This window comes from Pseudomonas sp. SWRI81, from assembly GCF_014268545.1.
Lineage (GTDB): Bacteria > Pseudomonadota > Gammaproteobacteria > Pseudomonadales > Pseudomonadaceae > Aquipseudomonas > Aquipseudomonas hamedanensis.
Genome location: NZ_JABWQS010000044.1, coordinates 1 through 50,042, shown reverse-complemented (window position 1 = coordinate 50,042; position 50,042 = coordinate 1). Strand labels below are relative to the sequence as shown.

48 protein-coding genes are annotated in these 50,042 nt (G+C 59.3%); 36 read left to right on the top strand and 12 right to left on the bottom strand.

Annotated elements, in window-relative coordinates:
• The coding region (locus tag HU765_RS22330) for an RHS repeat-associated core domain-containing protein (protein ID WP_276569401.1) at positions 1 to 603 on the top strand (603 nt) is incomplete at its 5' end.
• 2 nt (positions 604 to 605) lie between these two features.
• A complete protein-coding gene (locus HU765_RS22325; protein WP_186623019.1) occupies positions 606 to 1,004 on the top strand; it encodes a hypothetical protein in 399 nt (132 codons plus the stop codon).
• A gap of 123 nt (positions 1,005 to 1,127) precedes the next feature.
• Here the strand turns inward: HU765_RS22325 and HU765_RS22320 are convergent, their stop codons facing one another.
• Both HU765_RS22320 and HU765_RS22315 read right to left on the bottom strand, forming a co-directional pair.
• A complete protein-coding gene (locus tag HU765_RS22320; RefSeq protein ID WP_186623017.1) occupies positions 1,128 to 1,763 on the bottom strand; it encodes a lytic polysaccharide monooxygenase auxiliary activity family 9 protein in 636 nt (211 codons plus the stop codon).
• A gap of 221 nt (positions 1,764 to 1,984) precedes the next feature.
• Complete coding sequence (locus HU765_RS22315; RefSeq protein WP_186623015.1) at positions 1,985 to 2,422, bottom strand: hemerythrin domain-containing protein; 438 nt, start codon at positions 2,420 to 2,422, stop codon at positions 1,985 to 1,987.
• Positions 2,423 to 2,573: 151 nt separating this feature from the next.
• On the opposite strand from HU765_RS22315, the gene HU765_RS22310 reads away from it, so the two are divergent.
• The gene (locus HU765_RS22310) at positions 2,574 to 2,999 is read left to right on the top strand and encodes a GNAT family N-acetyltransferase (RefSeq protein ID WP_186623007.1); all 426 of its coding nucleotides are present in this window, start codon (positions 2,574 to 2,576) and stop codon (positions 2,997 to 2,999) included.
• Positions 3,000 to 3,105: 106 nt separating this feature from the next.
• On the opposite strand, the gene HU765_RS22305 is transcribed toward HU765_RS22310, so the two are convergent.
• Complete coding sequence (locus HU765_RS22305; RefSeq protein ID WP_186623005.1) at positions 3,106 to 3,456, bottom strand: hypothetical protein; 351 nt, start codon at positions 3,454 to 3,456, stop codon at positions 3,106 to 3,108.
• Positions 3,457 to 3,558: 102 nt separating this feature from the next.
• Here HU765_RS22305 and HU765_RS22300 point away from each other — a divergent pair, with 102 nt between their 5' ends.
• The 7 genes from HU765_RS22300 to HU765_RS22270 all read left to right on the top strand — a co-directional run bounded on the left by HU765_RS22300 (position 3,559) and on the right by HU765_RS22270 (position 7,451).
• Positions 3,559 to 3,888, top strand: coding sequence for a DUF6388 family protein (locus HU765_RS22300; protein ID WP_186623003.1), 330 nt, complete (start codon positions 3,559 to 3,561; stop codon positions 3,886 to 3,888).
• A 96-nt stretch (positions 3,889 to 3,984) separates the two neighbouring features.
• On the top strand, positions 3,985 to 4,377 hold the full coding sequence (gene tusD, locus HU765_RS22295; protein WP_186623001.1) for a sulfurtransferase complex subunit TusD: 393 nt from the start codon (positions 3,985 to 3,987) through the stop codon (positions 4,375 to 4,377).
• 1 nt (position 4,378) lies between these two features.
• Positions 4,379 to 4,735 (top strand): sulfurtransferase complex subunit TusC, encoded by a 357-nt coding sequence (tusC, locus tag HU765_RS22290; protein WP_186622999.1) that lies wholly within the window; start codon positions 4,379 to 4,381, stop codon positions 4,733 to 4,735.
• Positions 4,735 to 5,028: a sulfurtransferase complex subunit TusB gene (tusB, locus tag HU765_RS22285; RefSeq protein ID WP_186622997.1), complete on the top strand. Its 294-nt coding sequence runs from the start codon at positions 4,735 to 4,737 to the stop codon at positions 5,026 to 5,028. The genes tusC and tusB overlap by 1 nt, the downstream gene beginning before the upstream one ends.
• A complete protein-coding gene (locus HU765_RS22280) occupies positions 5,025 to 5,360 on the top strand; it encodes a TusE/DsrC/DsvC family sulfur relay protein (RefSeq protein WP_186622995.1) in 336 nt (111 codons plus the stop codon). Before tusB ends, HU765_RS22280 begins: the two co-directional genes overlap by 4 nt.
• On the top strand, positions 5,357 to 6,358 hold the full coding sequence (locus HU765_RS22275) for a glycosyl transferase family protein (RefSeq protein ID WP_186622993.1): 1,002 nt from the start codon (positions 5,357 to 5,359) through the stop codon (positions 6,356 to 6,358). Before HU765_RS22280 ends, HU765_RS22275 begins: the two co-directional genes overlap by 4 nt.
• 91 nt (positions 6,359 to 6,449) lie before the next feature.
• Positions 6,450 to 7,451 carry a glutathione S-transferase family protein gene (locus HU765_RS22270; protein WP_186622992.1) on the top strand — a complete coding sequence of 334 codons (1,002 nt, stop codon included), beginning with the start codon at positions 6,450 to 6,452 and terminating at the stop codon, positions 7,449 to 7,451.
• 112 nt (positions 7,452 to 7,563) lie between these two features.
• Here HU765_RS22270 and cysG read toward each other — a convergent pair whose 3' ends face one another.
• From cysG to HU765_RS22240, 6 genes are all read right to left on the bottom strand, one after another.
• The gene (cysG, locus tag HU765_RS22265) at positions 7,564 to 8,958 is read right to left on the bottom strand and encodes a siroheme synthase CysG (protein WP_186622991.1); all 1,395 of its coding nucleotides are present in this window, start codon (positions 8,956 to 8,958) and stop codon (positions 7,564 to 7,566) included.
• Positions 8,959 to 10,239: a serine--tRNA ligase gene (serS, locus tag HU765_RS22260; RefSeq protein WP_186622990.1), complete on the bottom strand. Its 1,281-nt coding sequence runs from the start codon at positions 10,237 to 10,239 to the stop codon at positions 8,959 to 8,961.
• Between the two features lie 15 nt (positions 10,240 to 10,254).
• Positions 10,255 to 10,629: a fluoride efflux transporter CrcB gene (crcB, locus tag HU765_RS22255; RefSeq protein WP_186551821.1), complete on the bottom strand. Its 375-nt coding sequence runs from the start codon at positions 10,627 to 10,629 to the stop codon at positions 10,255 to 10,257.
• Entirely contained in the window at positions 10,629 to 11,951 is a 1,323-nt protein-coding gene (locus HU765_RS22250) for a replication-associated recombination protein A (protein WP_186551820.1), read from the bottom strand. The genes crcB and HU765_RS22250 overlap by 1 nt, the downstream gene beginning before the upstream one ends.
• Before the next feature lie 195 nt (positions 11,952 to 12,146).
• Positions 12,147 to 12,767 carry an outer membrane lipoprotein chaperone LolA gene (lolA, locus tag HU765_RS22245; RefSeq protein ID WP_186551819.1) on the bottom strand — a complete coding sequence of 207 codons (621 nt, stop codon included), beginning with the start codon at positions 12,765 to 12,767 and terminating at the stop codon, positions 12,147 to 12,149.
• Positions 12,768 to 12,833: 66 nt separating this feature from the next.
• Positions 12,834 to 15,242 (bottom strand): DNA translocase FtsK, encoded by a 2,409-nt coding sequence (locus tag HU765_RS22240; RefSeq protein ID WP_186551818.1) that lies wholly within the window; start codon positions 15,240 to 15,242, stop codon positions 12,834 to 12,836.
• Between the two features lie 518 nt (positions 15,243 to 15,760).
• On the opposite strand from HU765_RS22240, the gene aat reads away from it, so the two are divergent.
• The 3 genes from aat to infA all read left to right on the top strand — a co-directional run bounded on the left by aat (position 15,761) and on the right by infA (position 17,537).
• Positions 15,761 to 16,441 carry a leucyl/phenylalanyl-tRNA--protein transferase gene (aat, locus tag HU765_RS22235; protein ID WP_186622989.1) on the top strand — a complete coding sequence of 227 codons (681 nt, stop codon included), beginning with the start codon at positions 15,761 to 15,763 and terminating at the stop codon, positions 16,439 to 16,441.
• Between the two features lie 57 nt (positions 16,442 to 16,498).
• A complete protein-coding gene (locus HU765_RS22230; protein WP_186622988.1) occupies positions 16,499 to 17,206 on the top strand; it encodes an arginyltransferase in 708 nt (235 codons plus the stop codon).
• A 112-nt stretch (positions 17,207 to 17,318) separates the two neighbouring features.
• Positions 17,319 to 17,537 (top strand): translation initiation factor IF-1, encoded by a 219-nt coding sequence (gene infA, locus HU765_RS22225; protein WP_002553999.1) that lies wholly within the window; start codon positions 17,319 to 17,321, stop codon positions 17,535 to 17,537.
• A gap of 911 nt (positions 17,538 to 18,448) precedes the next feature.
• On the opposite strand, the gene clpA is transcribed toward infA, so the two are convergent.
• Together clpA and clpS are read right to left on the bottom strand one after the other, a co-directional pair.
• Positions 18,449 to 20,719, bottom strand: a complete 2,271-nt coding sequence (clpA, locus tag HU765_RS22220) for an ATP-dependent Clp protease ATP-binding subunit ClpA (RefSeq protein WP_016775266.1) — start codon at positions 20,717 to 20,719, stop codon at positions 18,449 to 18,451.
• Positions 20,720 to 20,749: 30 nt separating this feature from the next.
• Complete coding sequence (clpS, locus tag HU765_RS22215) at positions 20,750 to 21,133, bottom strand: ATP-dependent Clp protease adapter ClpS (protein WP_011334948.1); 384 nt, start codon at positions 21,131 to 21,133, stop codon at positions 20,750 to 20,752.
• Between the two features lie 224 nt (positions 21,134 to 21,357).
• On the opposite strand from clpS, the gene HU765_RS22210 reads away from it, so the two are divergent.
• On the top strand, positions 21,358 to 21,639 hold the full coding sequence (locus tag HU765_RS22210) for a cold shock domain-containing protein (protein ID WP_186622987.1): 282 nt from the start codon (positions 21,358 to 21,360) through the stop codon (positions 21,637 to 21,639).
• Between the two features lie 84 nt (positions 21,640 to 21,723).
• On the opposite strand, the gene icd is transcribed toward HU765_RS22210, so the two are convergent.
• Positions 21,724 to 22,980, bottom strand: coding sequence for an NADP-dependent isocitrate dehydrogenase (gene icd / locus HU765_RS22205; RefSeq protein ID WP_186622986.1), 1,257 nt, complete (start codon positions 22,978 to 22,980; stop codon positions 21,724 to 21,726).
• 481 nt (positions 22,981 to 23,461) lie between these two features.
• Here icd and HU765_RS22200 point away from each other — a divergent pair, with 481 nt between their 5' ends.
• The 22 genes from HU765_RS22200 (at position 23,462) to nuoN (ending at position 49,861) form a co-directional block, all read left to right on the top strand.
• The gene (locus HU765_RS22200) at positions 23,462 to 25,687 is read left to right on the top strand and encodes an NADP-dependent isocitrate dehydrogenase (protein ID WP_186622985.1); all 2,226 of its coding nucleotides are present in this window, start codon (positions 23,462 to 23,464) and stop codon (positions 25,685 to 25,687) included.
• A 197-nt stretch (positions 25,688 to 25,884) separates the two neighbouring features.
• A complete protein-coding gene (locus tag HU765_RS22195) occupies positions 25,885 to 26,331 on the top strand; it encodes an NUDIX hydrolase (protein ID WP_186622983.1) in 447 nt (148 codons plus the stop codon).
• A gap of 59 nt (positions 26,332 to 26,390) precedes the next feature.
• Positions 26,391 to 27,515, top strand: a complete 1,125-nt coding sequence (gene mnmA, locus HU765_RS22190) for a tRNA 2-thiouridine(34) synthase MnmA (protein ID WP_186622982.1) — start codon at positions 26,391 to 26,393, stop codon at positions 27,513 to 27,515.
• The gene (gene hflD / locus HU765_RS22185; protein WP_186551810.1) at positions 27,512 to 28,135 is read left to right on the top strand and encodes a high frequency lysogenization protein HflD; all 624 of its coding nucleotides are present in this window, start codon (positions 27,512 to 27,514) and stop codon (positions 28,133 to 28,135) included. Before mnmA ends, hflD begins: the two co-directional genes overlap by 4 nt.
• A gap of 126 nt (positions 28,136 to 28,261) precedes the next feature.
• Positions 28,262 to 29,632 carry an adenylosuccinate lyase gene (gene purB, locus HU765_RS22180; RefSeq protein ID WP_186622980.1) on the top strand — a complete coding sequence of 457 codons (1,371 nt, stop codon included), beginning with the start codon at positions 28,262 to 28,264 and terminating at the stop codon, positions 29,630 to 29,632.
• 86 nt (positions 29,633 to 29,718) lie between these two features.
• Positions 29,719 to 30,888: a cupin domain-containing protein gene (locus tag HU765_RS22175; RefSeq protein WP_186551808.1), complete on the top strand. Its 1,170-nt coding sequence runs from the start codon at positions 29,719 to 29,721 to the stop codon at positions 30,886 to 30,888.
• The gene (locus HU765_RS22170) at positions 30,881 to 31,306 is read left to right on the top strand and encodes a GNAT family N-acetyltransferase (RefSeq protein ID WP_186622978.1); all 426 of its coding nucleotides are present in this window, start codon (positions 30,881 to 30,883) and stop codon (positions 31,304 to 31,306) included. Before HU765_RS22175 ends, HU765_RS22170 begins: the two co-directional genes overlap by 8 nt.
• A 416-nt stretch (positions 31,307 to 31,722) precedes the next feature.
• Positions 31,723 to 32,484: a secretin N-terminal domain-containing protein gene (locus tag HU765_RS22165; RefSeq protein ID WP_186551807.1), complete on the top strand. Its 762-nt coding sequence runs from the start codon at positions 31,723 to 31,725 to the stop codon at positions 32,482 to 32,484.
• A 473-nt stretch (positions 32,485 to 32,957) separates the two neighbouring features.
• Positions 32,958 to 34,283, top strand: a complete 1,326-nt coding sequence (aceA, locus tag HU765_RS22160) for an isocitrate lyase (RefSeq protein ID WP_186622975.1) — start codon at positions 32,958 to 32,960, stop codon at positions 34,281 to 34,283.
• Positions 34,284 to 34,926: 643 nt separating this feature from the next.
• Positions 34,927 to 35,340 (top strand): NADH-quinone oxidoreductase subunit A, encoded by a 414-nt coding sequence (locus tag HU765_RS22155; protein WP_003223812.1) that lies wholly within the window; start codon positions 34,927 to 34,929, stop codon positions 35,338 to 35,340.
• Between the two features lie 10 nt (positions 35,341 to 35,350).
• The gene (locus HU765_RS22150; protein WP_007951456.1) at positions 35,351 to 36,025 is read left to right on the top strand and encodes an NADH-quinone oxidoreductase subunit B; all 675 of its coding nucleotides are present in this window, start codon (positions 35,351 to 35,353) and stop codon (positions 36,023 to 36,025) included.
• 69 nt (positions 36,026 to 36,094) lie between these two features.
• The gene (gene nuoC / locus HU765_RS22145; protein WP_186622973.1) at positions 36,095 to 37,879 is read left to right on the top strand and encodes an NADH-quinone oxidoreductase subunit C/D; all 1,785 of its coding nucleotides are present in this window, start codon (positions 36,095 to 36,097) and stop codon (positions 37,877 to 37,879) included.
• Positions 37,880 to 37,881: 2 nt separating this feature from the next.
• A complete protein-coding gene (gene nuoE / locus HU765_RS22140; RefSeq protein ID WP_003223804.1) occupies positions 37,882 to 38,379 on the top strand; it encodes an NADH-quinone oxidoreductase subunit NuoE in 498 nt (165 codons plus the stop codon).
• Entirely contained in the window at positions 38,376 to 39,731 is a 1,356-nt protein-coding gene (gene nuoF / locus HU765_RS22135) for an NADH-quinone oxidoreductase subunit NuoF (protein ID WP_064363636.1), read from the top strand. The genes nuoE and nuoF overlap by 4 nt, the downstream gene beginning before the upstream one ends.
• 136 nt (positions 39,732 to 39,867) lie before the next feature.
• Positions 39,868 to 42,582, top strand: coding sequence for an NADH-quinone oxidoreductase subunit NuoG (gene nuoG / locus HU765_RS22130; protein WP_186622971.1), 2,715 nt, complete (start codon positions 39,868 to 39,870; stop codon positions 42,580 to 42,582).
• A complete protein-coding gene (nuoH, locus tag HU765_RS22125; RefSeq protein WP_039763316.1) occupies positions 42,579 to 43,586 on the top strand; it encodes an NADH-quinone oxidoreductase subunit NuoH in 1,008 nt (335 codons plus the stop codon). Before nuoG ends, nuoH begins: the two co-directional genes overlap by 4 nt.
• A gap of 11 nt (positions 43,587 to 43,597) precedes the next feature.
• The gene (nuoI, locus tag HU765_RS22120) at positions 43,598 to 44,146 is read left to right on the top strand and encodes an NADH-quinone oxidoreductase subunit NuoI (RefSeq protein WP_186534151.1); all 549 of its coding nucleotides are present in this window, start codon (positions 43,598 to 43,600) and stop codon (positions 44,144 to 44,146) included.
• A gap of 9 nt (positions 44,147 to 44,155) precedes the next feature.
• On the top strand, positions 44,156 to 44,656 hold the full coding sequence (nuoJ, locus tag HU765_RS22115) for an NADH-quinone oxidoreductase subunit J (protein WP_007951462.1): 501 nt from the start codon (positions 44,156 to 44,158) through the stop codon (positions 44,654 to 44,656).
• 3 nt (positions 44,657 to 44,659) lie between these two features.
• The gene (nuoK, locus tag HU765_RS22110; protein ID WP_003180046.1) at positions 44,660 to 44,968 is read left to right on the top strand and encodes an NADH-quinone oxidoreductase subunit NuoK; all 309 of its coding nucleotides are present in this window, start codon (positions 44,660 to 44,662) and stop codon (positions 44,966 to 44,968) included.
• Complete coding sequence (gene nuoL, locus HU765_RS22105; RefSeq protein ID WP_186551804.1) at positions 44,965 to 46,818, top strand: NADH-quinone oxidoreductase subunit L; 1,854 nt, start codon at positions 44,965 to 44,967, stop codon at positions 46,816 to 46,818. Before nuoK ends, nuoL begins: the two co-directional genes overlap by 4 nt.
• 39 nt (positions 46,819 to 46,857) lie before the next feature.
• Positions 46,858 to 48,390, top strand: a complete 1,533-nt coding sequence (nuoM, locus tag HU765_RS22100; RefSeq protein ID WP_016775285.1) for an NADH-quinone oxidoreductase subunit M — start codon at positions 46,858 to 46,860, stop codon at positions 48,388 to 48,390.
• Positions 48,391 to 48,397: 7 nt separating this feature from the next.
• A complete protein-coding gene (nuoN, locus tag HU765_RS22095) occupies positions 48,398 to 49,861 on the top strand; it encodes an NADH-quinone oxidoreductase subunit NuoN (RefSeq protein ID WP_186622969.1) in 1,464 nt (487 codons plus the stop codon).
• Positions 49,862 to 50,042: the final 181 nt, after the last annotated feature.

The following is a 50,042-nucleotide window of genomic DNA, read 5'->3' as shown; positions in this document are numbered from 1 at the left end:
CCGAGGTTGGGAAGGTATCTGACCCCGGATCCGGTGAAGCTGGCCGGTGGGTTGAATCAGTACCAGTACGTGCCGAACCCGACGGGGTGGGTGGATCCGTTGGGGTTGACGTCCAGTTGTCCGCCGCCGAATAAGCCTGGGTGCGCGGTGCCCGGTGATGTTACTGGCGCCAAGGTTGATGAGGGCGAAGCAAATGTTCCGTCTCTCAAGCAAGAAAAAGATTATCTTTATAGAGGAGATAAAAAGCACTTTAAAGAAATCTTTGAGAATGGCTTCAAACGAAAAGGTGAAAGCACCGACTTATTACTTCACGCCATGGACAGTAATAATCCGCCGAGCTACTTTATTAGTACTTCACCATCAAAACTGACCGCTATTGGATTTGGTACCAACGGCAAAACAAGAAAAGGCTACCTTTACACACTTCGAAAAATTTTAGGCATTGACGTAAATAAAGAGCTTGGAAATTTAGCTCCTTTCGCAGACGAAACCGAGATCGCAATACCGGGAAGTATACATACAGGAGACATAATAGGCGCGACCCCCTTAAATAAGGATGGGAGCTACGTTGGTTACTCCATACCTAACCCAAACAGAGATTAACAATGGATCAAACTCAAATCACCCTAATAGTCAATGGAGCCAAGGAGCAAGCCATCCTTAGATATGACGCTGCCCATGGACTCATAAAACTTCTCATGACTAATGGGTTTAAAAAGCGATATGAGGCCAACGACCTATATCTATGCTTGGCAAAAATCCGCGAGGACCATCCTGATATTGTATTTTTATGCAAGGGTGCCAAGCTTAATGTAACCCCATCAAGAATGTGCTCTCAAATGAGCGGCGGTGCTATTGCCTATGAATTAAAATGGGGCAAACCTGCAACTTTTGATGACATCGTGCAAATATTCGCCTATGAAGATGAAAATTTATCTAAAAACTTGAAAGAACAACAAGATTACTACAAAAAATGGCTTACCTCTCTGCAAAATCCGCTGTAACCCGGACACAATGTCAGTTTGAAGGTTTAAAAAAGCCCGGCAGCGCTACCGGGCTTGTATCTGCAACTAACCAGCGCTACATGCTCCAATGATTCGGAACAGTCAGGCTAGGAAGCAGCGTCACTATTTAAAATCCACATCAAACGCCTGATAAAACGCATTCCCGGTATTGGCGACGATCCACATCAGCACAATGACGTGATGCCCCTTCTTGTTCGCAGGCAGTTTCACTTCGTGGTCGACTTTGGCCTTCAGTTCGTCCGCATGGCTGTAATACGGCACTTGGGGATAGAAGTCCTCGAAGAAGGGTGCCGCTTCCAGTTGCGCGCGGGTAATGCGTTGCTGTGGATCCCAGCCATCCTTGGTGATCAGCCAACGATATCCGCGGGTGGTGTGCGGTGCGGTGTAGACCCAGCTGACCTTGAAGATCTGGCCCGGATCGACGTTAAGCAGCGGCCAGGTGAACGGGCGAGCGAGCTTGGTGCTCATCTCGGTATGGGTGTAGTTCACGCAATCGCGTGCATCGGTCTTGCCGCCGCTGAGAATGTAGCCGTCGGCTGGCGGCGCGACGCTGTCAGCGTCTGTGTCGAAGGGCTGCGGGAACGGTCCGGCCGCCAACGCCGGAAAGTTCTTGCCACCTTCCATTTCGTTGACTTGCCAACCGCCGAGCAAGCCGAGGTCAATGGCCACTGCGCCGCGACTCGCTGGCGAAATAACGCGACCGTGTTTCAGTTGGGTCTGTGCAATTGCCTGATTCATGTTTTTCACTCCGTTGATTTAAGAACTCTCCTTCCCGAGGAGAGGCCTTCAAGCTAACGGAGGCAGTTTTTTTGTCCATCGGCGCTTTTGTCGCAGGTTGATCGGCCGGAAAGGCAGATCGCCGAAAATACTGGATGGATAACCAGCTACTTCGGCGACTTCGCACTCGTTATGTAGCTAATCGCGTACACGTTGAATTGATGAAATCGCGCCTGATTGATTCAAGCCAGTTTTGCCTGATATTCCTTTTCGTACTGCCCGGCGAGTTGCACTTTCTGTTTTTCGTCGAGCAGCTTGCCGGCCATCTGGAAGAATTTATGCTCTTCCTCCTCAAGGTGATGATGGACCTTGTCCGACAGCTTTTTTGCCGTGGCCAACCATGCCGCGCTCGACATCTCGGTTTCGTCGAGTTCTTCCATCATCTCGTCCATTTCATGATGCTCGGCAATGGCGTGGCGGCTCAGATCAACGCCTTCGTCGATTTCCATCAACGGAATGTAGAAGTGCCGCTCTTCTGCGGTTTCGTGCGCTTGCAGTTCAGCTTTCAGCTGTTTGTAGGCTTCGACCCGTTCAGGGCTGTCGCCGCTGGTCGCGATCAGCGCCTTGGCGTAACTGCGCTGGCGCTCGTGGCTTTCGCGCAGGGATTCAAAAATATTCAAGGGGGTTTCCTCATCAATCGCGCTCAGGGAAAGACGCGGTAAAAGCTAGACCGCGGCGCTTGATTGACGGTTCCGCTTGTTTATCGAGGGGCTTGGAGCCACCTGCCCGAACACGGTAGGCTGGGCCTTCAATTACACAAGGAAGTCATGCATGAATTTGCGTATCGAGTTGACGCAGAGCCCTACCGAAGAACAGCGCCAAGCCATTCTCCAACCATTGATTGAATACAACGATGCGAAGACCGGAATATCGAAAACCGAGCCGTTCGCCTTGATGGTCAAAGATGAGTATGGCGCGATACTGGGCGGTTTGTACGGGCGAGTGACTTTGCGCTGGATGTTCATCGATTTGTTGTCAGTGCCGGAACAAGGTCGCGGACAGGGGATTGGCTCCCAGTTGATGGCACAGGCAGAAGCATTGGCCAAAGACAAGAATTGCTACGGAATCTGGCTCGATACCTTCGACTTTCAGGCTCCGGAATTCTACAAGAAGTTGGGCTTCAGCCAGTTCGGAGAGATCGTTGACTACCCACCGGGGCACAAGCGGCATTTTTTCCAGAAGCGGCTTATCGATTGATATGTTCCGCCGCCTTCGCGAGCAGGCTCGCTCCACAGGTTCTGTGGCATTCACCTATGTGGGAGCGAGCCTGCTCGCGAAAAGCGCCAGCCGCTTCAGCACCTGATCAGAGACAGGTTGCCAGAGCCGCCAAACGCCGCTTGGCGACGAAATCATCCTGCTGGGCGTAGTAGTTCAACGTTGTGCCGGATGCCTCGGTGATCACATCGACAAACGATTCTGCCGAACGCGTATACACCGTCGTGCCGCCCGGCTTGCGCGGTTCCAGATAGGCCGCCGCATCGACGCCAAATACCGCTTCGTCCTGCCAGCCGAACTGTACGCACTGGGCGACGACTTTCTCAGGCTTGTCCGAGGTCAACACCTTGTAGGGGCTCTTGGTGCGAGCATCGTCCATCACCGAACCTGCGCAACCGGCCAGCAGGACCGTCACCAGCGCTACCATCAGCATTCGCATTGCATTTGCTCATTCAGAAAAAAGCGGACTGTAGCACTGCAAAGCGAGAATTCGTTCTGCTTTACTGTTTTTATACGGCCACCGGTCCCACGAGGAAAATACATGGCGCCTAGCGACCAGCGACATGAACACGCGCTGAAACTGTTTCTCGACGCGCACCCCGAACTGCGCGAAACCCTCGATCATCTCAATCCGCTGCTGGCCCAGGCCAAGGGAGAAACCCAGGCGCAATACCGCGAAGAACGACTGCATGAAGCGTTTGAAGCCGAAGCGGAGAGTCAGGGATTGTTTGCCTGGGAGCTGACGCTGCAACTGACGGCTGATTCGCCTGAGGAATATCAGGCGCAGCGTCTTGAGGTACACCGGGAAGTGGCGGAGATGGCGGGGATGGACTGGCTCGAATATTGCGACTTGTACGGCATCACCCCGTAGGCCCCACCCCACGCTAATGGGTCATAGGCAACCTGGATTTCGCGGCGCGACTGATAAAGCTTTATCATGCCCGCAGTTTTGCTGATCGAGTCCGTCATGAAATTCGCCATTGCGCTGTTTTCCGCCGCCCATGCGCCCTCCTCGCGCCGTGCCCTGCTGTTTGCCCAGGCCGCGCTGGCCGGGGGGCATGAGATTGTCCGGCTGTTCTTTTATCAGGACGGCGTCTTCAACGCCTGCGATGCAGTGGTAACGCCGCAGGACGAGCTGGACTTGCCCAAGCAGTGGCGCAGTTTTATCAGCGAGCAGAAGCTGGACGGTGTGGTGTGCATCGCCGCCGCTTTGCGCCGTGGTGTATTGAATGAAGAAGAAGCCAAGCGTTACCAGCGCGAGGCGATTTCACTCAGCGCGCCGTGGGAATTGTCGGGCCTCGGCCAACTGCACGACGCCGTGCAAGACGCTGATCGCCTGATCTGCTTTGGAGGTGCATAAGATGGCCAAGTCCCTGCTGATCATCAGCCGACAGTCGCCGTGGTCCGGCCCTGGCGCTCGCGAAGCGCTGGATATCGTGCTGGCCGGCGGCGCCTTCGATCTGCCGATCGGCGTGCTGTTTCTCGATGATGGCGTGCTGCAACTGGCCGCCGGTCAGAACGCCAAGGCCCTGCAACAGAAGGACCTCAGCGCCAATCTGCAAGCGCTGCCGATGTTTGGTGTCGAGGAGCTGTTCTATTGCGCCGAAAGCGGCAATGCTCGTGGACTTGGAAAACGGTCGCTGGACGAAGCACAGCCGCTGACCACCGAGCAAATCACCGCCCTTATTGACCGTTACGACCAGGTGATCACCCTCTGATGTCGACTTTGCATGTGTTGTCCCATTCCCCGTTCGGCGATGATCGCTTGAACAGTTGCCTGCGTGTCATCGGCAGCGCGGATGCATTGCTGCTATGCGGTGACGCAGCCTATGCGTTGCAACCGGGCACGGCGCCATTCGCCGCGCTGCAAGCCTGTGCGCGCAAACGCTACGTCCTGGCCGAAGATGCCCAGGCTCGCGCCATCGAGATTCCCGACTGGGCGGAAGCCATCGACTACGCGACCTTCGTCGCACTGTCGATCCATCACGACAAGGTCAACAGTTGGCTATGAATCGCATGACCGTAGGCGGCCGTAGCATCGAACTCGACAAGGACGGCTTTCTTGTCGAACTGAGCGACTGGTCGGCCGAGGTCGCCAGCGCCCTCGCCGCTGCCGAAGACCTTGAGCTGACGCCCGAACACTGGGAAGTCCTCGAACTGCTGCGCAGCTTCTACGAAGAATTCCAGCTGTCGCCGGCCACGCGGCCGCTGATCAAGTACACCGCGCTGAAGCTCGGTCCGGACAAAGGCAACAGCCTGCACCTTAACCGACTGTTCAAAGGCACCCCTGCCAAACTCGCCGCGAAACTGGCGGGCCTGCCCAAACCGACGAATTGCCTATGACCGACTATCCAGCGCTGACCCTCGACACACCCGCCGAACACCCGTTCGCGCAGTTCGTGCGCATTCTTGGCAAGGGCAAGCGCGGTGCCCGCGACCTGACCCGAGCCGAAGCGCGGGAAGCCATGGGCATGGTGCTCGACGACAAGGTCGAGGACACCCAGCTCGGCGCCTTTCTGATGCTGCTGCGGCACAAGGAAGAAAGTGCCGAGGAAATGGCCGGTTTCACCGAAGCCCTGCGCGAACGCTTGCAGGCGCCGGCGCTGAACGTCGATCTCGACTGGCCGACCTACGCCGGCAAGAAACGCCATCTGCCGTGGTATCTACTGGCGGCCAAGTGCCTGGCGCAGAACGGCGTGCGTATCTTCATGCACGGTGGCGGCGCGCACACGGCCGGACGGCTTTACAGCGAGCAATTGCTCGGCGCGTTGAACATCCCGTTGTGCCGCAACTGGCAACAGGTCGGTACCGCGCTGGATAACGGCGGTCTGGCCTTTATGCCGCTGGTGGATTGGGCACCGCCGTTGCAGAAAATGATCGACCTGCGCAATACCCTGGGCCTGCGCTCGCCGATCCACTCGCTGGCGCGGATTCTTAATCCGCTGGGTGCACGCTGCGGGCTGCAAAGCATTTTCCACCCCGGCTACCAGGCGGTGCATCGTGATGCCAGCGGTCTGCTCGGCGATACGGCAATTGTGGTCAAGGGTGATGGCGGCGAAATCGAAATCAACCCGGACGCTACCAGCCATCTCTACGGCACCCGCGGCGGTCAGAGCTGGGATGAAGAATGGCCACAGTTGTCAGCGCAACGCCACGTCAAACCCGCATCGCTGGACATCGAACAGTTGAAAGCCGTGTGGCGCGGCGATGTCGTCGACAGCTACCCGCAAATGGCCTTGATTGCGACCATGGCCCTCGCCCTGCGCGGCCTCGGTCAGGATCGTGAACTGGCCTTTGCAACCGCCGAGCAGTATTGGGCGGCACGCAACACATCGATCTAACCGATCATTAACGCCCGATCTTTGCGCTTTTTGTTCGAACTCATCGGAATAGACTCGGCTCCAACGATTATCGGTTTACGGAGTCTTGATCATGGGTTTACTCGTCGATGGCCACTGGCAGGACAAGTGGTATGAAAGCAGCAAGGACGGCGCGTTCCAGCGCGAACAGGCGCAACGCCGCAACTGGGTGACTGCTGACGGTCAGGCCGGGCCGAGCGGCGAAGGCGGTTTCGCCGCCGAAGCGGGGCGCTACCACCTCTACGTGTCCCTCGCCTGCCCTTGGGCGCACCGCACGCTGATCCTGCGCAAACTCAAAGGTCTGGAAAGCCTGATCGACGTATCCGTGGTCAGTTGGTTGATGCTGGAAAACGGCTGGACCTTCGACAAGGCGCTGGGCTCGAGCGGCGACCGTCTCGACGGTTTCGACTTCATGCACGAGCGTTACACCGCTGACACGCCTGACTACACTGGCCGCGTCACGGTGCCGGTGCTGTGGGACAAAAAGCTCAAGCGCATCGTCAGCAATGAATCGGCGGAGATCATCCGCATGTTCAACAGCGCGTTCGATGGTCTCACGGGCAATGATCTGGATTTCTACCCGGCGCCGTTACGCAACGAGATAGACGCGCTGAACGAGAGGATCTATCCGGCGGTTAACAACGGTGTTTACCGTGCCGGCTTCGCCACCTCTCAGCAGGCCTATGAACAAGCCTTCGATGAAGTGTTCGCCGAGCTGGATCATCTGGAGCAACTGCTGGGCGCCAATCGTTACCTGAGCGGGGAATACCTGACTGAGGCCGATGTGCGCTTGTTCACCACCATGATTCGCTTTGACGCCGTGTATCACGGGCACTTCAAGTGCAACCTGCGGCGCATTGCCGACTATCCGAACTTGTCGAACTGGCTGCGCGAAATGTATCAGTGGCCAGGGATTGCCGAGACGGTAGATTTCCAGCACATCAAGCATCACTACTACGGTAGCCACAAGACCATCAACCCGACCGGGGTGGTGCCGAAGGGGCCGGAGCAGGATTTCACCGTGGCGCATGATCGGGCGCGGTTGATTGGGCAAGGGGTTTGGCACCGGGGTTGATCCGGGGCGTGGGTAAATTTCAAAGGCCCATCGCGAGCAAGCTCACTCCTACAAGGGGAACGCATTCCAATTGTAGGAGCGAGCCTGCTCGCGAAGGGCAGCGACTCGGTCCTCAGACCTGCGCCTGAGCCCCTTCAAACCACGCCAGTTTCTCGCGCAGCTGCACCACTTCCCCAACGATCACAAGCGTCGGCGCATGCACTTCATGCTCCGCCACCAGTCGCGGCAGGTCGGCCAGCGTGCCGGTGAATACTCGCTGATTGACCGTGGTGCCTTGCTGAATCAGGGCCGCCGGGGTATCCGCGGAACGGCCATGCTTGATCAACTGCTCGCAGATGATCGGCAAGCCCACCAGGCCCATGTAGAACACCAGCGTCTGCGCCGGAGCCACAAGGTCGGCCCATGGCAGATCGGTTGAGCCGTCCTTCAAATGGCCGGTGACAAACCGCACGGACTGCGCATGATCGCGATGGGTCAACGGAATCCCGGCATACGCCGCGCAACCGCTGGCCGCCGTGATTCCCGGCACCACCTGGAACGGAATGCCGTGGGCCGCCAGTTCTTCGATCTCTTCGCCGCCACGACCGAAGATGAACGGATCACCGCCCTTCAACCGCACCACGCGTTTGCCGGCCTTGGCCAGGTCGACCAATTGCTGGTTGATCTGATCTTGCGGCACGGCGTGTTCGGAACGACGTTTGCCGACGTACACGCGCTCGGCGTCACGACGGCACAACTCCAGAATCGCCGGCGCCACCAGGCGGTCGTACAGCACTACATCGGCTTGCTGCATCAAACGCAGCGCACGAAAGGTCAACAGATCCGGATCGCCCGGCCCGGCACCGACCAGATAAACCTCGCCGGTGGTGACCATGGGTTCGCCATCCACCTTGGCTTGCAACAGGCGTTCGGCCTCGGCGCCCTGCCCGGCCAGTTGCCGATCGGCGATCGGCCCCTGAAACACATCCTCCCAGAAGCCACGGCGCTGCTGCACATCCGGAAACAGGGTTTTCACCTGGTTGCGAAAACGCGCGGCAAGTCCGGCCAGTTGACCGTAGGTCGAGGGAATCCAGGTTTCGATCTTGGCGCGAATCAGACGCGCCAGCACCGGCGCATCGCCGCCGCTGGACACTGCAATGATCAACGGCGAGCGGTCGACAATTGCCGGGAAGATCACGCTGCACAACTGCGGCGCATCGACCACGTTCACCGGCACGCAACGTCGATGCGCATCACTGGAAACCTGTGCGTTAAGCGTTTCATCGTCGGTGGCGGCGATGATCAGCGCGCAACCGTCCAGATCCGCCTCCACGTAACCGCGCAACAGGCACTCGCCAGCGGAGGCGACGACCAGTTCGCGCAGTTGCGTTTCGATTTCAGGTGCGACCACCCGCAGCAGCGCACCGGCATCGGCCAGCAGGCGGGATTTGCGCAAGGCAATCTCCCCCCCGCCGACAACCAACACACGACTGCCGCGCAGGTTGTGAAACAGCGGCAGATATTTCATTTAACCGATGACCTCAAGGCCGCCCATGTACGGCTTGAGCACGTCCGGGACGCGGATCGAACCGTCGGCCTGCTGATAGTTTTCCAGCACGGCAACCAGGGTACGGCCGACCGCCAGGCCGGACCCGTTCAAGGTGTGCACCAGTTCCGGCTTGCCGGTTTCCGGGTTGCGGAAGCGCGCCTGCATGCGACGGGCCTGGAAGTCGCCGCAGTTGGAGCACGAGGAAATTTCGCGGTACTTGTCCTGGCTCGGAATCCACACTTCCAGGTCGTAGGTCTTGACCGCGCTGAAGCCCATGTCGCCCGTGCACAAGGCCAGGGTGCGGTAAGGCAGACCGAGCAGTTGCAGGACTTTTTCGGCGTTGGCGGTCAGGCCTTCCAGCGCTTCCATCGATTGCGACGGCTCGACGATCTGGACCATTTCAACCTTGTCGAACTGGTGCTGGCGGATCATGCCGCGAGTGTCGCGACCCGACGCACCGGCTTCGCTGCGGAAGCACGGGGTGTGGGCGACGAACTTGATCGGCAGCAGTTTCGAATCGACGATTTCGCCGGCGACAATGTTGGTCAGCGACACTTCGGCAGTCGGGATCAGGTACAGATCGGCTTCGCCTTCGCGAGCGATCTTGAACAGGTCTTCTTCGAACTTCGGCAACTGGCCAGTGCCTTGCAGTGCCGGGGCTTGCACCAGATAAGGCGTGTAGGCCTCTTCATAGCCATGTTCGTTGACGTGCAGGTTGATCATGAACTGCGCCAGTGCACGGTGCAGACGGGCGATCGGGCCACGCAGCAGAGCAAAGCGGGCGCCGGACAGCTTGGCGGCAGTCTCGAAGTCCAGCCAGCCGAACTTCTCGCCCAGGGCGACGTGGTCTTTCACTTCGAAATCGAATTGAGTCGGGGTGCCCCAGCGGCGCACTTCGACGTTGTCGTCTTCGTCTTTGCCGACCGGCACCGACTCGTGCGGCAAGTTCGGAATACCGAGCAGGATCGAATCCAGTTCGGTCTGGATCGCGTCCAGCTCGACTTTACCGGCGCTCAGCTCGCCCGCCATGCGCTCGACGTCCGCCATCAACGGCGCGATGTCTTCGCCGCGCTGCTTGGCCTGACCGATGGATTTGGAACGCGCGTTACGCTCAGCCTGCAGTGCTTCGGTGCGGGTCTGGACGGTCTTGCGCTGTTCTTCCAGCGCTTCGATGCGCGCGGTGTCCAGGGCATAGCCACGGGAAGCCAGGCGGTCCGCTACGTCCTGAAGGTTGCTACGTAACAGTTTGGAATCGAGCATGTCGGTTTCTCGTTATCAAAGTTTGGTCAGGGACAGGCCGGCCCACGTCGCGAGCAGCCCGCCGAATACGCTGAGTGCCGCGTAGCCCAGGGCCAGCAACACCTGCCCGCTTTCGAGCAGGCGCACCGTATCCAGTGAAAAGGATGAAAAAGTTGTCAGCCCCCCAAGGAAGCCGACCATCAACCCGGCACGCACCTCGATCGGCACCTCCGGGCGTATCAAAAACAGGCCGTACAACACGCCAATCAGCAGACAGCCCACGATATTAACGGCCAGCGTCGCGGTATAGAAGTGCCGCGGCCAATTGGCGCTGACCCAATTGCCAGTGGCGAAGCGCAACAAGGTGCCGGCCACGCCGCCGACCGACACCGCAACGATCAATGGAAGCACTATTTTCTCCGCTGTCGAGGGCTTAAACGGTCGAGTTGGGCAAGGTGGTTGAGCTTCTCGCCGATTTTCAGTTCCAGGCCACGCGGCACCGGTTGGTAGAACGGGATCGGCTCGAGTTCTTCCGGGAAATAATCTTCACCGGCGGCGTAGGCATCCGGTTCGTCGTGGGCATAACGGTATTCGTCACCGTAACCCAATTGCTTCATCAGTTTGGTCGGCGCGTTGCGCAAGTGCAGCGGCACCTCCAGCGAGCCGTGTTCGGCGGCGGCACGCAGGGCGGTTTTGAAGCCCATGTACACCGCGTTGCTTTTCGGCGCGCAGGCCAGATAGGTGATGGCCTGCGCCACGGCCAGTTCACCTTCCGGACTGCCGAGACGCTCCTGCACTTCCCACGCCGCCAGGCACAGACTCAGTGCGCGCGGGTCAGCGTTGCCGATGTCTTCGCTGGCCATGCGCACCACGCGCCGGGCCAGGTACAGCGGATCGCAACCGCCGTCGATCATCCGCGCAAACCAGTACAACGCACCGTCGGGATTGGAGCCACGTACCGATTTGTGCAGCGCCGAGATCTGGTCATAGAACGCTTCGCCGCCCTTGTCGAAACGCCGCCGGGTGTCGCCGAGCAGACTTTGCAGCAGCTCGGTGCCGATTTCGCTGTTGTCTTCGGCCAGGTCCGAGGCGTTTTCCAGCAGGTTGAGCAGGCGCCGGCCATCGCCATCGGCGGCTGACAGCAGCATCTGGAAGCCTTCGTCGTTGAGCGTCAGGTTGCGCTTGCCCAGGCCGCGCTCTTCAGTGAGCGCGCGGTGCACCAGTTTGCGCAACGCCGCTTCGTCGAGGCTTTTCAGCACGTAGACACGCGCGCGCGACAGCAGCGCGTTGTTCAATTCGAACGAAGGGTTTTCGGTGGTGGCGCCGATGAAGATCAGCGTGCCGTCTTCAACATAAGGCAGGAACGCGTCCTGCTGCGACTTGTTGAAGCGGTGCACCTCGTCGACGAACAGAATCGTGCGCTTGCCGTACTGGCCGGCCTGCTGTTTGGCGATTTCAACGGCCTGACGGATTTCCTTGACCCCGGCGAGCACCGCCGAGACCGTTTCGAAGTGTGCGTCGGAAACTTCCGCGAGCAACCGCGCAAGTGTAGTCTTGCCCACACCCGGCGGTCCCCAGAAGATCATCGAATGCAGGGCACCCTGCTCCAGCGCCTCGCGCAGAGGCTTGCCGCGAGCGAGTACATGCTCCTGACCGACGTACTCATCCAGATTGGCCGCACGCAAACGCGCGGCCAGCGGCTGGGCTATCGGTGCACTGCGAAACAGATCCATCACGTAGCGTTGAAACCTCGAATTTTTCGAATACTGTGCAAAACTCTGTGGCGAGGGGATTTATCCCCGTTGGGCTGCGAAGCGGCCCCAAAAGCGACGACTGCTGCGCAGCCGAACGGGGATAAATCCCCTCGCCACAATAGCCCCTCAATAGCAGGCCCACACCACAAAGGCCCTGACACAAGGGGCTGGGGTTTATTCCTGGATGACGTCGGCACCCTTGGGGATGTCGAACTTGAACTTCGATGCCGGTACAGCTTCGTTGGCTTTCACCCCGGTGAACAGGATATTGGTGCGTTGGCCAACGCTGTCAATCAGTTGCATGTCATTGAGCAGACCGTTGCGAAACGACAGGCGCAGGTTGTCGAACAAGGTGTCCTTGGTCTTCGGCTTGAGGGTGAAATCGATCACGCCGCCCGCCTCTTTCGCGCTGATGTCAAAGCTCTGGCTGATCTTCGACACGTCGCCGGAGAGCAGCAATGCCGGGGTCTGGGTCAGGCGCTCGTCGAGCTTCTTGATGGTCGCCTGTTCCAGGTCCGGGTCCCACAGGGTGACTTTCTTGCCATCGGAGACCATGGTCTGCTCGGCCGGGGCGTTGGTGTGCCAGTAAAACAGGCCCGGACGCTGCAGGGTCATGTTGCCAGTGGTTTCCTGCAATTGCGTGCCGCTGCCGTCGAGGGTCAGCTGCGAGAAGTTCGCGCTCAGGGTCTTGGATGTTTCCAGCAATTGGGTCAGACGGGCTACGTCTTTTTCATCGGCGTGAGCGGTGAGCGCGGTCAGCGCCAGTACTGGCAACAGCATGCGGATAAGACGCATGGGAGTCCTCTTGAATACTCGTGGGAGAGTGGCGGAACCTCATTGTCCCGCCGCTTGCTTGGCAAATCAGTCGCGCACCGGGCCTGGCGCCAGGACTTCGCGCGAACCATTGGTGTTCATCGAGGTGACGACCCCGGCCATTTCCATGGCTTCGATCATCCGTGCGGCGCGGTTGTAGCCGATCTTCAACTTGCGCTGGACAGCGGAAATCGAGGCGCGACGGCTTTCCAGCACGAACTGCACCGCCTCGTCATACAGCGCATCGGCTTCAGGATCATCGCCGTCGCCGCCACCGCTGCTGCCTTCAAAGCCGCTGCCTGCCTCTTCGACACCGTTGAGGATGTCGTCGTTGTATTCCGGCGCGCCGCGCAGTTTCCAGGCTTCAACCACACGATGCACTTCATCGTCGGAAACGAACGCACCGTGAACCCGGATCGGCAGGCTGGTGCCCGGCGGCATGTAGAGCATGTCACCGTGACCGAGCAACTGCTCGGCGCCGCCCTGGTCGATAATGGTCCGCGAGTCGATCTTGCTCGATACCTGGAACGCCATACGGGTCGGGATGTTGGCCTTGATCAGACCGGTGATCACGTCCACCGACGGCCGCTGGGTCGCTAGAATCAAGTGAATCCCGGCCGCACGGGCCTTCTGCGCAATACGGGCGATCAGCTCTTCAACCTTTTTACCGACGATCATCATCATGTCGGCAAATTCATCGACCACCACAACAATGGTCGGCAGTTTCTGCAGCAGTGGCGCTTCGTCGTGGATGCTTTCGCGCTTGTACAACGGATCGCTCAATGGCTCGCCGGCATCCTGCGCTTCCTTGACCTTGGCGTTGAAGCCGGACAGGTTACGCACGCCCATCTTCGCCATCAATTTATAACGCCGTTCCATCTCGGCGACGCTCCAGCGCAAGGCGTTGGCGGCATCCTTCATGTCGGTCACCACCGGACACAGCAGGTGCGGAATGCCTTCATAAATCGACAGTTCGAGCATCTTCGGGTCGATCATGATCAGCTTGGCGTCTTCCGGGCCGGACTTGAACAGGATCGACAGGATCATCGCGTTCACGCCCACCGACTTACCGGAACCGGTCGTACCCGCCACCAGCAGGTGCGGCATCTTCGCCAGGTCGGTAATCACCGGTTTGCCGCCAATGTCGTGGCCCAGCGCCAGGGTGACCGGCGACTTGAAGTTGTCGTACTCCGGCGTCGACAGCACTTCGGAGAAGCGCACGATCTGCCGGTCTTCGTTGGGAATTTCAATACCGACGGTGGTCTTGCCCGGGATCACTTCAACGACCCGCACACTGGTCACTGCCAGCGATCGCGCAAGGTCTTTTGCCAGGTTGGCGATACGGCTGACCTTGACGCCGGCGGCAGGCTGAATTTCGTAACGGGTAATCACCGGGCCCGGGTGGATCGAATCCACGGTGACCTCGACGCCAAACTCCTTGAGCTTGATTTCGAGCAAATGGCCGACCGCAGCCAGGGATTCCGGCGAATAGTTGAGCTGTTTCTTTTCCGCAGGATCAAGGATCGAGATCGGCGGCAAGGTGCCTTCGACGGCGCTGTCGACAAACAACGGCGCCTGCTTCTCTTTCTGCACGCGCTTGCTTGGCTCGGGGGCTTTGGCCGGGGCCGGCGCAATGACCGGCGGGACCTGCTTCTCGCGATCGGACATGTGCTTGCTCAGGGCTTGCTCACGCTCGATCAGGCGTTCCTTGACCTTGGCCTGCTCACGCTTGTCGGTAACGGTCGGCGCGACCACATCGTGCACGCGGTCATCGACCTCACGCAATTGCGCGACCAATTGTTTGCGCTCGGTGCGCGCCGTCCACCAGCGGTTGAGCGCGCTCTGGAACAATTCGAACAGGTCGAGCGTGATCTTGCCGGTGATGTCCATCACCTTGAACCATGACAGATCGGTGAACACCGTCAGGCCGAACAGGAACAGCGCAATGAACAGCAACGTGCTGCCCTGAATATTCAGCGCATTCTTCGCCAGGTCGCCTAGGCTTTCGCCCAGCGCCCCACCGGCGCCGGCGGGCAGACCGGTCGCGGCATGGAAATGGATGTGGGCCAGCGCAGCCCCGGACAGCACCAGAAATACCAGGCCGATCAGCCGCCAGGAGAACAGCCAGCCGCTCCACTGCCATGGCTCGTGGCGCTGACGGAAGATCTGATAGGCCTTGATCGCCAGCAAAAGCGGAAAGATGTAGGCGAAGTAACCGAGCACCATGAACAGGATATCGGCACTGTAGGAACCCGCCGGGCCGCCGAAATTCTGTACGTCGTCGATCTTGCTGTTATGACTCCAGCCTGGATCGTCCTTGCCGTAGGTCAGCAAGGCCATCATCAGGAACAGACACAACGCGCCGATGGCGATCAATGCACCTTCCTTGAGCCGGTAGTGCAGTTGCTGACGCCAGAGCGGAACGACTGTTTTTGGTGCTTCGGTGGATTTCTTCAAAACGCTTCTTTTCCTGCGCCCGAGGCGCGTCCATCTATTGAATGACAAAAAACTGCCCAATCCAGGCAGGTAAAAAGTAAACGGGCACAACCGAGACTACTTTTAACACTGTGCGGCGGCTTTTATAAACACAGCGATAGGCGCGGCGCGCAGCAAATATCTGTAACAGCCCGGCATTGTACGGGTTTGTACGAGCGTTACCATGCTTGCAGCCCAGTGTTGAGCATAGCCAAGCGTACACAAACTGCGGTCCAATTTGATCATGCATTGTCTTTTGTGACAAAGGCTTATGAGGTGTATTTGATGAACGTAGCGAAGCCTGCGACCGCGTCCTGCTTGCCACGCTGAATCGGCACACACCCGATGATCGCTTACGACCACAGCCGACACCCCGAGTTGCACCACGATGCAGGTGCAGGCAGGCTTGCATGCAGGACATCTCGGGCGATTCGCGGCACACTTGTTCGCGGGCCCAAAACGCCCCTGACCGCCCTCCCCTTCTGCAAAGCCTGGATGCCATGCTGACTTGGTTACAACGTAATTCACTGACTTTTCCGCCACTGGAAAAAGCCATGCGCGACCCCAACGGCCTGCTCGCCGCGGGTGGCGACCTGTCCGCCGATCGGCTGATACAAGCTTATCGCCATGGTTGCTTTCCGTGGTTCTCAGAAGGCCAGCCGATTTTGTGGTGGTCGCCGAATCCGCGTACGGTGCTGTTTCCCGACGAACTGCACGTTTCGCGCAGTCTCGGCAAATTGCTGCGCAAGCAGCGTTACCAGGTGACCTTCGATCAGGATTTCGAGGCCGTGATCCGCGCCTGCGCCGCGCCACGGGATTACGCCGACGGCACCTGGATCACCCAGGCCATGCAGGACGCTTACGTTGAATTGCACCGACGCGGCTTTGCCCATTCGGTCGAGGTCCGCGATCAGGGCGAACTGGTCGGCGGCCTGTACGGCCTGGCGATGGGCCAGTTGTTTTTCGGTGAATCCATGTTCAGTCGCGCCGACAACGCCTCGAAATATGGCTTTGCCACGCTGGTGCAGCACTTGAAGGACTCCGGATTCGTGCTAATCGATTGCCAGATGCCAACCGATCATCTGCACAGTCTCGGCGCCCGGGCGATTCCGCGCCAGGAATTCGCCGACTATCTGGCCCGACACCTGGATCAACCCAATCGCGCGACCTGGGTTTGCTGAGCGACTTTCGCGCGCGTGGCTTACACTTAATTCACCAGCTTATCCCGAGGGTTGATCATGACCGAGTTGGCGCGGTTGAAGTTCTATGCCACTCAGCCTCACTCTTGCAGTTATCTGCCCGAGGAGCAGGCCACGACCCTGTTTCTCGATCCCAGTCAGCCCATGGATGTGCATGTCTACGCAGACCTGTCGGAGATGGGCTTTCGTCGCAGTGGCGACCATTTGTACCGGCCGCATTGCCAGAATTGCAATGCCTGCGTGCCTGCGCGCATTCCGGTCGCGCAGTTCAGTCCCAATCGTCAGCAGAAGCGTATTTTCAAACGCAACGCCGATTTGCAGGTACGCCCGGCCAAGCCTCAGTTCAGCGAAGAGTATTTCGACCTGTACCAGCGCTATATCGAACAACGTCACGCCGACGGCGATATGTACCCACCGAGCCGCGATCAATTCTCGACTTTTCTGGTGCGCGACCTGCCCTTCTCGCGCTTCTATGAGTTCCGACTCGACGGACGGCTACTCGCGGTGGCGGTGACCGATTTGCTGCCGAACGGTTTGTCGGCGGTGTATACCTTTTACGAACCCGAGGAAGAACGTCGCAGCCTTGGCCGTTTCGCCATCCTCTGGCAGATCGGTGAGAGCCAGCGCCTTGGCCTCGAAGCGGTCTACCTCGGTTACTGGATCAAGAATTGCAAAAAGATGAATTACAAGACGCAATATCGGCCCATCGAACTGCTGATTAATCAGCGCTGGGTCGTCTTCAACTAATCCCACCGCCTAAACCCCTTGGCGTAAACCCCATTTTTCGGGCACAATGCACGCCGCTTTTGCCTGGCGCAGTTGCACCGGGCCATTCATTGGATACCGAGGGCTTTACTGCATGTCGAAAGAAGACAGCTTCGAAATGGAAGGCACTGTCGTCGACACCCTGCCCAACACCATGTTTCGTGTGGAGTTGGAAAATGGGCACGTCGTAACCGCGCATATTTCCGGCAAGATGCGCAAGAACTACATTCGTATTCTTACCGGTGACAAAGTGCGCGTCGAGCTGACGCCCTATGATTTGAGCAAAGGGCGGATCACTTACCGCGCTCGTTAATCAAGTCAATACAGAACGCCCGGGTTATGCCGGGCGTTTTTGTATGTGCGATTTGGGTTTTGGCTTGAGTGTTGGGTGTATATCCGTTGCTGCGGTAACGGCTGCTCAGGGTTCCGCCCTTACGGCGGGTCACCTTTTCCAAACGCCGAAAAGGTAACCCAAAAGGCTTTGCCCCGGCGTTCGGCCCGCTCGCTGGGGCTCGGGGTTCCTTCGTTACGGGATCGATCCGGGCGCAGCGTCTCCGGTTTGCTTCGCTGCACCTCCTCTCACTGTGTACGACTTCGTCGTACGGTCGCTGCGCTCCCACGCCCGGGTCGATCCCGTAACGAAGCCTGCCGAAGGGGCGAAAGGTCAAAAGCCAGAGCAAAAGCAGAAGCAGAAGCAGAAGGCAGAGCAAAAGATCGCAGCCTTCGGCAGCTCCTACAGTTGGATCGTTTGTATCTGGTAGAAATATGTTGGCCGGCTGGCCGCCATCGCGAGCAGGCTCACTCCTACAGAAAATCAAAAGCGAACCGCAGCCGCTTTTCACCACTCAACACAATGAGCGTTAGCTCGAGTAAGGCTTTTGATCTTGATCCACGGGCGACGTCGGAAGGCTGAGTGGAGGGATTGATCCGGGCGTGGGAGCGCAGCGACCGTCTGGCGCAGCCAGACACAGCGGAAGGAGGTGCAGCGAAGCAAACCGGAGCCGCTGCGCCCGGATCGATCCCGTAACGAAGGAACCCGAGCCTGCGAGGGCCGAACGCAGGAGCTAGCGTTTTTTGCTTACTTTTTTAGGCGCTTGTAAAAAAGTAAGTCGCCGTCAGGCGAAACCGTCAGTGGCCGCTACCGAAGCAACGGATATTCACCCAAAACCCCCAAACGACAAATAACAAAAAGGCGCCCGAAGGCGCCCTCGTGATCCAAGGCCGTCAGGCCATTTCCGCGGTAGTTTCGAAGTCGAACGTCAGTTCCCCGTCCTTGATGTCGATGTGCACCACACCGCCATGCTCGGCCAGCTCACCAAACAGAATCTCCTCTGCCAGCGGACGCTTGATCTTGTCCTGAATCAAACGCGCCATCGGCCGTGCGCCCATTGCCGAGTCGTAACCACCCGCCGCGAGCCAACTGCGCGCCGCATCGGTCACTTCCAGCAACACGCGCTTGTCTTCCAGCTGCGCCTGAAGCTCGGTAAGGAACTTGTCCACCACACTTTTGATGACCTCATGGCTGAGGCGACCAAACTGGATAATGGTGTCCAGACGGTTACGGAATTCCGGCGTGAAGCTCTTCTTGATCACCTCCATCGCATCGGACGAGTGGTCCTGATGGGTGAAACCGATCGAAGCCCGCGCGGCCGTTTCGGCACCGGCGTTGGTGGTCATGATCACGATCACGTTGCGGAAGTCCGCCTTGCGCCCGTTGTTATCGGTCAGCGTACCGTGGTCCATGACCTGCAGCAGCAGATTGAAGACTTCCGGATGCGCCTTCTCGATTTCGTCGAGCAGCAATACGCAATGTGGCTGCTTGGTGATCGCTTCGGTCAACAGACCGCCCTGATCAAAGCCGACATAACCCGGAGGCGCACCGATCAAACGCGATACGGTGTGACGCTCCATGTATTCGGACATGTCGAAACGCACCAGCTCGATGCCCAGCGCCTTGGCCAATTGGCGCGCGGCCTCGGTCTTGCCGACACCGGTAGGCCCTGCGAACAGGAACGAACCGACCGGTTTGTCGGGCGACTTGAGCCCGGCACGGGACAGTTTGATCGCGGTCGATAGCGAATCGATCGCCGCGTCCTGGCCAAACACCGTGAGCTTCAGATCGCGCTCCAGATTACGCAGCAGCTCCTTGTCGGAACTGGTGACGTGTTTCGGTGGAATCCGTGCGATCTTCGCCACAATGTCTTCGACCTGCGGCACTTCGATACGCTTGACGCGCATCTCGACCGGCTGCAGACGCTGGTAGGCGCCCGCCTCGTCGATCACATCGATGGCCTTGTCCGGCATGTGCCGGTCGTTGATATAGCGCGACGCCAGCTCGGCGGCGGCACGCAACGACTCATCGCTATATTCGATGTTGTGGTGCTGCTCGAAACGCCCTTTCAGGCCACGCAGGATACCGATGGTGTCTTCCACCGACGGCTCGACGACATCGACCTTCTGGAAACGACGCGCCAAGGCACGATCTTTCTCGAAGATACCGCGAAATTCCTGGAAAGTGGTCGAACCGATGCAACGAATGTCGCCAGACGACAGCAGCGGCTTGAGCAGGTTGGATGCATCCATCACGCCACCGGACGCAGCGCCCGCACCAATAATGGTGTGGATTTCGTCGATGAACAGGATCGCCTGCGGACGTTTTTTCAGTTCATTGAGCAGCGCCTTGAAGCGCTTCTCGAAATCGCCGCGATATTTGGTGCCTGCGAGCAGAGCGCCAAGATCGAGCGAGTAGACAACCGCATTGGCCAGCAGATCCGGCACCTGATTGTCGACAATGCGCTTGGCCAGGCCTTCGGCAATCGCGGTTTTACCTACGCCTGCCTCGCCGACCAGCAGCGGGTTGTTCTTGCGCCGACGCGCGAGGATTTGCGCGACACGCTCGACTTCCGACTCGCGCCCGACCAGCGGATCGATCCGCCCCTGACGAGCGAGTTCGTTGAGGTTGCTGGCATAAGCATCCAGAGGATTGCCTGAAGAAGAAGACTCACCGCCCTCGTCGTCCTGCATATCTTGTTCACCTTCAGAGTGATCGCCATGCCCAGGCACTTTGGAAATGCCGTGAGCGATGTAATTGACGACATCAATGCGCGCAACGCTCTGCTGTTTCAGCAGAAACACTGCCTGACTCTCTTGCTCACTGAAGATTGCAACCAGCACGTTGGCGCCGGTGACTTCGCGTTTGCCCGAGCTCTGTACGTGGAAAACAGCACGCTGCAGGACACGCTGGAAGCCCAGGGTTGGCTGGGTTTCACGGTCCTCGTCATGAACGGGGATCAATGGCGTTGTGGAGTCGATGAACTCCTGCAGGTCATGCTTGAGTTTGTCGAGGTTTGCGCCGCAGGCACGCAAAACGGTGGCGGCAGCCTCATTATCCAATAGGGCCAGCAGCAGGTGTTCGACGGTCATGAATTCATGACGTTTCGAACGAGCCTCCTTGAAGGCTAGATTGAGGGTGACTTCGAGCTCGCGGTTTAACATAGCTTCACCTCATACCCAAGTGGTCGGCGATTAACCGTCCTTCTCGATTTCACAGAGTAGCGGATGCTGGCTTTCCCTGGCGTACTGGTTGACCTGCATGGCCTTTGTCTCGGCGATGTCGCGGGTAAACACTCCACATACTGCCCGCCCTTCTGTATGGACGGCCAGCATGACCTTGGTCGCCAGCTCGCGATTCAGGTTAAAAAACACCTCGAGCACTTCGACGACGAAATCCATCGGTGTGTAGTCATCATTAAACAAAACCACCTTGTACATCGGCGGCGCCTGTAACGCAGGCTTTGCTTCCTGAACAGCAACGCCTGCCGAATCGTCGTCGTGCTCCTGTGGAAGATCCTTTTGGAGAAGCGGGCGATCCTGATTGAATGTTAGTCGAATCTGGCTGATTGCATGCATGGAAAGAAAGGTTCGTCAGTTGTGCAAATACAGTGGTGGGGGCGATTGCTCACGTTTTCAACTCCGACTGCCCGGTCACCTTGACTATCGGGAAAACGGTGTTACAACCAATAGAGCCCACAGTGGGTAAAAAAGATCCGCGGAGTCAATTCTTTTAACGAATTCGATTGCGGATGTCCTGGATGATACTCCAGCGATGGAGACTGTTGCAGAGGGATTTGAGCATGGCTGTCGGCAAGGTGAAATGGTTCAACAATGCCAAGGGGTTCGGCTTCATCAACACCAATGGCCGTGAAGGTCGCGACGAGGATGGCAAGGACATCGATTTCTTTGCCCACTTCTCGGCGATCGAAATGGACGGGTACAAAACCCTGAAAGCGGGCCAGGAAGTGAATTTCGACATCGTGCAGGGTCCGAAGGGACTGCATGCCGTAGGCATTAAGCCCCTGATCATCAAACCAACCACGGCTTCTGAAAGTGCCGCTGTTGGCGCAGCGATGAGCTGACTGATTCCTGCCTGAATACGCCGAGCAAAAAAAACCGCCTGACTCAATCCATCGAGTCAGGCGGTTTTTGTGTGCCTGCGACTTTTACATATGCGAAATCAAGGCATCCCCGAAGCCTGAAGACGAAACCAGCTTGGCTCCCTCCATCAAACGCTCGAAATCATAAGTAACAGTTTTGGCACTAATCGCACCGTTAGTACCCTTGATGATCAGGTCTGCCGCTTCAGTCCAGCCCATGTGACGCAGCATCATCTCGGCCGAGAGGATCAGCGAGCCCGGGTTGACCTGGTCCTTGCCAGCGTACTTCGGTGCCGTACCGTGAGTCGCCTCGAACATTGCCACGGTGTCGGAAAGATTGGCGCCCGGCGCGATACCGATACCACCCACTTCCGCCGCCAGCGCGTCGGACAGGTAGTCACCGTTCAGGTTAAGTGTAGCGATGACGTCATATTCGGCCGGGCGCAGCAGGATCTGCTGGAGCATGGCGTCGGCGATAGCGTCCTTGACCACAACGTTCTTGCCGGTTTTCGGGTTCTTGAACTGCATCCACGGACCGCCGTCGAGCAGCGTTGCGCCGAATTCTTCGGCCGCCACTTCGTAGGCCCATTCCTTGAAGGCACCTTCGGTGAACTTCATGATGTTGCCTTTGTGCACGATGGTCAGCGAATCGCGATCGTTATCGACCACGTATTGCAGGGCCTTGCGCGCCAGACGCTTGGTGCCTTCGCGGGAAACCGGTTTGACGCCAATGCCGCAGTTTTCGTCGAAACGGATCTTGGTGACACCCATTTCTTCTTTAAGGAATTTGATGACCTTGGTGGCTTCCGGCGAACCGGCCTTCCACTCGATACCGGCGTAAATGTCTTCGGAGTTTTCGCGGAAGATGGTCATGTCGACATCGCCAGGCTTTTTCACCGGGCTTGGCACGCCTTCGAACCAGCGCACCGGACGCAGGCAGACGTACAGGTCGAGTTGCTGACGCAGGGCAACGTTCAGCGAGCGGATGCCGCCACCGACTGGAGTGGTCAGCGGGCCTTTGATGGACACGACGTAATCCTTGACCGCATCGAGAGTTTCCTGCGGCAGCCAGGTGTCCTGATCGTAAACCTGGGTGGCCTTTTCCCCGGCGTAGACTTCCATCCAGGAAATCTTGCGCTTGCCGCCGTAGGCCTTTTCAACAGCAGCATCGACAACCTTGATCATCACCGGACTGATGTCGACACCAATACCGTCACCTTCGATGAAGGGGATGATCGGGTTATCAGGAACATTGAGAGAATGGTCTGCATTGACGGTGATTTTGTCGCCGACGGCTGGAACCTGAATCTTCTTGTAACCCATGCTGAACTCCATTGTTTGGATTGAACATCTGGCTTGCTTCGAGCGTAACCCAGTTAAATCAACACGCAAACCCTATGTTCCGCCACCGCGCACTTCTCGTTTCGTACAAGCCTGAAAGCAAAGGGAAAAGCGCCAAACTCCAGCATTCGTAACGAGTCTTTGCCCAACCCCGCCCTGCGACCTTTAGACCAATGGACGAGAATCGTTGCATATGAACCATCGGCAGATTGCCAGCTACCTATGTATAATGCCGCCCGCTGACCACAGGGTCACGACGGCTGGCCTCTCTAGCACGAGACTTTCCGCCTGATTGGTCGGGTTGTTACCGCAGCCTGACTGCTTGACGCTCTACTGATGCACCCAACATCACCGCGAAGAATCTCGACATTCGGTTCATGGATGACTTTGAACGAACGCGCTTACCCGGCGCCCCTCGAGTTTCTGCGCACGCTTTAGCAAAGAAGAGAGAGTTAATCCGAATATGCCCACCCGCTCGAAGATCATCTATACCTTCACCGACGAAGCCCCAGCCCTCGCCACCTATTCCCTGCTGCCGATCATCGAGGCTTATACGGCCTCGGCCGATATCGCCGTGGAAACCCGCGATATCTCTCTTGCAGCGCGCATCCTGGCCAGCTTCCCCGAGCAACTGGGCGACAAAGCCGTAGCCGACCACCTCGCCGAACTGGGCGACCTGGCCGTTACGCCTGAAGCCAACATCATCAAGCTGCCGAACATCAGCGCTTCGGTGCCACAGCTGCAAGCCGCGATCAAAGAGCTGCAGGCGCAGGGTTACAACCTGCCGGACTACCCGGAAACCGTGACCAGCGACGCCGACAAAGACGCCAAGGCGCGTTACGACAAGGTCAAGGGCAGCGCCGTGAACCCGGTTCTGCGCGAAGGCAACTCCGACCGCCGCGCTCCGCTGTCGGTGAAGAACTACGCGCGCAAGCACCCGCACAAAATGGGCGCCTGGGCCAAAGACTCCAAGTCCCACGTCGCTCACATGAGCACCGGCGATTTCTACGGCAGCGAAAAAGCTGCCCTGATCGACGCCGCTGACGCCGTGAAGATCGAACTGATCGCCAAAGACGGCACCGCTACCGTCCTGAAAGAAAAAACCACCGTTCAGGCTGGCGAGATCCTCGACTGCGCCGTGATGAGCAAAAACGCCCTGCGCGCGTTCATCGCTGCGGAAATCGAAAGCGCCAAGGCCCAGGGCGTGCTGCTCTCGGTCCACCTGAAAGCGACCATGATGAAGGTCTCCGACCCGATCATGTTCGGCCAGATCGTTGCCGAGTTCTACAAAGACGCCCTGACCAAGCACGCTGACGTGCTGGCTCAGATCGGCTTCAACCTGAACAATGGCATCGGCGATCTGTACGCCCGCATCAAGGCCCTGCCTGGCGATCAGCAAGCACAGATCGAAGCGGACATCGCTGCGGTCTACGCCGTGCGTCCGTCGCTGGCGATGGTCAACTCCGACAAAGGCATCACCAACCTGCACGTGCCGAGCGACGTCATCGTCGACGCCTCGATGCCGGCGATGATCCGTGACTCCGGCAAAATGTGGGGCACTGACGGCCAGTTGCACGACACCAAGGCCGTGATCCCGGATCGTTGCTACGCAACCATCTACCAGGCCGTGATCGAAGACTGCAAAGCCAATGGCGCCTTCGACCCGACCACCATGGGCAGCGTGCCAAACGTTGGCCTGATGGCGAAGAAAGCCGAAGAGTACGGCTCGCACGACAAGACCTTCCAGATCAAGGCTGACGGTGTGGTTCGCGTGACCGACAGCAAAGGCACCCTGCTGATGGAGCAGGCAGTTGAAGCCGGCGACATCTTCCGCATGTGCCAGACCAAAGACGCGCCGATCCAGGACTGGGTCAAACTGGCCGTCAACCGCGCTCGCGCAAGCAGCACGCCGGCCATCTTCTGGCTGGACCCGATGCGCGCTCACGACGGCGTAGTGATCGAGAAAGTTCAGGCCTACCTGAAGGATCACGACACTGCCGGTCTGGACATCCAGATCATGGCGCCGGTCGACGCGATGAAGTACACCCTGCAGCGCACCCGCGAAGGCAAGGACACCATTTCGGTGACCGGTAACGTGCTGCGCGACTACCTGACCGACCTGTTCCCGATCATGGAACTGGGCACCAGCGCCAAGATGCTGTCGATCGTGCCGCTGATGAACGGCGGTGGCCTGTTCGAAACCGGCGCCGGCGGTTCGGCGCCGAAGCACGTGCAACAACTGGTTGAAGAGAACTTCCTGCGCTGGGATTCGCTGGGTGAGTTCCTCGCCCTGGCCGCTTCTCTCGAGCATCTGGGTGTGAACTACAACAACCCGAAAGCGCTGGTGCTGTCGAAAACCCTGGACCAGGCCACCGGCCAGTTCCTCGACAACAACAAGTCGCCATCGCGCAAAGTCGGCAACATCGACAACCGCGGCAGCCACTTCTACCTGGCAATGTACTGGGCTCAGGCCCTGGCGGCCCAGACTGAAGACGCTGCACTGCAAGCGCAGTTCGCGACACTGGCCAAGACGCTGACCGAGAACGAGGCAACCATCGTTGCCGAGCTCAATGCCGTTCAGGGCAAGCCAGTCGACATCGGCGGTTACTACCACGCCGACGCCGAGCTGATCAGCAAGGCCATGCGCCCAAGCGCAACCTTCAACGCGGCGATTGCTGCGCTGGTTTAAGGTTGTAGCGCTGTAAACAGACCCCGGCCGAGTGCCGGGGTTTGTGTTTCTGCTGACAACACAAACCCCTTGTAGGAGTGAGCCTGCTCGCGATAGCGGTATACCATTCACCATTAATGGCGACTGATGCACCGCTATCGCGAGCAGGCTCACTCCTACAAGGGATTGGGTTTCAACCAATAGATTGAGGAGGTTTTATGGAATGGCTCCCCCACATCACCGTCGCCACCGTCGTCGAGGACAACGGCCGTTTCCTGATGGTCGAAGAGCACAAGGCCGGGCGTAACGTGCTCAATCAGCCGGCCGGGCATCTCGATCCGGATGAAACACTGATCGACGCCGCCATCCGCGAAACCCTTGAAGAAACCGGCTGGGACGTCGAACCCACCGCAGTCATCGGCATTTACCTGTACACCGCACCGAGCAACGGTGTGACTTATCAGCGTGTATGTTTCAGCGCCAAAGCCGTGCAACACTACCCGGATTACCAACTCGACGACGGCATCCTCGGCGCCAAGTGGCTGACCCGCGACGAATTAATTGCCCAGCGCGACAACTGGCGCAGCGAGCTGATCATCCGTTGCATCGACGATTACCTGGCCGGTCATCACTTCAGCCTCGAACTGATCCGCCCTTCTCTTTAGCCTTGCGGCCGCGAGCCTGATAGAATCGCGCCCTTTTCCAAGACACTCATTGAATCCCTATGCGTGATCCAGCCCCTTCTGACACATCCAAGCAGCGCGTCATTGTCGGCATGTCCGGCGGCGTGGACTCTTCCGTTTCCGCACTTCTGCTGATCGAGCAGGGCTATGAAGTGGAAGGCCTGTTCATGAAGAACTGGGAAGAAGACGACGGAACGGAATACTGCACCGCCATGGACGATCTGGCGGATGCGCAGGCCGTGTGCGACAAAATCGGCATCAAGCTGCACACCGCCAACTTTGCCGCCGAGTACTGGGACAACGTGTTCGAGCATTTCCTCGCCGAATACAAGGCCGGACGCACCCCAAACCCGGACATCCTCTGTAACCGCGAGATCAAGTTCAAAGCGTTCCTCGACTACGCCATGATGCTCGGCGCCGACCTGATTGCCACCGGCCACTATGTGCGCCGCCGCGACATCGACGGTCGCACCGAACTGCTCAAGGGCCTGGACCCGAACAAGGATCAGAGCTATTTCCTGCACGCCGTCGGCGGTGAACAGATCGCCAAGACGCTGTTCCCGGTCGGCGAACTGGAAAAGCCGCAAGTACGCGAAATTGCCGAGAAATACGAGCTGGCCACCGCGAAGAAGAAGGATTCCACCGGGATCTGCTTTATCGGCGAGCGGCGCTTCAGCGATTTCCTCAAGCAATACCTGCCAGCCCAGCCAGGCGAGATCAAGACCACCGAAGGCGAAGTCATCGGCCGTCACCACGGCTTGATGTACCACACCATCGGCCAGCGCCAGGGCCTCGGCATCGGCGGCCTGAAAGACGCCGGTGATGAGCCGTGGTACGTGCTGCGCAAAGATCTGGACACCAACGAGCTGATCGTCGGCCAGGGCAACAACCATCCGTGGCTGTTTTCCAGCGCCCTGCTCGCCTCGGAAATCTATTGGGTCAACCCGATCGACCTGAGCCAGCCGATGCGCCTGACCGCCAAAGTGCGTTATCGCCAGAGCGATCAGGCCTGCACCCTGGAAAAAACCGCCAACGGCTACCGCGCCGTGTTCGACGAACCGCAACGCGCGGTGACGCCGGGTCAATCGGTGGTGTTCTATGACGGGGAAATCTGCCTCGGCGGCGGCGTGATTGAAGTCGCCGAACCGTGGAGCGGCCAGGCATGAGCCCGACTCAGGAGCAACTGACGGCGCTGGGCGGTGTGTTTCTCGCCGCTGTGCTGGTCGACCGCATCGCCAAGACCGGACAGACCCACGAAGCCGGCCTGAGCTGCATGCTCGGCAGCCTGCTGGTGCGCGATCCGAAAGATACATTGGATGTGTACGGCGGCGATGACCTCAATCTGCGCGAAGGCTACCGCGCGCTGATCGGCGCCCTTGAACGTGATCCAAGCACCTTGCAGCGCGAGCCGCTGCGCTACGCCCTGTCGATGCTCGGTCTGGAGCGGCAGTTGGCCAAGCGCGGCGACATGCTGGAAGTGATCGGCAAGCGTCTGCCGCAGATCCAGTCGCAGGTCGAGCACTTTGGCCCGGCCCACGAAAACGTGATCGCCGCGTGTGGCGCGCTGTATCAGGACACCCTGAGTACGCTACGCCAACGCATTCAAGTGCACGGCGACATGCGCAACCTGCAGCAGCCAAGCAACGCCTCGAAAATCCGCGCCCTGCTTCTTGCCGGTATTCGCTCGGCGCGCCTCTGGCGCCAGCTCGGCGGCCATCGCTGGCAGTTGGTGATCAGCCGCCGCAAGCTGCTCAAAGAGCTGTATCCGTTGATGCGCAGCGAGTAAACGCTACGCCATAAAAGCTTTGTAGTCTGTAACGCGTAATACGCCGGTCAGTTGGCAGCGGATCGGCGGATTTTTTCATGTATGATACGCGCCCCATTTCGTTGCCCGACTGTCCGAGAACACCCCATGCAGCTCTCTTCGCTCACTGCGGTTTCCCCTGTAGACGGCCGCTACGCCGGCAAAACCCAGGCCCTGCGCCCGATTTTCAGCGAGTACGGTCTGATCCGTGCCCGCGTCCTGGTTGAAGTGCGCTGGCTCCAGCGCCTGGCCGCCCACGCCGGTATCCCTGAAGTACCGGCCTTCTCCACCGAAGCCAACGCCGTTCTCAATGAACTGGCGGAAAACTTCTCGCTGGAGCACGCCGAGCGCGTCAAAGAGATCGAGCGCACCACCAACCACGACGTCAAGGCGATCGAATACCTGCTCAAGGAGCAGGCGGCCAAGCTGCCGGAGCTGGCCAAGGTCAGCGAGTTCATCCACTTTGCCTGCACCAGCGAAGACATCAACAACCTGTCCCACGCCCTGATGCTGCGCGAAGGCCGTGACGAGGTGATGCTGCCGCTGATGCGCCAGACCGCCAACGCCATCCGCGAGCTGGCCATCCGTTTCGCCGACGTGCCAATGCTGTCGCGCACCCACGGTCAGCCGGCTTCGCCGACCACTTTGGGTAAAGAACTGGCGAACGTGGTTTACCGCCTCGAGCGTCAGATCGCTCAGGTCGCTGCCGTTCCGCTGCTGGGCAAGATCAACGGCGCTGTCGGCAACTACAACGCGCACCTGTCGGCCTACCCACAGATCGACTGGGAAGCCAACGCCCGCGCCTTCATCGAAGACGAGCTGGGCCTGGGCTTCAACCCGTACACCACGCAGATCGAACCGCACGACTACATTGCCGAACTGTTCGACGCCATTGCGCGCTTCAACACCATCCTGATCGACTTCGACCGTGACATCTGGGGCTACATCTCCCTGGGCTATTTCAAGCAGCGCACCATCGCCGGCGAAATCGGTTCGTCGACCATGCCGCACAAGGTCAACCCGATCGACTTCGAAAATTCCGAAGGCAACCTGGGCATCGCCAACGCGCTGTTCCAGCACCTGGCGAGCAAACTGCCGATCTCCCGCTGGCAGCGCGACCTGACCGACTCCACCGTATTGCGCAACCTCGGTGTCGGCTTCGCCCACAGCGTGATCGCCTACGAAGCCAGCCTCAAAGGCATCAGCAAACTCGAGCTGAACGAGCAGAAGATTGCCGCCGACCTTGATGCTTGCTGGGAAGTATTGGCCGAGCCGATCCAGACCGTGATGCGCCGCTACAACATCGAAAACCCGTACGAAAAACTGAAAGAACTGACCCGCGGCAAGGGCATCAGCCCTGAAGCGCTGCAGACTTTCATTGATGGCCTGGACATGCCAGCCGAGGCGAAAGCCGAGCTCAAGCAACTGACCCCGGCCAACTACATCGGCAACGCTGTGGCACAAGCCAAACGCATCTGATCGACCGTTTGCCCCGTTTAAGACGCCCGGCCGCGCCGGGCGTTTTTATTCCCGTCTGAAAAGTGCTTTTTTTCAATAGGTTACATATGAATTCCGATATTCCTCTTCAACTTCTGGGCGGCCTTACAGCACGCGAATTCTTGCGCGACTACTGGCAGAAAAAACCGCTGCTGATTCGTCAGGCGATTCCTGACTTCGAAAGCCCGATCGACGCTGACGAACTGGCCGGCCTGGCTTTGGAAGAAGAAGTCGAATCGCGTCTGGTCATCGAGCACGGCGAGCGTCCATGGGAACTGCGTCGCGGCCCGTTTGCCGAAGACGAGTTCAGCAAGCTGCCCGAGCGCGAGTGGACCCTGCTGGTACAAGCGGTCGACCAGTTCGTGCCGGAAGTCAGCGAACTGCTGGAAAACTTCCGCTTCCTGCCGAGCTGGCGCGTCGACGATGTGATGATCAGCTTCGCCGCCCCAGGTGGCAGCGTCGGTCCGCACTTCGACAACTACGACGTGTTCCTGCTTCAGGGCCACGGCAAGCGCAACTGGAAAATCGGCCAGATGTGCGATTCCGAGAGCCCGCTGTTGCAGCACGCCGATCTGCGCATCCTCGCCGAATTTGAACAGACCGAAGAATGGGTGCTGGAGCCAGGTGACATGCTCTACCTGCCACCGCGTCTGGCCCATTGCGGCGTCGCGGTCGACAACTGCATGACCTACTCAGTGGGCTTCCGCGCCCCGAGCGCCGCTGAAGTGCTGACCCATTTCACCGACTTCCTCAGCCAGTTCCTGACCGACGAAGAGCGCTACACCGATGCCGACGCACAGCCAGCGGCCGACCCGCATCAGATCCAACATGACGCGCTGGATCGCCTGAAAAGCCTGCTCGCCGAACACATGAGCGACGAGCGCCTGCTGCTGACCTGGTTCGGCCAGTACATGACCGAGCCGCGCTACCCGGAACTGGTGGTCGGCCCGGAAGACGTCGAAGAAGAAGATTTCCTCGCCGCCCTCCAGGACGGCGCCGTCCTGATTCGCAACCCGAGCGCGCGTCTGGCCTGGTCCGAAGTCGACGACGACCTGCTGCTGTTCGCCAGCGGCCAGAGCCGTTACCTGCCGGGCAAGCTGCGCGAACTGCTGAAGCTGATCTGCGCCGCCGACGCCCTGCACACCGACAACCTCGGCGAGTGGCTGAACGACGAAGACGGTCGCGGCCTGCTGTGCGAACTGGTCAAGCAAGGCAGCCTGGGGTTCGCCGATGAATAAAATTCGCGTTCGTGTCGCAGACTGGCAGAAGGATATCGCCGAGATCCGGCGCATTCGTGAAGCGGTGTTCATCGCCGAGCAATCGGTGCCGCCCGAGCTTGAGTGGGACGCGGACGACGCGACCGCTGTGCATTTTCTGGCCTTTGAAGGCGACTTTCCGATTGGCACCGCGCGCCTGCTGCCCGATGGGCACATCGGCCGGGTCTCGGTGCTGAAAGACTGGCGCGGGATGAAGGTCGGTGACGCGCTGATGCAAGCGGTGATCGCCGAAGCCGAAGCGCGCGGCCTGAAGCAACAGATGCTCAGCGCGCAGGTGCAGGCCACGGCGTTCTATGAGCGCCTGGGGTTCAGCCTGGTCAGCGAGGAGTTTCTCGAGGCCGGGATTCCGCATGTCGATATGGTTCGCCATTCGGCCTGATACGGAGGCGCGGCCTTCGCGAGCAGGCTCGCTCCCACAGGGAGTCTCCAGCGAACACAGATTTTGTGTGCAGCAGAGATCCAATGTGGGAGCGGGCTTGCTCGCGAAGAAGCCCTCCAGCACAGCGCAAAATTCACTACTGAACATGCAAAACCCTGTGGCGAGGGGATTTATCCCCGTTCGGCTGCGCAGCAGTCGCCAACCCAGCGCGCTCGATTCAACTGACTCGCCGCGTTTTCAGGATTTGGGGCTGCTTCGCAGCCCATCGGGGATAAATCCCCTCGCCACAAGAGCAGTTCTCGAAACGCCCCGTCATCCAACGCTGCCGGGGCGTTTTGCTGTCTACGATTCAACTTGCCCCACCCCGGGCCGACAAACTGGCACTATCAAGCCTTTCGAACGCGGAGATAACGGACATGTCCCTACGCACCCTGCTCACCACCCTGCTGCTCGGTTGCAGTTTTTCGGTGCTGGCAGCCACAGAAATCGTCCCCCTCAAGTACCACACCAGCGCCGACATGCTGCCGGTGGCGCAGGATTTTATCGGCCAGGACGGTCAGGTCAGCGCTTACGGCAATCAACTGATCGTCAAGGCCGAGCCGGGCAAGATTCAGGAATTGAAGGACCTGCTGGCGCAACTCGATACCGCGCCCAAGCGCTTGCTGATCACCGTCGACACCAATGAAAACAACGGCCGTGGCGACGAAGGTTACTCGGTCAACGGCGCCCAGCCGAATCAGACCCGCATCATCAGCCGCAGCACCACCAGCCGTAACGGCGGCGTGCAACAGATTCAGGCCAGCGAAGGCGCTCCGGCATTGATTCAGGTCGGTCAAAGCGTGCCGATCACCAACACCCAGAGCGATTCCTACGGCGGTTACAGCAGCGAAACCCAATACCGCAACGTCACCCAGGGTTTCTACGTCACCGCCAGCGTCACCGGCGACACCGTTCATCTGGCAATCAGTACCAACCGTGACCGCATGAGCCAGGAACGTCCCGATGTAGTGAACGTGCAAAGCACCGACACAACCGTCACCGGGCGCCTCGGTGAATGGATCACCCTGGCGGGCGTCAACAGCCAGACTCAGGCCGACAAACAGGGCCTGACCCGCAGCTACTCGACTCAAGGCCGGGATGACATGACCCTGCGGGTGAAAGTCGACACGCTGGACTAAAGCACCGAAAACTGACTGATTAGTCGTATTAGACGAAAGATGTAGTGCTTGAAAAAAAGCACTACAAAACGTTTGACGAGGCAAAAAAGCAGAGGCATGATGGCCTCGCTCCCGCTAATCAGAGGCCCTGGCAAGGGCCTTCGAAGCGCCGTTCGCACCTACCCCGCGAACCGTTTCGTGTCTGTACCGCCCACAAGGTGTGTTTGACGAGGTTGCCGACTGGAACGAAGTTGTCCCGAGGGACGGAAGCGTATTTAGGTAACCCGGCTTCACGCTGTTGATCGCATAAAGGCCCACGACGCCCAAATGTGCCTGCAGTACGCCACTACCTGCTCACTTCCCCTCGAGCCCATCGTTCATCCCGTCGCCTACCCCGCCGAATCCGCCATGACCCCGAAGCTTCTGGTCAGCGAGCGCAGGAATTTTCCACCGCAGAACAACTTTTCATAAAAGACGCGACGAGGTTTATCTCCATGGCACTGACACGCGAACAGCAAATTGCAGCCCTCGAAAAAGACTGGGCTGAGAACCCGCGCTGGAAAGGCGTGACTCGCACTTACTCCGCTGCTGACGTGGTCCGTCTGCGTGGCTCGGTTCAGCCTGAGCACACTTTTGCGAAGATGGGCGCCGAGAAGCTGTGGAACCTGGTCACCCAGGGTGCCAAGCCGTCCTTCCGTCCTGAGAAAGATTTCGTCAACTGCATGGGCGCCCTGACCGGCGGTCAGGCTGTGCAGCAAGTCAAGGCCGGTATCCAGGCGATCTACCTGTCGGGCTGGCAAGTGGCAGCGGACAACAACTCCGCAGAATCGATGTACCCGGACCAGTCGCTGTACCCGGTGGACTCGGTGCCAACCGTGGTCAAGCGCATCAACAACTCGTTCCGTCGCGCCGACCAGATCCAGTGGAAAGCCGGCAAGAACCCGGGCGATGAAGGCTACATCGACTACTTCGCGCCAATCGTGGCCGACGCAGAAGCCGGTTTCGGCGGCGTGCTGAACGCCTACGAGCTGATGAAAAGCATGATCGAAGCAGGCGCCGCCGGCGTTCACTTCGAAGACCAACTGGCGTCCGTGAAGAAATGCGGACACATGGGCGGCAAGGTACTGGTACCCACCCAGGAAGCCGTACAGAAGCTGACCGCTGCGCGTCTGGCAGCTGACGTTGCTGGCACACCGACCATCATTCTGGCCCGCACCGACGCCAACGCGGCTGACCTGCTGACCTCCGATTGCGACCCGTACGACCAGCCATTCGTCACTGGCGAACGTACTCAGGAAGGTTTCTACAAGGTGCGTGCCGGCCTGGATCAAGCCATCGCCCGTGGTCTGGCTTACGCGCCATACGCCGATTTGATCTGGTGCGAAACTGCCAAGCCGGACCTGGACGAAGCCCGTCGCTTCGCCGAAGCGATCAAAAAGGAATACCCGGACCAGCTGCTGTCGTACAACTGCTCGCCTTCCTTCAACTGGAAGAAAAACCTGGACGACGCGACCATCGCCAAGTTCCAGCGCGAACTGTCCGCCATGGGCTACAAGCACCAGTTCATCACCCTGGCCGGCATTCACAACATGTGGCACAGCATGTTCAATCTGGCGCACGACTACGCCCGCAACGACATGACTGCCTACGTGAAGCTGCAAGAGCAGGAATTCGCTGACGCCGCCAAGGGTTACACCTTCGTGGCTCACCAGCAGGAAGTGGGCACCGGCTACTTCGACGACATGACCACCGTGATCCAGGGCGGCTCGTCCTCGGTGACCGCGCTGACCGGTTCGACCGAAGAAGAACAGTTCCACTGATAACGCTTCGCTGAGCAAACGGCCTTTGCGGATCGAATAAAAAGCTAACTGCAGAGCCGCAAGAGACTGACGCCCCGACTGGTTCGGGGCGTTTTTTTGCCTGCGTGAATCTCAAAGACACCACAAATCCTTTGTAGGAGTGAGCCTGCTCGCGATAGCGGTGTGTCCGTCACCCGATGCGTTACAGGAACACTGCTATCGCGAGCAGGCTCACTCCTACAGGTTTTGTATTGCCTGTGCGAAAACATTGATCTGACGCGGTACAGACGTCAGAAATTTCCGCTAAAACGGTAGGCTTCGCTACTTGCAGTAACGCGCAAGTAAGACAACTTCCCAACCACTCACTCGTTAAACAGTTACAAAACCACTCCAAACGATATCAATTATCATTCAGCGGCAACTATGTTCGTTACATTCCCTACAAAACATAATTGATGGAAACCCGCCTAATGCCCGCAACGCATGGGCCGCAGGGCTGTGAGGAAGCGCTATGTCCTTAATCCGGTAAATAATTTCGCCTTTGGAATTTTACTTGCCGGGTGTTTAGCCATAAAATCAGCCCGATTGATTGCTGCGACATATCGTCACTGCCTATTTCTTTATCAAGCTCAGAGACCTTTGCTCTCTGTTAAGGATTACCAGCATGCCCGAAGCGACAGGACTCATGGCCCACAACTGGGGCTTTGCCATTTTCCTTCTGGGTGTCGTCGGCCTGTGTGCCTTCATGCTTGGCGTCTCCAGCCTCCTTGGGTCAAAAGCCTGGGGTCGCAGCAAAAACGAACCGTTCGAGTCGGGCATGCTACCTACCGGTGGCGCCCGCTTGCGGCTCTCAGCCAAATTCTATCTGGTCGCGATGCTGTTCGTGATCTTCGATATCGAAGCCCTCTTTCTCTTTGCATGGTCTGTGTCCGTCCGCGAAAGCGGCTGGACCGGATTCGTCGAAGCTCTCGTTTTCATAGCAATTCTGTTGGCAGGTCTTGTCTACCTGTTCCGAGTGGGCGCCCTTGACTGGGCTCCGGAAGCTCGTCGCAAGCGGCAGGCGAAGCTGAAACAATGAGGCTTTGGCAATGCAATACAATCTCACCAGGATCGACCCCGATGCTCCTAACGAGCAGTATCCGATTGGCCAGCGGGAAACCGTTTCCGATCCGTTAGAAGATCAAGTCCACAAAAACATTTTCATGGGCAAGCTGGAAGACGTGCTGAGTGGCGCGGTCAACTGGGGACGTAAGAACTCCCTGTGGCCGTACAACTTCGGCCTGTCGTGCTGCTACGTGGAAATGACCACCGCCTTCACGGCGCCCCACGACATCGCGCGCTTTGGCGCCGAAGTGATCCGGGCCTCGCCGCGTCAGGCCGACTTCATGGTTATCGCCGGTACCTGCTTCATCAAGATGGCGCCGATCATTCAGCGTCTCTACGAGCAGATGCTCGAACCGAAGTGGGTTATCTCCATGGGTTCGTGCGCCAACTCCGGCGGCATGTACGACATCTACTCCGTGGTTCAAGGCGTAGACAAGTTCCTGCCCGTGGACGTCTACGTACCTGGCTGCCCGCCCCGTCCGGAAGCATTTCTGCAAGGCTTGATGCTGTTGCAGGAATCGATTGGACAGGAGCGTCGTCCGCTTTCCTGGGTCGTTGGTGATCAAGGCGTGTATCGCGCCGACATGCCTTCGCAAAAGGAGCAGCGCCGCGAACAGCGAATCGCAGTCACCAACCTGCGCAGCCCTGACGAAGTCTGATCCAGTTCTGTTCCAAGTAACGAGAAGCTGGCTTCATTCTTTACGTTGACCGAAAGCGAAAAAATAACCATGACTACAGGCAGTGCTCTGTACATCCCGCCTTACAAGGCAGACGACCAGGATGTGGTCGTCGAACTGAACAACCGTTTTGGCGCTGAAGCGTTTACCGCGCAGGCAACCCGCACCGGCATGCCGGTGCTGTGGGTGGCTCGCGCCAAACTGGTTGAAGTCCTGACTTTCCTGCGCAACCTGCCCAAGCCGTACGTCATGCTCTATGACCTGCACGGCGTGGACGAGCGTTTGCGCACCAAGCGTCAAGGGCTGCCGACCGACGCCGATTTCACCGTGTTCTATCACCTCATGTCGCTGGAGCGTAATAGTGACGTGATGATCAAGGTCGCCTTGTCCGAAGGCGACCTCAGCATGCCTTCCGTCACCAGCATCTGGCCGAACGCCAACTGGTACGAGCGTGAAGTCTGGGACATGTTCGGCATCGACTTCAAAGGCCACCCGCACCTGTCGCGCATCATGATGCCGCCGACCTGGGAAGGTCACCCGCTGCGCAAGGACTTCCCGGCGCGCGCCACCGAGTTCGACCCGTACAGCCTCAACCTCGCCAAGCAGCAGCTTGAAGAGGAAGCGGCGCGTTTCCGTCCTGAAGACTGGGGCATGAAGCGTTCCGGGGCCAACGAGGACTACATGTTCCTCAACCTCGGTCCGAACCACCCTTCGGCGCACGGTGCATTCCGCATCATTTTGCAGCTGGACGGCGAAGAGATCGTCGACTGCGTTCCGGACATCGGTTACCACCACCGTGGCGCCGAGAAGATGGGCGAGCGTCAATCCTGGCACAGCTACATTCCGTACACCGACCGCATCGACTACCTCGGCGGGGTCATGAACAACCTGCCGTACGTGCTCTCGGTCGAGAAGCTCGCCGGGATCAAGGTGCCCGAAAAGGTCGACGTCATCCGCATCATGATGGCCGAGTTCTTCCGTATCACCAGCCACTTGCTGTTCCTGGGTACGTACATCCAGGACGTCGGCGCCATGACCCCGGTGTTCTTCACGTTCACCGACCGCCAGAAGGCGTACACGGTGATCGAAGCCATCACCGGTTTCCGCCTGCACCCGGCCTGGTACCGCATTGGTGGCGTCGCCCACGACCTGCCGCGCGGCTGGGAAAAACTGGTCAAGGACTTCGTCGAGTGGATGCCCAAGCGTCTGGACGAATACACCAAGGCCGCCCTGCAGAACAGCATTCTCAAGGGCCGTACCGTCGGCGTCGCCGCCTACAACACCAAAGAAGCCCTGGAATGGGGCGTCACCGGTGCCGGCCTGCGTTCGACCGGTTGCGATTTCGACCTGCGTAAAGCGCGTCCGTACTCGGGCTACGAGAACTTCGAATTCGAAGTTCCGCTGGCCGTCAACGGCGACGCCTACGACCGCTGCATGGTTCGCGTTGAAGAGATGCGCCAGAGCATCAAGATCATCGACCAGTGCATGCGCAACATGCCCGAAGGCCCGTACAAGGCGGATCACCCGCTGACCACGCCGCCGCCGAAAGAGCGCACGCTGCAGCACATCGAAACCCTGATCACGCACTTCCTGCAGGTTTCGTGGGGCCCGGTCATGCCGGCCAACGAATCCTTCCAGATGATCGAAGCGACCAAGGGCATCAACAGTTATTACCTGACGAGCGACGGCGGCACCATGAGCTACCGTACCCGGATCCGCACCCCAAGCTTCCCGCATCTGCAACAGATCCCTTCGGTGATCAAAGGCAGCATGGTCGCGGACTTGATTGCGTACCTGGGTAGTATCGACTTCGTTATGGCCGACGTGGACCGCTAAGCATGAACAGCACGCTTATCCAGACAGACCGTTTCACCTTGAGTGAAACCGAGCGCTCGGCCATCGAGCACGAGCTGCATCACTACGAAGACCCGCGCGCGGCGTCGATCGAAGCCCTGAAGATCGTTCAGAAGGAACGCGGCTGGGTGCCGGATGGCGCCCTCTACGCGATCGGCGAGATCCTCGGCATCCCGGCCAGCGACGTTGAAGGCGTGGCGACGTTCTACAGCCAGATCTTCCGTCAACCGGTCGGCCGCCACATCATTCGCGTCTGTGACAGCATGGTCTGCTACATCGGCGGCCACGAGTCGGTAGTCAGCGAAATCCAGAACAATCTGGGCATCGGCCTGGGCCAGACCACCGCCGACGGTCGTTTCACCCTGCTGCCGGTCTGCTGCCTCGGCAACTGCGACAAGGCACCGGCGCTGATGATCGACGACGACACCTTTGGCGACGTCCAGCCTGCTGGCGTGGCCAAACTGCTCGAGGGCTACGTATGACCCTGACATCTTTCGGTCCTGCCAACCGCATTCAGCGTTCGGCCGAGACTCACCCGCTGACCTGGCGTCTGCGCGATGACGGCGAAGCCGTGTGGCTCGACGAATACCAGGCCAAGAACGGTTACGCCGCTGCGCGCAAGGCCTTCGCCGACATGGATCAGGACGCCATCGTCCAGACCGTGAAGGACGCTGGCCTCAAGGGTCGCGGCGGCGCAGGCTTCCCGACCGGCGTGAAGTGGGGCCTGATGCCCAAGGACGAATCCATCAACATTCGCTATCTGCTGTGCAACGCGGATGAAATGGAGCCGAACACCTGGAAAGACCGCATGCTGATGGAGCAACTGCCCCATCTGCTGATCGAAGGCATGCTGATCAGTGCTCGCGCGCTGAAAACCTACCGTGGCTATATCTTCCTGCGTGGCGAATACACCACCGCCGCCAAGCACCTCAACCGTGCCGTAGAAGAAGCCAAGGCTGCTGGCCTGCTGGGCAAGAACATCCTCGGTTCCGGTTTTGATTTCGAGCTGTTCGTGCACACCGGCGCCGGGCGTTACATCTGCGGTGAAGAAACTGCACTGATCAACTCCCTCGAAGGCCGCCGCGCCAACCCGCGCTCCAAGCCGCCCTTCCCTGCCGCCGTCGGCGTGTGGGGCAAGCCGACCTGCGTGAACAACGTCGAAACCCTGTGCAACGTGCCGGCGATCATTGCCGACGGCGTTGACTGGTACAAATCGTTGGCCCGCGAAGGCTCCGAAGACATGGGCACCAAGCTCATGGGCTTCTCCGGCAAGGTCAAGAACCCGGGCCTGTGGGAGCTGCCATTCGGCGTCACCGGTCGCGAACTGTTCGAAGATTACGCCGGCGGCATGCGCGACGGCTTCAAGCTCAAGGCCTGGCAGCCAGGTGGCGCCGGTACCGGTTTCCTGTTGCCAGAGCACCTCGACGCACAGATGTACGCCGGCGGCATCGCCAAGGTCGGCACCCGTATGGGTACCGGTCTGGCGATGGCGGTGGATGACAGCGTCAACATGGTCTCGCTGCTGCGCAACATGGAGCAGTTCTTCGCCCGCGAATCCTGCGGTTTCTGCACCCCGTGCCGCGACGGTTTGCCATGGAGCGTCAAGCTCTTGATGGCCATCGAGCAAGGCAAGGGCCAGCCAGGCGACATCGAGACCCTGCTGGGTCTGGTCGGTTTCCTCGGCCCGGGCAAGACCTTCTGCGCTCACGCACCGGGTGCCGTTGAGCCGTTGGGCAGTGCCATTAAATACTTCCGTCCCGAGTTCGAAGCCGGTATCGCGCCTGTCAGCGCCGCCGTCCCGCCTCTGGCAAGGCCGATCGTAGTCGGCGCGTAAACGTTTAAGAAGGCGAAGGGTCCGTGCCCTTCGCCTTTCGTCCGATGACGCCCTTCGGGGCTGTTTGGATTCGGACGCATAACAAGATTCCATTAGCCACGCCCGCTGACACCGGGCCAACGAAGACCTTTGAACCATGGCCACTATCCACGTAGACGGCAAAGCGCTCGAAGTCGACGGGGCAGACAACCTGTTACAGGCATGTCTGTCGCTGGGCCTCGACATTCCATATTTCTGCTGGCACCCCGCGCTTGGTAGCGTCGGGGCCTGTCGCCAGTGCGCGGTCAAGCAGTACACCGACGAGAACGACACCCGTGGTCGCATCGTCATGTCCTGCATGACGCCTGCCACCGACAACACCTGGATCTCCATCGACGATGAAGAATCCAAGGCGTTCCGCGCCAGCGTTGTCGAATGGCTGATGACCAACCACCCGCACGACTGCCCGGTGTGCGAAGAAGGCGGTCACTGCCACCTGCAAGACATGACGGTAATGACCGGCCACAACGAGCGCCGTTACCGCTTCACCAAGCGCACCCACCAGAACCAGCAACTGGGCCCGTTCATTTCCCACGAGATGAACCGCTGCATCGCTTGCTACCGCTGTGTGCGTTTTTACAAGGATTACGCTGGCGGCACCGACCTTGGTGTATTCGGCGCCCACGACAACGTGTACTTCGGTCGCGTTGAAGACGGCATTCTCGAAAGCGAGTTCTCCGGCAACCTTACCGAGGTCTGCCCGACCGGTGTGTTCACCGACAAGACTCACTCCGAGCGCTACAACCGCAAATGGGACATGCAGTTTGCCCCGAGCATCTGCCATGGCTGCTCGAGCGGCTGCAACATTTCCCCGGGCGAGCGTTACGGTGAACTGCGTCGTATCGAAAACCGCTTCAACGGTTCGGTGAACCAGTACTTCCTCTGCGACCGTGGCCGTTTCGGTTATGGCTACGTCAACCGCACCGACCGTCCACGGCAGCCGCTGCTGGCCGACGGCACCAAGCTGAGCCTCGACGCTGCGCTGGATAAAGCCGCCGATCTGCTGCGCGGTCGCAACATCGTCGGTATCGGTTCGCCGCGTGCCAGCCTCGAAAGCAACTACGCGTTGCGCGAACTGGTCGGTGCCGAGCACTTCTATTCGGGCATTGAAGCTTCCGAGCTGGAGCGCATCCGTCTGGTCCTGCAGGTGCTGAATAACAGCCCGTTGCCTGTGCCGAACATGCGCGAGATCGAAGACCACGACGCGATTTTCGTCCTCGGCGAAGACCTGACCCAGACCGCTGCGCGTATGGCGCTGGCCCTGCGTCAGTCGGTCAAGGGCAAGGCTGAAGACATGGCCGAAGCCATGCGCGTCCAGCCTTGGCTTGACGCTGCGGTGAAGAACATCGGTCAACACGCGCTGAATCCGCTGTTCATCGCCAGCCTCGCCGAAACCAAGCTCGACGACGTCGCCGAAGAATGTGTACACGCCGCTCCCGACGATCTGGCGCGCATCGGTTTTGCCGTTGCTCACGCACTGGATGCCAGCGCCCCGGCCGCTGACGGTCTGGACGCCGAAGCGCTGGAACTGGCGCAGCGCATCGCCGACGCCCTGCTTGCCGCCAAACGCCCGCTGATCATTGCCGGTACTTCGCTGGGCTCCAAAGCGCTGATCGAAGCCGCCGCCAACATTGCCAAAGCGTTGAAGCTGCGCGAGAAGAACGGTTCGATCAGCCTGATCGTGCCGGAGGCCAACAGCCTCGGTCTGGCCATGCTCGGTGGTGAATCGGTCGACGACGCGCTGCAAGCGGTTATCGATGGCAAGGCCGACGCCATCGTCGTGCTGGAAAACGATCTGTACACCCGCACCGCCAAAGCCAAGGTCGATGCCGCACTGGACGCCGCGAAAGTGGTGATCGTCGCCGACCATCAGAAAACCGCTACCACCGACCGCGCACAACTGGTGCTGCCAGCGGCGAGCTTCGCCGAGGGCGACGGTACGCTGGTCAGCCAGGAAGGCCGCGCCCAGCGCTTTTTCCAGGTTTTCGATCCGCAGTACATGGACGCGAGCATTCTGGTTCACGAAGGCTGGCGCTGGCTGCACGCCTTGCGCGCCACCCTGCTCAACCAGCCGATCGACTGGACGCAACTCGACCACGTTACCGCTGCCGTTGCTTCGAGCACCGCGCAACTGGCGCGTATCGTCGACGCTGCACCGTCGGCTGCGTTCCGCATCAAGGGTCTGAAACTGGCGCGTGAGCCGCTGCGTTACTCCGGTCGCACCGCGATGCGCGCCGACATCAGCGTTCACGAACCACGTACCCCGCAAGACAAGGACACCGCATTCGCCTTCTCCATGGAAGGTTACTCGGGCTCCGCCGAACCGCGTCAGCAGGTTCCTTTTGCATGGTCGCCGGGCTGGAACTCGCCACAAGCGTGGAACAAGTTCCAGGACGAAGTCGGTGGTCACCTGCGCGCTGGCGATCCGGGCACCCGCCTGATCGAAAGCACCGGTGATTCGCTGAACTGGTTCGCTGCTGCGCCGCGCGCGTTCAACCCGGCACCGGGTACCTGGCAAGCCGTGCCGTTCTTCCACTTGTTCGGCAGCGAAGAAAACTCTTCGAAAGCCGCACCAGTGCAAGAGCGCATTCCGACGCCTTACGTGGCTCTGGCGAAATCCGAAGCGGATCGCCTCGGCGTCAACGACGGTGCCCTGTTGAGCCTGAACGTGGCCGGCCAGACCTTGCGTCTGCCGCTGCGCATCAATGAAGAACTGGGCGCTGGTCTGGTGGCATTGCCTGCGGGCATCGCCGGCATTCCACCGGCATTCGCCGGCGTGTCCGTCGACGGTCTGCAGGAGGCAGCGCAATGACCTGGTTCACCCCTGAAGTGATCGATGTGATCCTGACGGTCATCAAAGCCATCGTGATTCTGCTGGCCGTGGTGGTCGCAGGCGCCTTGCTCAGCTTTGTCGAACGTCGCCTGCTGGGCTGGTGGCAGGACCGTTACGGTCCGAACCGCGTTGGCCCGTTCGGCATGTTCCAGATCGCTGCCGACATGCTGAAGATGTTCTTCAAGGAAGACTGGACCCCGCCGTTTGCCGACAAGGTGATCTTCACCCTGGCGCCGGTGGTGGCCATGTCCGCCCTGCTGATCGCCTTTGCGATCATCCCGATCACCCCGACCTGGGGCGTGGCGGATCTGAACATCGGCCTGCTGTTCTTCTTCGCGATGGCCGGTCTATCGGTCTATGCGGTGCTGTTCGCCGGATGGTCGAGTAACAACAAGTTCGCCCTGCTCGGCAGCTTGCGTGCCTCGGCGCAGACCGTGTCCTACGAAGTGTTCATGGGCCTGGCCCTGATGGGCATCGTGGTGCAGGTCGGCTCGTTCAACATGCGCGACATCGTCGAGTACCAGGCGCAGAACCTGTGGTTCATCATTCCGCAGTTCTTCGGCTTCTGTACCTTCTTCATTGCTGGCGTGGCCGTGACTCACCGTCACCCGTTCGACCAGCCGGAAGCGGAACAGGAACTGGCCGACGGTTACCACATTGAATACGCCGGTATGAAATGGGGCATGTTCTTCGTCGGTGAATACATCGGCATCATCCTGATCTCGGCGCTGCTGGTCACCCTGTTCTTCGGTGGCTGGCACGGTCCGTTCGGCATCCTGCCGCAACTGTCCTTCGTCTGGTTCGCATTGAAGACCGCGTTCTTCATCATGCTGTTCATCCTGCTGCGCGCCTCTATCCCGCGTCCGCGTTATGACCAGGTGATGGATTTCAGCTGGAAATTCTGCCTGCCACTGACCCTGATCAATTTGCTGGTAACCGCTGCGGTTGTGTTGTTGAACACGCCTGCGGTTGCGGTTCAGTGAGGATTTGACCCATGTTCAAATATATTGGCGACATCATTAAGGGTACCGGTACCCAGTTGCGCAGCATGGTCATGATCTTCGGTCATGGCTTTCGCAAGCGCGACACCCTGCAATATCCCGAGGAGCAGGTCTACCTGCCGCCGCGCTACCGTGGCCGCATCGTCCTGACCCGCGATCCCGATGGCGAAGAACGCTGCGTAGCCTGCAACCTGTGCGCCGTGGCGTGCCCGGTGGGTTGCATCTCGCTGCAGAAAGCTGAAACCGAAGACGGTCGCTGGTACCCGGACTTCTTCCGGATCAACTTCTCGCGCTGCATTTTCTGCGGTCTTTGCGAGGAAGCCTGTCCGACCACCGCGATCCAGTTGACCCCGGATTTCGAGATGGCCGAGTTCAAACGTCAGGACCTGGTGTACGAGAAAGAAGATCTGTTGATCTCCGGCCCCGGCAAAAACCCTGATTACAACTTCTATCGTGTTGCAGGTATGGCAATCGCTGGCAAGCCGAAAGGCGCTGCGCAGAACGAAGCCGAACCGATCAACGTGAAGAGCTTGCTGCCTTAAGGAAGAACGATGGAATTCGCTTTCTATTTCGCATCGGGTATCGCTGTTGTGTCCACGTTACGCGTGGTCACCAACACCAACCCTGTGCATGCCCTGCTCTACCTGATCATCTCGTTGATTGCCGTGGCCATGACCTTCTTCGCCCTCGGCGCGCCGTTCGCCGGTGTGCTGGAAGTGATTGCCTACGCCGGCGCCATCATGGTGTTGTTCGTGTTCGTGGTGATGATGCTCAACCTGGGTCCAGCCTCGGTGCAGCAGGAACGCACCTGGCTCAAGCCCGGCATCTGGGCAGGGCCGGTAATTCTTGCCGCCCTGCTGCTGGCCGAACTGCTGTATGTGCTGTTCGCTCACCAGAGCGGCCAGGCCATCGGCCACACCACCGTAGATGCGAAAGCCGTGGGCATCAGCCTGTTCGGCCCGTACCTGCTGGTGGTCGAACTCGCCTCGATGCTGCTGCTCGCCGCAGCCGTCACGGCGTTCCATTTGGGCCGTAACGAGGCGAAGGAGTAACACATGCCTGCTATCCCTCTCGAACATGGACTGGCGGTTGCCGGCATCCTGTTCTGCCTTGGTCTGGTCGGCCTGATGGTCCGCCGCAACATTTTGTTCGTGTTGATGAGTCTGGAAGTGATGATGAACGCCTCTGCGTTGGCCTTCATCGTTGCGGGCGCCCGCTGGGCGCAGCCGGATGGACAGATCATGTTCATCCTGGTGATCAGCCTGGCAGCCGCCGAGGCCAGTATTGGCCTGGCGATCCTGCTGCAACTGTATCGCCGCTTCCACACGCTCGATATCGACGCTGCCAGTGAGATGCGCGGATGAACCTGATCTTTCTGACTTTCGTATTTCCTCTAATCGGTTTCCTGCTGCTGTCGTTCTCCCGTGGACGCTGGTCGGAAAACCTCTCGGCGCTGGTCGGCGTGGGTTCCATTGGCTTGTCGGCGATTGTCACCGCTTACGTCATCTGGCAATTCAACGTCGCGCCTCCCGAAGGCGGTCACTACACCCTGGTGCTTTGGCAGTGGATGGCGGTGGAAGGCTTCAAGCCTGACTTCGCCCTCTACGTCGATGGCCTGTCGATCACCATGCTCGGCGTGGTGGTTGGCGTAGGTTTCCTGATCCACCTGTTCGCGTCCTGGTACATGCGCGGCGAAGCGGGTTACTCGCGCTTCTTCTCGTACACCAACCTGTTTATCGCCAGCATGCTGTTCCTGGTACTCGGCGATAACCTGTTGTTCCTGTACTTCGGCTGGGAAGGCGTGGGCTTGTGCTCGTACCTGTTGATCGGTTTCTACTACAGCAACCGCAACAACGGTAACGCCGCACTCAAGGCCTTCATCGTGACCCGGATCGGTGACGTGTTCATGGCCATCGGCCTGTTCATCCTGTTCCAGCAAGTGGGCACGCTGAACATTCAGGAACTGCTGGTGCTGGCACCGCAGAAATTCCAGGTCGGCGACTTCTGGATCACGCTGGCGACCCTGATGCTGCTCGGCGGTGCTGTCGGCAAATCGGCACAACTGCCGCTGCAAACCTGGCTCGCGGATGCGATGGCCGGCCCTACCCCGGTTTCGGCACTGATCCACGCTGCAACCATGGTGACCGCGGGTGTCTACCTGATCGCCCGTACCCACGGTCTGTTCACCCTGGCACCGGACATCCTGCACCTGGTCGGCATCGTCGGTGGCGTAACGCTGGTACTGGCCGGTTTTGCCGCGCTGGTGCAGACCGACATCAAACGCATCCTCGCCTACTCGACCATGAGCCAGATCGGCTACATGTTCCTGGCGCTGGGCGTTGGCGCCTGGGAAGGCGCGATCTTCCACCTGATGACCCACGCCTTCTTCAAGGCCCTGCTGTTCCTGGCGTCCGGTGCGGTGATCGTGGCCTGCCACCACGAGCAGAACATCTTCAAGATGGGCGGTCTGTGGAAGAAGCTGCCACTGGCTTACGCCAGTTTCATCGTCGGTGGTGCGGCGCTGGCCGCTCTGCCACTGGTCACCGCCGGCTTCTACTCGAAGGACGAAATCCTCTGGGAAGCGTTTGCCAGCGGCAACCAGGGTCTGCTTTACGCAGGTCTGGTCGGTGCGTTCATGACGTCGCTGTACACCTTCCGCCTGATCTTCATTGCGTTCCACGGTGAAGCCAAGACCGAAGCCCACGCCGGTCACGGCATTGCACATTGGTTGCCACTGTCGGTGCTGATCGTGCTGTCGACCTTCGTCGGCGCGATGATCGTGCCGCCGCTGCACGGCGTTCTGCCGCAAAGCGTTGGACATGCCGGCGGCGAAGCCAAGCACAGTCTGGAAATCGCCTCGGGCGCCATCGCCCTGGCCGGTATCCTGCTGGCAGCGCTGCTGTTCCTCGGCAAGCGTCGCTTTGTCACGGCAATCGCCAACAGCGGCATCGGCCGTTTCCTTTCGGCCTGGTGGTTCGCTGCCTGGGGCTTCGACTGGATCTACGACAAACTGTTCGTCAAGCCGTACCTTGCGATCAGCCATGTACTGCGCAAAGACCCGCTCGACCAGACCATTGGTCTGATCCCGCGTATGGCCAAGGGTGGTCACACTGCCCTGAGCCGCACCGAGACCGGTCAACTGCGTTGGTACGCCGCCTCGATGGCTGCTGGTGCCGTGCTGGTGATCGGCGCCATCGTGCTGGTAGCGGTCTGATATGAACCTTGCGAATTTGCGAAAGGAAACGAGCCCGTCATGATTCTGCCTTGGCTAATCCTGATCCCCTTCATCGGCGGCCTGCTGTGCTGGATGGGTGAGCGCTTCGGCGCTACCCTCCCGCGCTGGATTGCGCTGTTGACCATGACCCTGGAACTCGCACTCGGCCTCTGGCTGTGGGCCCACGGTGACTATTCATTCGCACCGGCGCCGGGCGCCGATCCGACCTGGGCGCTTGAGTTCAAGCATGTCTGGATCCAGCGTTTCGGCATCAATGTGCACCTGGCCCTCGACGGCCTGTCGCTGTTGATGATCCTGCTGACCGGCCTGCTGGGTATCCTCTCGGTACTGTGTTCGTGGAAAGAGATTCAACGTCACGTTGGTTTCTTCCACCTGAACCTGATGTGGATCCTGGGCGGTGTTGTCGGCGTGTTCCTCGCCCTCGACCTGTTCATGTTCTTCTTCTTCTGGGAAATGATGCTGGTGCCGATGTACTTCCTCATCGCGCTCTGGGGTCACAGTTCTTCGGACGGCAAGAAAACCCGGATCTACGCCGCGACCAAGTTCTTCATCTTCACGCAGGCTTCCGGCCTGATCATGCTGGTGGCGATCCTCGGTCTGGTGCTGGTCAACTTCAACAACACCGGCGTGATTACCTTCAACTACGCCGATCTGTTGAAAACCAAGATGTCGATGACCACCGAGTACATTCTGATGCTCGGCTTCTTCATCGCCTTCGCGGTCAAGCTGCCAGTCGTACCGTTCCACTCGTGGCTGCCTGACGCTCACGCACAGGCGCCGACCGCAGGTTCCGTCGACCTTGCCGGTATCCTGCTGAAAACCGCGGCCTACGGTCTGCTGCGTTTCGCCCTGCCGCTGTTCCCGAATGCTTCGGCCGAGTTTGCGCCGATCGCCATGACCCTCGGTCTGATCGGGATTTTCTACGGTGCGTTCCTGGCGTTCGCACAAACCGACATCAAGCGTCTGATTGCCTTCTCTTCCGTTTCCCACATGGGCTTCGTGTTGATCGGCATCTATTCCGGCAGCCAACTGGCGCTGCAAGGCGCAGTGATCCAGATGCTCGCGCACGGTCTGTCGGCAGCGGCGCTGTTTATCCTCAGTGGTCAGTTGTACGAGCGTCTGCATACTCGGGACATGCGTGAGATGGGCGGCCTGTGGTCGCGTATCGCTTACCTGCCGGCGATCAGCCTGTTCTTCGCTGCGGCGTCGCTGGGCTTGCCGGGTACCGGTAACTTTGTCGGCGAGTTCCTGATCCTGATCGGCTCTTTCGCCAGCGCTCCATGGGTCACGGCGATTGCCACTTCCGGTCTGGTGTTCGGTTCGGTCTATTCGCTGATCATGATCCACCGTGCCTACTTCGGCCCGTCGAAATCCGACGCGGTGCTGCACGGTATGGACGCGCGCGAACTGATCATGGTGCTCGGTCTGGCGGTGCTGCTGATTTACCTCGGCGTCTACCCGCAACCGTTCCTCGACACCTCTGCCGCCACCATGCATGGCGTGCAGCAGTGGCTCGGCACCGCCTTCTCTCAACTCGCTTCGGCCCGGTAAGAGCGCTATGGAATTCACGATTCAACACTTTATTGCGCTTGCGCCACTGTTGATCACCAGCCTCACCATTATCGTGGTGATGCTGGCAATCGCCTGGCGCCGCAACCACTCGCAGACCTTCCTGATTTCGGTGGCGGGTCTGAACCTGGCGCTGCTGTCGATCCTGCCGGCTCTGAAAGTCGCGCCTTTGGCCGTGACGCCATTGCTGCAGATTGATGCCTTCGCCTGCCTGTACATGGCGATGATCCTGGTCGCCACCCTCGCCTGCGTCACCCTCGCCCACGCCTACCTGGGTGATGGCGGTTCGGGTTACCCGGGCAACCGTGAAGAACTTTACCTGCTGATCCTGATGGCCGCTGCCGGTGGCCTGGTGCTGGTCAGCGCGCAGCATCTGGCCGGGTTGTTCATCGGTCTGGAACTGCTCTCGGTACCGGTTTACGGTCTGGTGGCTTACGCCTTCTTCAACAAGCGTTCGCTGGAAGCCGGCATCAAGTACATGGTGCTGTCGGCCGCGGGTTCCGCGTTCCTGCTGTTCGGTATGGCGTTGCTGTACGCCGATGCCGGTTCGCTGAGCTTCGTCGGCATCGGTCAGGCCCTGGCCGCGACCGGTCTGCCTAGCTCGCTGGCGCAACTGGGCCTGGGCATGATGCTGATCGGTCTGGCGTTCAAGCTGTCGCTGGTACCGTTCCACCTGTGGACGCCGGACGTTTACGAAGGTGCTCCGGCACCGGTAGCGGCGTTCCTCGCGACCGCTTCGAAGGTGGCAGTGTTTGCGGTGATGGTGCGTCTGTTCCAGATCTCCCCTGCCGCAAGCAGTGGTGTACTGAGTGACGTGTTGAGCGTCATCGCGGTCGCCTCGATCCTGTTCGGTAACCTGCTGGCCCTGACCCAGAGCAACCTCAAGCGTCTGCTCGGTTACTCGTCCATCGCGCACTTCGGTTACCTGCTGATCGCGCTGGTGGCGAGCAAAGGTCTGGCGGTGGAAGCCATCGGTGTTTACCTGGTCACCTACGTGATCACCAGCCTTGGCGCGTTCGGCGTGATCACGCTGATGTCGTCGCCGTACAACGGCCGCGACGCCGACGCTCTGTACGAGTACCGCGGCCTGTTCTGGCGCCGTCCGTACCTGACTGCCGTGCTGACCGTGATGATGCTGTCGCTTGCCGGCATCCCGCTGACCGCCGGCTTCATCGGCAAGTTCTACATCATCGCCAGCGGCGTCGAAACGCGTCAGTGGTGGCTGGTGGGTGCGCTGGTTCTGGGCAGCGCCATCGGCGTGTTCTACTACCTGCGCGTGATGGTCACCCTGTACCTGATCGAGCCAAACCTGCGTCGCCACGACGCCCAGTTGCACTGGGAACAAAAGGCAGGCGGCGTCATGCTGCTGGCCATCGCCCTGGTTGCGTTCTTCCTGGGCGTTTATCCGCAGCCATTGCTGGTGCTGGTACAACAGGCGGGTCTGGCGGGCTGATTGCCTGGCTGATCTGGCTGCAAATGCAAACGGCACCTTCGGGTGCCGTTTTTGTTTTTATAGAAGTTGATGTCGTGGGCGTTTGTACTGGCCTCATCACGGGCAAGCCCGCTCCGACAAAATTATCGGGTGCCACCAGATCCACTGTAGGAGTGAGCCTGCTCGCGATAGCGGTGGGTCC

Excerpts from the sequence above, each read along its gene's own strand:
- HU765_RS22325 (WP_186623019.1), top strand. The coding sequence starts at position 606 with ATGGATCAAACTCAAATCACCCTAATAGTCAATGGAGCCAAGGAGCAA.
- HU765_RS22320 (WP_186623017.1), bottom strand. The coding sequence starts at position 1,763 with ATGAATCAGGCAATTGCACAGACCCAACTGAAACACGGTCGCGTTATT.
- HU765_RS22310 (WP_186623007.1), top strand. The coding sequence starts at position 2,574 with ATGAATTTGCGTATCGAGTTGACGCAGAGCCCTACCGAAGAACAGCGC.
- HU765_RS22305 (WP_186623005.1), bottom strand. The coding sequence starts at position 3,456 with ATGCGAATGCTGATGGTAGCGCTGGTGACGGTCCTGCTGGCCGGTTGC.
- HU765_RS22300 (WP_186623003.1), top strand. The coding sequence starts at position 3,559 with ATGGCGCCTAGCGACCAGCGACATGAACACGCGCTGAAACTGTTTCTC.
- tusD (WP_186623001.1), top strand. The coding sequence starts at position 3,985 with ATGAAATTCGCCATTGCGCTGTTTTCCGCCGCCCATGCGCCCTCCTCG.
- tusC (WP_186622999.1), top strand. The coding sequence starts at position 4,379 with ATGGCCAAGTCCCTGCTGATCATCAGCCGACAGTCGCCGTGGTCCGGC.
- tusB (WP_186622997.1), top strand. The coding sequence starts at position 4,735 with ATGTCGACTTTGCATGTGTTGTCCCATTCCCCGTTCGGCGATGATCGC.
- HU765_RS22280 (WP_186622995.1), top strand. The coding sequence starts at position 5,025 with ATGAATCGCATGACCGTAGGCGGCCGTAGCATCGAACTCGACAAGGAC.
- HU765_RS22275 (WP_186622993.1), top strand. The coding sequence starts at position 5,357 with ATGACCGACTATCCAGCGCTGACCCTCGACACACCCGCCGAACACCCG.
- HU765_RS22270 (WP_186622992.1), top strand. The coding sequence starts at position 6,450 with ATGGGTTTACTCGTCGATGGCCACTGGCAGGACAAGTGGTATGAAAGC.
- cysG (WP_186622991.1), bottom strand. The coding sequence starts at position 8,958 with ATGAAATATCTGCCGCTGTTTCACAACCTGCGCGGCAGTCGTGTGTTG.
- serS (WP_186622990.1), bottom strand. The coding sequence starts at position 10,239 with ATGCTCGATTCCAAACTGTTACGTAGCAACCTTCAGGACGTAGCGGAC.
- HU765_RS22250 (WP_186551820.1), bottom strand. The coding sequence starts at position 11,951 with ATGGATCTGTTTCGCAGTGCACCGATAGCCCAGCCGCTGGCCGCGCGT.
- lolA (WP_186551819.1), bottom strand. The coding sequence starts at position 12,767 with ATGCGTCTTATCCGCATGCTGTTGCCAGTACTGGCGCTGACCGCGCTC.
- aat (WP_186622989.1), top strand. The coding sequence starts at position 15,761 with ATGCTGACTTGGTTACAACGTAATTCACTGACTTTTCCGCCACTGGAA.
- HU765_RS22230 (WP_186622988.1), top strand. The coding sequence starts at position 16,499 with ATGACCGAGTTGGCGCGGTTGAAGTTCTATGCCACTCAGCCTCACTCT.
- infA (WP_002553999.1), top strand. The coding sequence starts at position 17,319 with ATGTCGAAAGAAGACAGCTTCGAAATGGAAGGCACTGTCGTCGACACC.
- clpA (WP_016775266.1), bottom strand. The coding sequence starts at position 20,719 with ATGTTAAACCGCGAGCTCGAAGTCACCCTCAATCTAGCCTTCAAGGAG.
- clpS (WP_011334948.1), bottom strand. The coding sequence starts at position 21,133 with ATGCATGCAATCAGCCAGATTCGACTAACATTCAATCAGGATCGCCCG.
- HU765_RS22210 (WP_186622987.1), top strand. The coding sequence starts at position 21,358 with ATGGCTGTCGGCAAGGTGAAATGGTTCAACAATGCCAAGGGGTTCGGC.
- icd (WP_186622986.1), bottom strand. The coding sequence starts at position 22,980 with ATGGGTTACAAGAAGATTCAGGTTCCAGCCGTCGGCGACAAAATCACC.
- HU765_RS22200 (WP_186622985.1), top strand. The coding sequence starts at position 23,462 with ATGCCCACCCGCTCGAAGATCATCTATACCTTCACCGACGAAGCCCCA.
- HU765_RS22195 (WP_186622983.1), top strand. The coding sequence starts at position 25,885 with ATGGAATGGCTCCCCCACATCACCGTCGCCACCGTCGTCGAGGACAAC.
- mnmA (WP_186622982.1), top strand. The coding sequence starts at position 26,391 with ATGCGTGATCCAGCCCCTTCTGACACATCCAAGCAGCGCGTCATTGTC.
- hflD (WP_186551810.1), top strand. The coding sequence starts at position 27,512 with ATGAGCCCGACTCAGGAGCAACTGACGGCGCTGGGCGGTGTGTTTCTC.
- purB (WP_186622980.1), top strand. The coding sequence starts at position 28,262 with ATGCAGCTCTCTTCGCTCACTGCGGTTTCCCCTGTAGACGGCCGCTAC.
- HU765_RS22175 (WP_186551808.1), top strand. The coding sequence starts at position 29,719 with ATGAATTCCGATATTCCTCTTCAACTTCTGGGCGGCCTTACAGCACGC.
- HU765_RS22170 (WP_186622978.1), top strand. The coding sequence starts at position 30,881 with ATGAATAAAATTCGCGTTCGTGTCGCAGACTGGCAGAAGGATATCGCC.
- HU765_RS22165 (WP_186551807.1), top strand. The coding sequence starts at position 31,723 with ATGTCCCTACGCACCCTGCTCACCACCCTGCTGCTCGGTTGCAGTTTT.
- aceA (WP_186622975.1), top strand. The coding sequence starts at position 32,958 with ATGGCACTGACACGCGAACAGCAAATTGCAGCCCTCGAAAAAGACTGG.
- HU765_RS22155 (WP_003223812.1), top strand. The coding sequence starts at position 34,927 with ATGCCCGAAGCGACAGGACTCATGGCCCACAACTGGGGCTTTGCCATT.
- HU765_RS22150 (WP_007951456.1), top strand. The coding sequence starts at position 35,351 with ATGCAATACAATCTCACCAGGATCGACCCCGATGCTCCTAACGAGCAG.
- nuoC (WP_186622973.1), top strand. The coding sequence starts at position 36,095 with ATGACTACAGGCAGTGCTCTGTACATCCCGCCTTACAAGGCAGACGAC.
- nuoE (WP_003223804.1), top strand. The coding sequence starts at position 37,882 with ATGAACAGCACGCTTATCCAGACAGACCGTTTCACCTTGAGTGAAACC.
- nuoF (WP_064363636.1), top strand. The coding sequence starts at position 38,376 with ATGACCCTGACATCTTTCGGTCCTGCCAACCGCATTCAGCGTTCGGCC.
- nuoG (WP_186622971.1), top strand. The coding sequence starts at position 39,868 with ATGGCCACTATCCACGTAGACGGCAAAGCGCTCGAAGTCGACGGGGCA.
- nuoH (WP_039763316.1), top strand. The coding sequence starts at position 42,579 with ATGACCTGGTTCACCCCTGAAGTGATCGATGTGATCCTGACGGTCATC.
- nuoI (WP_186534151.1), top strand. The coding sequence starts at position 43,598 with ATGTTCAAATATATTGGCGACATCATTAAGGGTACCGGTACCCAGTTG.
- nuoJ (WP_007951462.1), top strand. The coding sequence starts at position 44,156 with ATGGAATTCGCTTTCTATTTCGCATCGGGTATCGCTGTTGTGTCCACG.
- nuoK (WP_003180046.1), top strand. The coding sequence starts at position 44,660 with ATGCCTGCTATCCCTCTCGAACATGGACTGGCGGTTGCCGGCATCCTG.
- nuoL (WP_186551804.1), top strand. The coding sequence starts at position 44,965 with ATGAACCTGATCTTTCTGACTTTCGTATTTCCTCTAATCGGTTTCCTG.
- nuoM (WP_016775285.1), top strand. The coding sequence starts at position 46,858 with ATGATTCTGCCTTGGCTAATCCTGATCCCCTTCATCGGCGGCCTGCTG.
- nuoN (WP_186622969.1), top strand. The coding sequence starts at position 48,398 with ATGGAATTCACGATTCAACACTTTATTGCGCTTGCGCCACTGTTGATC.